General features: G+C 57.1%; 44 protein-coding genes and 1 pseudogene. 19 read left to right on the plus strand and 26 right to left on the minus strand.

The window, feature by feature from the left end:
* Positions 1-55 precede the first annotated feature (55 nt).
* From ACIOU6_RS21425 to puuE, 4 genes and pseudogenes are all read right to left on the minus strand, one after another.
* A pseudogene (locus tag ACIOU6_RS21425) lies at positions 56-124 on the minus strand (ureidoglycolate lyase); the annotation flags it as partial.
* Positions 125-230: 106 nt separating this feature from the next.
* Positions 231-1,226: an allantoicase gene (alc, locus tag ACIOU6_RS21430; protein ID WP_221734293.1), complete on the minus strand. Its 996-nt coding sequence runs from the start codon at positions 1,224-1,226 to the stop codon at positions 231-233.
* Between the two features lie 88 nt (positions 1,227-1,314).
* On the minus strand, positions 1,315-1,830 hold the full coding sequence (uraD, locus tag ACIOU6_RS21435; protein WP_401138823.1) for a 2-oxo-4-hydroxy-4-carboxy-5-ureidoimidazoline decarboxylase: 516 nt from the start codon (positions 1,828-1,830) through the stop codon (positions 1,315-1,317).
* Positions 1,827-2,753 carry an allantoinase PuuE gene (puuE, locus tag ACIOU6_RS21440; protein ID WP_310868331.1) on the minus strand — a complete coding sequence of 309 codons (927 nt, stop codon included), beginning with the start codon at positions 2,751-2,753 and terminating at the stop codon, positions 1,827-1,829. The genes uraD and puuE overlap by 4 nt, the downstream gene beginning before the upstream one ends.
* 420 nt (positions 2,754-3,173) lie before the next feature.
* On the opposite strand from puuE, the gene uraH reads away from it, so the two are divergent.
* A complete protein-coding gene (gene uraH, locus ACIOU6_RS21445; RefSeq protein WP_011333195.1) occupies positions 3,174-3,527 on the plus strand; it encodes a hydroxyisourate hydrolase in 354 nt (117 codons plus the stop codon).
* Positions 3,528-3,821: 294 nt separating this feature from the next.
* On the opposite strand, the gene ACIOU6_RS21450 is transcribed toward uraH, so the two are convergent.
* The 10 genes from ACIOU6_RS21450 to ACIOU6_RS21495 all read right to left on the minus strand — a co-directional run bounded on the left by ACIOU6_RS21450 (position 3,822) and on the right by ACIOU6_RS21495 (position 18,306).
* Positions 3,822-4,151, minus strand: a complete 330-nt coding sequence (locus ACIOU6_RS21450; RefSeq protein WP_401138824.1) for a hypothetical protein — start codon at positions 4,149-4,151, stop codon at positions 3,822-3,824.
* Positions 4,152-4,208: 57 nt separating this feature from the next.
* Positions 4,209-5,753, minus strand: coding sequence for an IS66 family transposase (gene tnpC, locus ACIOU6_RS21455; RefSeq protein WP_401138825.1), 1,545 nt, complete (start codon positions 5,751-5,753; stop codon positions 4,209-4,211).
* An 18-nt stretch (positions 5,754-5,771) separates the two neighbouring features.
* Positions 5,772-6,131 (minus strand): IS66 family insertion sequence element accessory protein TnpB, encoded by a 360-nt coding sequence (tnpB, locus tag ACIOU6_RS21460; protein WP_260455492.1) that lies wholly within the window; start codon positions 6,129-6,131, stop codon positions 5,772-5,774.
* An 80-nt stretch (positions 6,132-6,211) separates the two neighbouring features.
* The gene (locus ACIOU6_RS21465; protein ID WP_401138826.1) at positions 6,212-7,927 is read right to left on the minus strand and encodes a hypothetical protein; all 1,716 of its coding nucleotides are present in this window, start codon (positions 7,925-7,927) and stop codon (positions 6,212-6,214) included.
* Positions 7,928-7,936: 9 nt separating this feature from the next.
* Positions 7,937-9,631 carry a hypothetical protein gene (locus ACIOU6_RS21470; RefSeq protein ID WP_401138827.1) on the minus strand — a complete coding sequence of 565 codons (1,695 nt, stop codon included), beginning with the start codon at positions 9,629-9,631 and terminating at the stop codon, positions 7,937-7,939.
* Between the two features lie 236 nt (positions 9,632-9,867).
* A complete protein-coding gene (locus ACIOU6_RS21475; protein WP_401138828.1) occupies positions 9,868-11,757 on the minus strand; it encodes a hypothetical protein in 1,890 nt (629 codons plus the stop codon).
* A gap of 132 nt (positions 11,758-11,889) precedes the next feature.
* Entirely contained in the window at positions 11,890-15,420 is a 3,531-nt protein-coding gene (locus ACIOU6_RS21480; RefSeq protein ID WP_401138829.1) for a calcium-binding protein, read from the minus strand.
* Between the two features lie 137 nt (positions 15,421-15,557).
* Positions 15,558-16,187: a LysE family translocator gene (locus tag ACIOU6_RS21485; RefSeq protein ID WP_221733924.1), complete on the minus strand. Its 630-nt coding sequence runs from the start codon at positions 16,185-16,187 to the stop codon at positions 15,558-15,560.
* 89 nt (positions 16,188-16,276) lie between these two features.
* Positions 16,277-17,626, minus strand: coding sequence for an NCS2 family permease (locus tag ACIOU6_RS21490; protein ID WP_221733923.1), 1,350 nt, complete (start codon positions 17,624-17,626; stop codon positions 16,277-16,279).
* 233 nt (positions 17,627-17,859) lie between these two features.
* A complete protein-coding gene (locus ACIOU6_RS21495; RefSeq protein ID WP_221733922.1) occupies positions 17,860-18,306 on the minus strand; it encodes a MarR family winged helix-turn-helix transcriptional regulator in 447 nt (148 codons plus the stop codon).
* Between the two features lie 82 nt (positions 18,307-18,388).
* On the opposite strand from ACIOU6_RS21495, the gene ACIOU6_RS21500 reads away from it, so the two are divergent.
* A complete protein-coding gene (locus tag ACIOU6_RS21500) occupies positions 18,389-19,555 on the plus strand; it encodes a PLP-dependent aminotransferase family protein (protein WP_401138830.1) in 1,167 nt (388 codons plus the stop codon).
* A gap of 130 nt (positions 19,556-19,685) precedes the next feature.
* Here ACIOU6_RS21500 and ACIOU6_RS21505 read toward each other — a convergent pair whose 3' ends face one another.
* From ACIOU6_RS21505 to ACIOU6_RS21525, 5 genes are all read right to left on the minus strand, one after another.
* Entirely contained in the window at positions 19,686-20,057 is a 372-nt protein-coding gene (locus tag ACIOU6_RS21505; protein WP_221733920.1) for a glutathione S-transferase N-terminal domain-containing protein, read from the minus strand.
* Between the two features lie 101 nt (positions 20,058-20,158).
* On the minus strand, positions 20,159-20,677 hold the full coding sequence (folE, locus tag ACIOU6_RS21510) for a GTP cyclohydrolase I FolE (RefSeq protein WP_401138839.1): 519 nt from the start codon (positions 20,675-20,677) through the stop codon (positions 20,159-20,161).
* Between the two features lie 104 nt (positions 20,678-20,781).
* The gene (locus tag ACIOU6_RS21515) at positions 20,782-21,339 is read right to left on the minus strand and encodes a Smr/MutS family protein (RefSeq protein ID WP_221733919.1); all 558 of its coding nucleotides are present in this window, start codon (positions 21,337-21,339) and stop codon (positions 20,782-20,784) included.
* 74 nt (positions 21,340-21,413) lie between these two features.
* Positions 21,414-21,734, minus strand: a complete 321-nt coding sequence (locus tag ACIOU6_RS21520) for a hypothetical protein (RefSeq protein WP_007914024.1) — start codon at positions 21,732-21,734, stop codon at positions 21,414-21,416.
* A gap of 131 nt (positions 21,735-21,865) precedes the next feature.
* Complete coding sequence (locus ACIOU6_RS21525) at positions 21,866-22,456, minus strand: cysteine hydrolase family protein (RefSeq protein WP_221733918.1); 591 nt, start codon at positions 22,454-22,456, stop codon at positions 21,866-21,868.
* 239 nt (positions 22,457-22,695) lie between these two features.
* Between ACIOU6_RS21525 and prmB the strand changes: the two genes are divergently transcribed.
* Positions 22,696-23,604 (plus strand): 50S ribosomal protein L3 N(5)-glutamine methyltransferase, encoded by a 909-nt coding sequence (gene prmB / locus ACIOU6_RS21530; protein ID WP_401138831.1) that lies wholly within the window; start codon positions 22,696-22,698, stop codon positions 23,602-23,604.
* A gap of 100 nt (positions 23,605-23,704) precedes the next feature.
* Here the strand turns inward: prmB and ACIOU6_RS21535 are convergent, their stop codons facing one another.
* Together ACIOU6_RS21535 and ACIOU6_RS21540 are read right to left on the minus strand one after the other, a co-directional pair.
* The gene (locus ACIOU6_RS21535) at positions 23,705-24,496 is read right to left on the minus strand and encodes a hypothetical protein (RefSeq protein ID WP_339538400.1); all 792 of its coding nucleotides are present in this window, start codon (positions 24,494-24,496) and stop codon (positions 23,705-23,707) included.
* 99 nt (positions 24,497-24,595) lie between these two features.
* On the minus strand, positions 24,596-25,549 hold the full coding sequence (locus ACIOU6_RS21540; RefSeq protein WP_221733915.1) for an alpha/beta hydrolase: 954 nt from the start codon (positions 25,547-25,549) through the stop codon (positions 24,596-24,598).
* A gap of 130 nt (positions 25,550-25,679) precedes the next feature.
* Between ACIOU6_RS21540 and aroC the strand changes: the two genes are divergently transcribed.
* The 4 genes from aroC (at position 25,680) to ACIOU6_RS21560 (ending at position 28,726) form a co-directional block, all read left to right on the plus strand.
* Positions 25,680-26,771, plus strand: coding sequence for a chorismate synthase (gene aroC / locus ACIOU6_RS21545; RefSeq protein WP_221733914.1), 1,092 nt, complete (start codon positions 25,680-25,682; stop codon positions 26,769-26,771).
* A 31-nt stretch (positions 26,772-26,802) separates the two neighbouring features.
* On the plus strand, positions 26,803-27,948 hold the full coding sequence (locus ACIOU6_RS21550) for an MFS transporter (protein WP_401138832.1): 1,146 nt from the start codon (positions 26,803-26,805) through the stop codon (positions 27,946-27,948).
* Between the two features lie 95 nt (positions 27,949-28,043).
* Positions 28,044-28,184, plus strand: coding sequence for a hypothetical protein (locus ACIOU6_RS21555; RefSeq protein ID WP_401138833.1), 141 nt, complete (start codon positions 28,044-28,046; stop codon positions 28,182-28,184).
* The gene (locus tag ACIOU6_RS21560; protein ID WP_221733911.1) at positions 28,181-28,726 is read left to right on the plus strand and encodes an acireductone dioxygenase; all 546 of its coding nucleotides are present in this window, start codon (positions 28,181-28,183) and stop codon (positions 28,724-28,726) included. Before ACIOU6_RS21555 ends, ACIOU6_RS21560 begins: the two co-directional genes overlap by 4 nt.
* An 86-nt stretch (positions 28,727-28,812) precedes the next feature.
* On the opposite strand, the gene ACIOU6_RS21565 is transcribed toward ACIOU6_RS21560, so the two are convergent.
* Positions 28,813-29,091, minus strand: a complete 279-nt coding sequence (locus tag ACIOU6_RS21565) for a DUF3509 domain-containing protein (RefSeq protein WP_129391315.1) — start codon at positions 29,089-29,091, stop codon at positions 28,813-28,815.
* 389 nt (positions 29,092-29,480) lie between these two features.
* Here ACIOU6_RS21565 and ACIOU6_RS21570 point away from each other — a divergent pair, with 389 nt between their 5' ends.
* The 9 genes from ACIOU6_RS21570 to ACIOU6_RS21610 all read left to right on the plus strand — a co-directional run bounded on the left by ACIOU6_RS21570 (position 29,481) and on the right by ACIOU6_RS21610 (position 37,525).
* Positions 29,481-31,319 (plus strand): long-chain-acyl-CoA synthetase, encoded by a 1,839-nt coding sequence (locus ACIOU6_RS21570; protein WP_401138834.1) that lies wholly within the window; start codon positions 29,481-29,483, stop codon positions 31,317-31,319.
* A gap of 97 nt (positions 31,320-31,416) precedes the next feature.
* Positions 31,417-31,935, plus strand: coding sequence for an ankyrin repeat domain-containing protein (locus tag ACIOU6_RS21575; RefSeq protein WP_221733909.1), 519 nt, complete (start codon positions 31,417-31,419; stop codon positions 31,933-31,935).
* An 86-nt stretch (positions 31,936-32,021) separates the two neighbouring features.
* Positions 32,022-32,552, plus strand: coding sequence for a hypothetical protein (locus ACIOU6_RS21580; protein ID WP_401138835.1), 531 nt, complete (start codon positions 32,022-32,024; stop codon positions 32,550-32,552).
* Between the two features lie 71 nt (positions 32,553-32,623).
* Positions 32,624-32,815: a PLDc N-terminal domain-containing protein gene (locus tag ACIOU6_RS21585; RefSeq protein ID WP_221733907.1), complete on the plus strand. Its 192-nt coding sequence runs from the start codon at positions 32,624-32,626 to the stop codon at positions 32,813-32,815.
* A 276-nt stretch (positions 32,816-33,091) separates the two neighbouring features.
* Positions 33,092-33,325: a hypothetical protein gene (locus tag ACIOU6_RS21590; RefSeq protein ID WP_221733906.1), complete on the plus strand. Its 234-nt coding sequence runs from the start codon at positions 33,092-33,094 to the stop codon at positions 33,323-33,325.
* A 208-nt stretch (positions 33,326-33,533) separates the two neighbouring features.
* A complete protein-coding gene (locus ACIOU6_RS21595; protein ID WP_003223226.1) occupies positions 33,534-33,881 on the plus strand; it encodes a ribonuclease E inhibitor RraB in 348 nt (115 codons plus the stop codon).
* A 465-nt stretch (positions 33,882-34,346) separates the two neighbouring features.
* Entirely contained in the window at positions 34,347-35,756 is a 1,410-nt protein-coding gene (locus ACIOU6_RS21600; RefSeq protein ID WP_103303811.1) for a circularly permuted type 2 ATP-grasp protein, read from the plus strand.
* 12 nt (positions 35,757-35,768) lie between these two features.
* Positions 35,769-36,719, plus strand: a complete 951-nt coding sequence (locus ACIOU6_RS21605; protein ID WP_221733905.1) for an alpha-E domain-containing protein — start codon at positions 35,769-35,771, stop codon at positions 36,717-36,719.
* Positions 36,716-37,525, plus strand: coding sequence for a transglutaminase family protein (locus ACIOU6_RS21610; RefSeq protein ID WP_221733904.1), 810 nt, complete (start codon positions 36,716-36,718; stop codon positions 37,523-37,525). Before ACIOU6_RS21605 ends, ACIOU6_RS21610 begins: the two co-directional genes overlap by 4 nt.
* A 128-nt stretch (positions 37,526-37,653) precedes the next feature.
* Here ACIOU6_RS21610 and ACIOU6_RS21615 read toward each other — a convergent pair whose 3' ends face one another.
* Positions 37,654-38,475, minus strand: coding sequence for a c-type cytochrome (locus tag ACIOU6_RS21615; protein ID WP_401138840.1), 822 nt, complete (start codon positions 38,473-38,475; stop codon positions 37,654-37,656).
* 585 nt (positions 38,476-39,060) lie between these two features.
* Here ACIOU6_RS21615 and ACIOU6_RS21620 point away from each other — a divergent pair.
* The 3 genes from ACIOU6_RS21620 to ACIOU6_RS21630 all read left to right on the plus strand — a co-directional run bounded on the left by ACIOU6_RS21620 (position 39,061) and on the right by ACIOU6_RS21630 (position 43,259).
* Positions 39,061-40,266: an acetyl-CoA C-acetyltransferase gene (locus tag ACIOU6_RS21620; protein WP_401138836.1), complete on the plus strand. Its 1,206-nt coding sequence runs from the start codon at positions 39,061-39,063 to the stop codon at positions 40,264-40,266.
* A 24-nt stretch (positions 40,267-40,290) separates the two neighbouring features.
* A complete protein-coding gene (locus ACIOU6_RS21625) occupies positions 40,291-42,435 on the plus strand; it encodes a 3-hydroxyacyl-CoA dehydrogenase NAD-binding domain-containing protein (RefSeq protein WP_401138837.1) in 2,145 nt (714 codons plus the stop codon).
* A 95-nt stretch (positions 42,436-42,530) separates the two neighbouring features.
* Positions 42,531-43,259, plus strand: coding sequence for an amidotransferase (locus tag ACIOU6_RS21630; RefSeq protein ID WP_401138838.1), 729 nt, complete (start codon positions 42,531-42,533; stop codon positions 43,257-43,259).
* Between the two features lie 47 nt (positions 43,260-43,306).
* Here the strand turns inward: ACIOU6_RS21630 and ACIOU6_RS21635 are convergent, their stop codons facing one another.
* The 3 genes from ACIOU6_RS21635 to ACIOU6_RS21645 all read right to left on the minus strand — a co-directional run.
* Positions 43,307-44,278, minus strand: a complete 972-nt coding sequence (locus ACIOU6_RS21635; RefSeq protein WP_221733900.1) for a magnesium and cobalt transport protein CorA — start codon at positions 44,276-44,278, stop codon at positions 43,307-43,309.
* A gap of 136 nt (positions 44,279-44,414) precedes the next feature.
* Positions 44,415-45,137 (minus strand): 1-acylglycerol-3-phosphate O-acyltransferase, encoded by a 723-nt coding sequence (locus ACIOU6_RS21640; RefSeq protein WP_221733899.1) that lies wholly within the window; start codon positions 45,135-45,137, stop codon positions 44,415-44,417.
* A gap of 191 nt (positions 45,138-45,328) precedes the next feature.
* The coding region (locus ACIOU6_RS21645) for an integrase core domain-containing protein (RefSeq protein ID WP_401138841.1) at positions 45,329-45,450 on the minus strand (122 nt) is incomplete at its 5' end.

Genomic DNA, 45,450 nt, shown 5'->3' on the forward strand with positions numbered 1-45,450 from the left:
CCCCTATAGGTATCGTCATCGAACCCGACGGCAGCGATCACTTCATTAACAACAACGTTTCGATCACGTCACCGAAAGGGGCGAAGGCTTCTTTGGTCAGCGGTTCAATCGTCAGTGTGCGCATGCTGTTCTTCTTATCCGAATTCTGTGTTGTTGGTTCTGACGCATTCGCGAGCAGGGGATTGCATTTCAAATGTGGGAGCGAGCCTGCTCGCGAATGGCTTCACTGCTTACTTAGCGACCTTGCCCAGTACGCGCAGGCGACTCACACCACCATCAGGGAACACGTTCAGACGAATGTGGGTGATCGGGCCCAGTGCCTTGATCTGCTCGGCGAAGGTGTGTTCGGCGTGCATTTCCAGCTTCTGGCTTGGCAGCAATTCGCGCCAGAACAGCGATTGGGTTTCGATCTGGCTGTCGGTGCCGCCTTTCACGAATGCGCCCTGGATCGAGCAAGTGTCCGGGTAATTGCCTTTGAAGTGCAGGGTGTCGACGATGATTTTTTCGATCTCGCCCGGATGGCCCAGTGCGACGATGACCCAGTCATTGCCCGGGGTACGACGACGTGCGGTTTCCCAGCCATCGCCCATGTTGATGCCACGGCCCGGGTTGAGGATGTTGCTCATGCGGCCGAAGTGTTCATCGGAGCAGGCGAGGGCGCGGCCACCGTTCAGGGCAGCGGCGAGGTCAACCTGTTCGTTGTCGCCAACTGTCGACCAGTCGCGGAACGGAATGCCGTACACGCGCAGACGGGCAACACCGCCATCCGGGTAGATGTTGAAGCGCAGGTGGCTGAAGGCTTCGTCGTTGCTGATTTCGTGGTAGTGGTGGCTGTTGCCCTGCAACTCGACGGCCGACAGCACTTCAGTCCATTGGGTGTTTTCGTCAGGCTCGCCAGAGGCCAGGAAGCACGCTTCCAGGGAGGCCGATGGCGGGAAGTTGCCGGTGAAGAATGAAGTGTCGATGTCCACGCCTTTGATCGAACCCGGCACACCCAGGCGAATCACTGCGCTGTCGAAGCCTTCGAAGCGCTTGCGGCGCGATTCCCAGCCGTCCATCCACTTGCCGTTGTCATCGAACACGCCCTCCTTCCACACGGCCGGGGTCGGTTGGAACAGACGATTGGCGTCTGCGAACCAGTCATCGGTGACCGAGATGATTTTGGTGCCCAGACGGGCATCGGCCAGGTTGACGAACTTCTCGAAAGGTACGGCGTAAGCTTTCATTCTTCTTGTCTGCCTTTAATAAGTTGGCTTGGGATGCTTGCAAGACCCTGGGTACTCTCCGCGTCTGATGTACTCGGGTCAGGCTTCGCTAGAGGGTCAGTAAACGGAACAGGGCAATCTTGTTGATCTCCGCCAGCGCGCATTTGAATTCGGTATCGACCGAGTTGTGAATGCGCGTTTCGAACGCCGCGAGGATCTGATGCCGGTTGCTGCCTTTTACCGCCATGATGAAGGGAAACTTGAACTTGGCTTTGTAGGCGTCGTTCAGCTCGGTGAAGCGAGAAAACTCTTCGGCCGTGCATTGGTGAATACCGGCGCCAGCCTGTTCATTGGTGCTGGCTTTGGTCAGTTGGCCCTGGACGGCGGCTTTGCCGGCCAAGTCCGGGTGAGCGTTGATCAGCGCAAGTTGACTGGCGTGATCGGCGCTCAACAGGATGTCGCTCATGCGCTGGTGCAGGGTTTCGATCTCGTCGATCGAAGCGTCTGCGCCCAGGTCGTAGGCCTTCTCGGCCACCCATGGCGAATGCTCGTAAATGTCGGCGAAGGCTTTGACGAAGGCGTCGCGGCTCAGGGTCGACGGTTGCAGAGTTTGAAAGCGGCTCATTTGGCGGCCCCTTGGTACGGCTGGGTTTCGTGCCAGTGGCGCGCGATGTCAACGCGACGACTGAACCACACCTGTTCATGACTTTTGGCGTATTCGATAAAGCGTTTGAGCGAAGCGATGCGCCCCGGACGGCCGATCAGGCGGCAGTGCAGACCGATCGAGAGCATCTTCGGTGCTTCGGCACCTTCGGCGTAGAGCACGTCGAACGCGTCTTTGAGGTATTCGAAGAAATCGTCACCCTTGTTGAAACCCTGCACCTGAGTGAAGCGCATGTCATTGGTGTCGAGGGTGTACGGGATCACCAGGTGCGGCTTGCCGGTCGGGTTGTTCGGTTCCCAGTAGGGCAGGTCGTCGTCGTAGGTGTCGCAGTCGTAGAGGAAACCACCTTCTTCCATGACCAGGCGACGAGTATTCGGGCCGGTGCGACCGGTGTACCAGCCCAACGGGCGCTCGCCGGTGAGTTCGGTGAGGATGCGGATGGCTTCGAGCATGTGCTCGCGTTCCTGCGCTTCGTCCATGTACTGGTAGTCGATCCAGCGGTAGCCGTGGCTGCAGATCTCGTGACCGGCGTCGACCATCGCACGGATCACGTCCGGGTGGCGCTGGGCAGCCATCGCGACGGCGAAGATGGTCAGCGGAATATCGAATTCCTTGAACAGCTTGAGGATCCGCCAGACGCCCGCACGGCTGCCATACTCGTAAAGCGATTCCATGCTCATGTTGCGCGCGCCTTGTAGCGGCTGAGCGGCAACCATTTCGGACAGGAAGGCTTCGGATTCTTTGTCGCCGTGCAGAATATTGCGCTCGCCGCCTTCTTCGTAATTGAGCACGAAAGACAGGGCGATGCGGGCATTGCCCGGCCAGTGTGGATGAGGAGGGTTACTGCCGTAACCGATCAGGTCGCGTGGGTAGTCAGCGCTCACTGCAGTCTTCCTTCTTATTCGTTGACAGAGTTGTGTGGCGGCCTGGCAGGCTGGCGTCACAGCGATGGGCTGATTGTATACAACTTTATTCTCAATTTGTAAGCCTGATTTTTTGCATTTTTCGACGACTGTCATCTTTTACTGCTAATGGCGTGAGCCTGCAAGAAACCTGCCTGACCAGTCAGCTAATGGATAGGAGGTGCAATGACTAGGCGCTTCGCTGGCGGATCGGGGGTAAAGTCCCGGATGGCGGGGGTGAAGTAAAAAATGTCGTTTTTATTGTGTACAATTTTTTTGAAAAGTGTCTTAATCAGTCGCTCGCCGCAACTTTTCGTGCTCCGAATTGGTGCGGTCTCCTTTTCAACTGACTTCGGGAGGCGCGAAGTCTGACTGCTCTTTGCGGCCAGGCGCGCAGAATCAATGGGACGTTTGACAACACACGTTTTGGACGCTGCACACGGTTGCCCGGGCAGCTCGATCAAGGTCGAGCTCTACCGCGTTGAAGGTTCGCACCTGGAATTGGTCGCCAGTGCACTCACCAACAGCGATGGCCGGGTCGATGCGCCGCTGCTGCAAGGCGATGACTATCGTACCGGGGTTTATCAGGTTCAGTTCCATGCGGGCGACTACTACCGCGCCCGTGGCGTCCAGTTGCCTGAGCCGGCATTTCTGGACGTGGTCGTGCTGCGCTTCGGCATCTCTGCCGAACAGGATCACTACCATGTGCCATTGTTGATTTCGCCTTACAGCTATTCCACCTATCGGGGCAGCTGACCCCCAAGCAGCTGCCCCTACCGGGAAGCGACTGCGCATATAGCTTCTTTGGTCTTTCGCCCGCTCACACTGCGGGCTTTTTTTCGTCAGATTAGTGCAATCGTCCCGCCCACCTGACAGCACCCGCTGAGATATTCTGAATGTTCTCCCAGCCACGCCCCGGAAGAACATCACTATCAATGATCAGGTAATGAAAGCTTGAATAGATCTGGAATCTGGTGTGTGCATTGATTCAATATTTTCAGGTCGGAGTAACTTGTTTTTCGAGATTTATTACCGTCTTAATCGTTCTGATCATCGCTCTCTTATGATGAACAGCGTCGTCTGCCCCAGAGCGTCCGTTTGAACACCTCCGAGCAGATAGATAACGTTGCTTGCGTCTTTATAGTTGGCCTGAGTGTGCTGTTGCTGACCGATCCGGGTCTGCAACATGGAAGAGGTCAGTGTGAACCCCGGGGCGATCGAACGCTGTAGCCTCCCCCCGATAATGTTGGGTAGGTTCAATACGAATACCGCGTCGATTGTTTCCCGGTGAAACAGCAAAACATCCTCGCTGTGCGGCTGAAATGTGGAGTTCATGACATAACCGTCATCCTCCAGCACATGACTGAACAGCGTTCGCAAGCTGGATATTGCGTATGCGATCCATAAACCCCACCTACCCAGTGGTGGGGCAACGGTCTACCGTGGCATCTGCGGCGAGCAGTTCCACGGCAGTAACGCTTCGTACTCTTCGACCGACGAGGCATGCGGCAACCGCTCCAGTACGTGGCGCAGCCACGTATAGGGCTCTTGGCCGTTGACCTTGGCGGTCTCGACCAGACTGTAGATCTTTGCGCTGGCAGTGGCGCCGTTGAAGGTATCGCTGAACAACCAGGCCTTGCGTCCGATGACAAACGGCTTGATCGCTCTTTCGGCCGCGTTGTTGTCGATGGGCAAATAACCCGCTTCGACATAACGCTCCAGTCGGCTCCAGTTATTCGCCAGATAATGCACCGCCTTGCCTAATGCACTTTGCGGCGTCACCTGGGATTGGGTTTTATCCAGCCAGACTTTCAGATGCCCCAAGATCGGCAGGCTCTTTTCCTGCCGAGCGATAAACCGCTGTTCATCGTCGGCTTCCTTAAGTTCACGCTCGATCCCGTACAGCTTGTTGATCATCGTCAGTGCAATATCGGTCCGCCCGGTCTTGCCCTTGGGCTGAACCTTCTGCGCGTCCACGAATTTGCGGCGCGCATGGGCCATGCACGCCAGGCGCTCCACACCCGATTGCAACGCCAAGGCGTTATAGCCGGCGTAATCATCGGTCATGACATAACCGCGATAACTTTCCAGCAGCCGTAACGGCACCTCCTGCGCACGACTGGACGTGTAGTCAAACAACACGACTTTACGATCGGGTGGGCCGCTGGCTTGTACCCACATCCAGGATTGGCTGGTCGGGTCTCGATCCGGTTCCTTGAGGACCTGAACGCGAGTTTCATCGCAGTGGATCACCGCACTTTCCAGCAGCCGGTCACGCATCAAATTCAGCAGCGGCTGAAAGTGTTCGCTGCACTGGATGATCCAGCGCGCCAGCGTCTGACGAGGAATATCAATGCCATGTCGGCTCAGTACCGTTTCAAACCGGTGCAACGGCAAGCCGTCGACGTACTTGGTGGTCAGCAGCATGGCAAGAACACTCGGGCTGGCCATGCTCTTTTCGATCAATTGCGCCGGTTTGTCGGCGGTGACTGGTGCACGTTCACAACCACGGCAACCGTAGATTTTGCGGATATGTTTGATGACGCGGATCTGCATCGGCACGATATCCAGCTGCTCGCTGGTTTCTTCGCTGATCACATGCTTGCGGCAACCGCAGGCACAGGTCAGTTCGTGTTCAGGTAGTTCGTGGATGACTTCGATACGCGGCAGATCAGCCGACAGTGGCTTGCGTTTGCCTCGGCGCGGTGTCGCGGCAACAACTTCTTCATCAGCGTCGCCAACCAACGGCATGGGTTCGCTTTCGGGCTCGTTGAACAAGGCCAATTGCGGGGTGTTGGGCTCGATGGTTTGCTCGGACTTACGCCCGAACAGACGGTCGCGCAACAGCTTGATCTGTTCTTTCAGGTCGACGATGTGGGTCTGATAAGCCTGGGCCGATTCCTCTTGGCGACTGAGTGCCTCAAGCAGCAGTTGCTTGAGCAAAACAGGATCATCAGGAAGGTCATCGGGCAGAGAAATCATGGCCCGGATTATACCGGGTCACGCCACGTAGCGCGGCGTCAAAACCTGATGAGGGCGGTTGCGCCAGAGGTCGAAACCGTCGAGCAGCCAGTTCAGTTCCTGGACGCTCAACACAATGGCCTCATCGGTTACATCGGGCGATGTTTTAAAGCGCTCGGATTCGAGGCGCTTGAGCCAAAGGCAAAAGCCGTTGCGCTCCCAATACAAAATCTTCACCCGGTTGCGGGATTTGTTGAGGAAGACAAAAAGCACCGGGTCAAACACCGCGACCTTGAGGTCCAGTTCGACCAGAGCGGCGAGGCCGTCGATGGATTTTCGCAAGTCCACGGGTTTGGGGTAGAGGTACACTTTTTCAACTTTGGCGTCGGGTCGCATCATGGCGGGGCTGGCTCAGGAGAAAACGGGAGCACAGCATCCGGCGTCAGGGGAACGCTTTGAATGTGTAGTTCATGGAGCGGTTACGATATTGCAGGCGCCTTTGCATACTCGTTCCAGTGGTGAGGGAATCGTCCTGGATCAAGATCAAGGCGCTGCAAGCCTTCTCCCAATACCGAAGGAATTGCCAATGATGTACCGTGGCCCCTGCCTTGTTCGCTGAAGAGGTCGCGCAACATCAACAAGGGGTCAGCGAGTTCTCGTCGTGGGGGTTGCAGGACGTGCCTGTCCGTCCAGTAGCGAAATGTCTGGTTCAAGACAGCCAACCCATGAGCGGTGATGATTTCGGATCGATTTGCCTGATTGAATATGGCTCGGGCAAGAAAACTTACTGATTGATCCGACAAATATCTGAACGTCCGGGAAATATATTGAGTGATGGGCATTTCAAAAGGGAAACGCCGGTCCAGTACTATCCACCGGTCATTTCTTTTGACCGCCCACTTTGGTTGCAAAGACGGATTGTCGCGGAGCATGTATTCGAAGGCGTCATACAGCGCGGGTGAAAACAAAGGATGTTGCAAATAAGCGAGCCGGGAATCGGAATTGAGCGTCTGCTGGACAATGCGATAGTAAAGCTCGTCTATCTCAATGTGTTGGCCCAGTGGCGGTTGTATTTTTCTTCCCCAGTTTCGCCACAGCCCAAAAGACAGATTAAGCGCTTGCGGGTTGGCTGATAGCAGTCTCTCGGTCAACGTTTGTGTCGGGTGAGGGTCGTCATCCAGATGCGGTGGCTTACTTGGGCCCGGCATCGGCTCTTCAATGTCGGTTGGGGGGCGACGCCTGTCTTGCTGCGAATGCTCCGGTATGGCATCGGTTTTCGGGGGTTTGCGACGCCAGATTTTCGTCGCGGGGATCCGTTCAAAATAGATATCCGGAGAGTAGGTTGTCGTCGCGAATGCTTGCTGATACTCATCGGCCGCGTTTTTACGCACCATGACCGTTCCGTCTACCGTGTCAACGTAGGTTTTGCGATGTTTATCATGTCGGATTCCGTCCGGCGTGTTCTCTGCGGGAGAGAGTTGGGCCGCGTCCCAAGCGTTAAGGAATGCCGGTGCTTCAGGGGGCGGGGGATCATCAGCGGTGGTTCGTGGTCTGTCCGTCTCGACATCTGTAGTCAGCCAGTCCGGACGTTCGAAGGTCCAGGTCGGCTGGCGCTCGGACTTGCTCAGGAAAGGGCCAGGCAGCACCGGCGTGAAGTCGAAAGGCACCTGATAACGGCCATCGCCCTGGCGCTGGACAAGGATATACCCCTTATTTTCGACGTGAGCATAGAGTTTGCCATCCGGACTGGTGAAAAGACCGCTGTCAGACCCGAGAGGATTCAACATGTGCAACCGATCGGCAGGCCACGTCATCGAGCGTAGAGCGGCATTCACGGTTTTCGGGTGGGTATCAGGCATCTCACTGACCCTTACAGACGGCGGCGAAGTGCTGCCGGTAAAACCCTGAGAGGAATTTGTGGGTGTTTGATTGTTGCCCGCAAATCTCATAGAAGTGCTATCGAAGTTCAGCCGATTACTGTCCAGAGCACCCGGCGAAGGACTTCTGGGCATTGGGGATGTATCGGGCGCAGCAATACCGTGTACGGGCTTCGGTGGTTTGGCCATTAATAGATTCTCTTTATTTAAATGTAAGGTTTTGTACTGTGCGATACCGTGCTGAAGACTAGAGCCAAAGACAGCCGGTAAAACACCATCAGAACATTCGGCTGATAGCAGTAAAGCGTTCACACTCAATAACGAACGTTATCCTTCCCTCACCACGAAGAGCGTCGGCGTGTAAGGGGATGACTCTTGTACACCGCCGATTAAATAGACGATTTCGTTTTGTGCCAGATAGCTGTCCAGTTTCTCTTTTTCCCCCGAGCTTAGTTTGTTTCGAAACTCTGGATTGGTGAGTTCTGAACCAGTCGTCGTGCTACGAGGAACGGTATCGCCGGTGAAACCTGGAAGTTTTAATACAAACACGGCCGCAACACCTTGCCGGTGAAATATCAAAGCGTCTTCGCTGTGCTGCCGCGTGGAAGGGTTGATGCTATAGCCACTCTGTTGCAGGACGAAACTGAACAGGTTGTGCAAACCGGCACTGGTCGGTGCGGCCGTGTAGATGCCCCATTCCTGGGGAAAGCGCTGCGGGTCAAAGTCCAGGCGCTGCAAAAGATCGGAGCCGCGGTTCGGCAGAGTAAGCAGCCCGCCAGGCACGAGAGGGGAGGGCTGTGTTTGCAGCTTTGGCAACATCACCAACGGATCGGAAAGGCTGTGCAAGACTTTCTCGTTATTGACCCGGTCTGTCCAGTGACGAAGTGTCAGGGCCATCACCGAGAGTCCATGAGCGTTGATCCCTTCAGGTCGGCTGGCTCGCGTAAAGACGGCTCGGGCGACAGCACTCGTCGAATGTTCCGACAGGTAGTTGAAAGCGGTGGAGACGTATTGGGTCAAGGGCAAGGTAAACGGCGGATGGTTATCCAGAACCCTCCATTGGCCATCCCGTTTCAGCGCCCACTTTGGTTGGCGCAAAGGTTCATTGCGCAACATGTTTTCGAATGCGTCGAAGTGATCAGGGGCGAATGCTGGATGTTGCAAATAGACCAGACCGGTCTCGGGGCGTAAACCTTGGCTTACGATCAGGTAGTGCAGTCCGTCTATTTCGACGGACTCGCCTGCTTCCGGTCTTGTGGATTTCCCCCAGTTTTTCCATTGGCCCAAGGACAAGTCCAGTGCGCTCGATTGTTGATGGAAAAGATTCTGCACCAGTGCACCGGCATCGGTCGCGACATTGGTTTCATCCGACACTCGGGGGCGTTTACTTGGGCCAGCCGTCACTTCACGCTCATTGGCAGGGGCTTGATCAATCTCGGGCTGAGGACGTTTCGAGGGGGCGTTGACAGGTTCAATTTGGCGCCAGAGGGTTGTATCGGGAATTTGTTCAACCCTTTCACCGGAAGGGCTCGACTCCCCTGCGTGGGTCTGACGGTAACCGTCCCGGTCTTTGCGCACCATGACAATTCCGCCTTCCATTTCGACATACGCCTTTTTGAACTTGTCGTAGCGGATGCCTTCCGATGTGGCTGGATTTCTTTTCAGGTGGGCGGCTGATTTGGCATCGATGAACACCGGATGCTTTGGCCTGTCGCCAAGCGATGTATCGACAACCGGAACCTGATGGGCTGTTGGAGTGTCCTGGATTCGTGCCGCGGTAGCAGAATGCTGTGTGGGCTGGTGATCTGGCAGGCGAGTGATGATGACGCTGTCGCGCGATATGGATGTTCCTGGCAAGGCAATGGATGAGTGTGCCCCCGATATCGGATCCCCACCTGCAGCGCCAGGGGCAGGTAAGGCGAGGTCGCTGTGGGTATCTGCAAGCGGCGACGGGCTTCTTTGTGTTGTCGTAGACGTCTGCGGTGAAGGCGGGCCTGGCTTTTTTTTGGATGGCTTTAACATTGCGTTGCTCCGATGAATTATGGATTCACTTATCCGAAGGACGCGCCGGGCAAATAGAAGCGCAACTGCGAGGTTGCCTGCGGCGAGTCTTCAAGGGAGCGATGTTCGGTAAAACGGCGTCGGCGCGTGCGGTATATATGTCTTGATCCGAAGACAATGATGCAAGGCATTACCGGCTTGTAGATGGCAGATATGACGCCCCCTCGCCGGTTGGCCGGCGAGGGGAGAAACGACAATCAGCGCTCTCTTATAATGACCACCGCTACCGGATTCGACGCAACCTTCGCCACACCGCCTACCAGCCAGACCACTTTGTTTTGGGCCTCGGCGCTCTGAAGAGCGAGCAAGGCGGCGCTGCCGATTCTTTGTGGCAAATTCGGATCAGAGAGTTCGTTGCCAGGGGGATGCGATAGACCGGGATCTCCGACCGTTCCCAGTTTGAGATAAAAGACCTCTTGATGATTTGTGCGTCTGAATACCAACGTAGGACTGCGGTGTTCATATGTCAGGGGAAAGATGTCGTAGCCGCTGCGAACCAGCAATGCGCCGACAAGGCGTCTGAGATTGAGGTCGCTTGGATAGGTCAGGTAGTGATGCCATTCGACCGGAAAGTGTGTTGGATCGAAGGTGAGCCGTTGTAAATCTCCATCACCCTGGGGGCGCAGCGGAAGGATTCTTTTGTTTCCGATATCAACGGATGTCACCACGGGCAGCATGTTCATCGGGTCTGCGTAAGCTGGTGCGGCGGGAAACGGTTTTTGGTTCCACTGGTGCAAGACTGCCTGAATGTTAATCAGCCCGGTGCCTGTGATGGCGGGCGAGTTATCGGACAGTTCAAACAGTTTCCTGGCGACGGCCCGCGAAGTGAAATCAGAGAAGTCCGGAAATGTATCGGCTACGGATTGCGACAAGGGCTTTTCAAAAAAACGTTTACCGGGACGGATTTCCCCCGGCTCGGTACCGATACGAAACGTTGCCACAGGTTGGCGTTCGGGATTTGTTTGCAGCATGTGCTCAAAGGCATCGAAGTGTGCCGGTGCAAATTCGGGGTGCTGTAGAAAGTACACTTTGGGCAGGCTGTTGGGCGCAGAGCCGATGGGCACGATTGGATAATGGAGCCAGCCGAGCTGGATGGAATCTACTGATGACGGTGGGTACAGATTGCCCCATGGTAGCCAGAAGTAGGGTGTCTGGACCGATGAGGCATTGTTGTCGTTCGTAGGCGGTATGGAGTCCTCGGGCTCATTGAGTCGCGCTCGCTTGCTCGGTCCGGGTGTGGGTTCGTCACGCTCGGCGACGGGGCGAGGATTGTCCGGTGCACCGCTTTCGTCTGTCGTCGTGCTCTGTGCTTTTCGGCGCCAGAGTTTTGTCCCGGGAATCTGTTCAAAAAAAATGGCGGGTGAGTCACTTGTCGCGGCAAAGGCTTGCTGATAGTCGCCATCGGCGTTTTGACGCACCATGACGGTTCCCTCTACCGTATCGACATAGGTCTGCTTGAGCTTGTTGTAACGGATTCCTTGCGCTGAGAGTTCAGCCTTGCTCAGCTTTGCTGCGTTATCGGGTGAAAGGTAGGACGGCGTTTGCAGTTTTACGGCTTCAGCGCTCGGCGTTTGAGTAAGCTGCCAGCCCGGTTGTTCGATGCGCCAACTGGCCTGGCCTTGAGTTTTCGTCAGAATCGGGCCAGGAACGCCGGGAGCAAAGGAAAGTGGAACGTAATATTTTCCTTGCCGATTCTGTTCTACAACGAACTGGCCCTCTGTTCCGATTTGGGCGTAGGTTCGCAGATCCGGTCCAGTGAACAATCCCGTGTTGTCTGCGAGCGGAATCAACTCGTTGAATCGGCTTTGAGGCCAGGCAATCTCGCTGCGAGCGGTGCCATAGGTGTCGAGCCCTGCGTCGGGCATCTTGCTGACCGTGACGCTGGGCGCACGAGTGGTGGAGCCTTGAGAGATATTTGATGAGTGCTGTGCGGACGTTGAGCCGATGCCAGGCAGGTATACGTCGGGAAGGTGTGATGTACCGCGGTTACCTGAAAGATAGTCAACAGATCGTGTCGTTGTACTCGTTGTACTCGTAGTGCCGGACCCAGTGGTAGTAACAGACACTTTTTTTGTTGGCTTGATCATTTAGGTTTATTCCATCCATTGGATTTTTTGACAGCAGGAGAAACTGCCTTTTCGTGGGGGCAGGCCGCACTCCATCACCACTCGTGAATACCTGGGTGCTTTAACTTCCGAGTGCGCAAGAAGTTGTCGGGTTTAAATCGTATTGTGTGTTGGTGGGGCAGGCTGATTTATGGCGAAAGCGGGCATTGATAGACCCGATATCTGGTGGGTGCAGCGGTTCAAGACCTGTAGTTTCGTGTAATCAATAATTTCGGTGTCCAGCAGCCAACTACGTTTGGCAAAGCTATACCTGAGTATTCCGGCTCGATTGTCAATAACACTGATATGCCTGACCCTGACGTCCTTGTCGGCAATGGCGATGAATTCTTCGGGCAACTCTGCGGCTCTGTAGTCAGGGGCTTCGAAAAACCTGGCATCAAGGCCATCGAAATAAATTGTGTCGAAGGAGAGGTCGACAGTTTTGACAATGCCTTTTGCGGTGATGACACGCACTTGATCGACAAGGTCTTCACTGTCGTAGTTTGGTAGATGAACCGTACACGTTCCAATCTGCAGTTGATTTTTTTCCAGTTTTATTTCGACATTGCCCAGTGCGCTGGCGTCGAACTCCCAAGTGGACGAAAAATGTAATCTGTTGCTGGCCTTCGCCAGTGCGGCTGGCGTTGCGATTCTGATGATTATGTCGGCCGCGAGATGGATCAGATACGTCGAGCCGTCACCTAGCAGACTTTCGGTCGCGGTTTGTTCAGGATAAGACGTCAACGTGGCGCAGGCCGATCTGGCGCTCAGTTGATAGGCTTCGTTTGCGGGAAGTTCAAACAGGTAAAGACCTGCGCGGTATTGCTCTGGAAGAGGTATCCGGGTTTTCCACTTGGTGAAAGCGTACATCTTATAGTTTGCAGCAACGGTGCAGGCGTCGTTTTCCAGTGTGAGATGAGCATTGAAAGCGACGCCGTCATTGAATGCTAAAACATATTTATGATCGGGATAGAGTGTCATGGTTCTTAGCGTTTTCACGCTGTTCATTGGATCGTTTCCACCCCTTGCTTGCGCAAATAACTTGATTGTTAATGTCTTTTTCCCAAAGTAGTAAATCAGATCGCAACCCATTAACAGATCATGTTTTTTTGCCGATATTCTCGCCAGAAAGTGTGCTTCTGATTTAGTCAGTTCATCGCTCGCGAAGTCCAGAAAAATTCTGGTGACAGCGTCGGTGCGCTGAACTGCATAAAACCGGGTGTGTTGTTGAGTTCTTGGAATGTAATAGCTGGCATCGTTGTTGTGCCGGATTATGCAATCGGATGAGTAGAGAATGACCGGACTCTGCGGTTGTCCCTTGCGGGTGATCACCACCTCGACGTCGATGGGCCTTTCGCTTTTGAGTGATTCAGGAAGCTCAGGTACCAGATAAAAGCCGTCCCCGGTAATGAAGGTGAGTTTGTTGTTCTTTAATTGGTAATCATCACCGAGCCGTTTGTAGATGTCTCGGATGACTACCTTGCTTCTGGGCCTGTCATGGAAATCGAATTTCGAAGTGATGACCAGCGCGCTCTTCTCGACGATCCAGCTTTCAATCAGATCCATTCTCCAATTCAAGACAATGACGCTTTCTTGCTCACCGTCTTCGATGATGGAAATACAGCCTGCTTCATGGGCAATGAAATACTCATCTGCCCCGGATTCACCCGATGCCGTTGCACCGTTGTGAATTAAATGAATCTGGTCGTTTCCTGCGCCAGCTCTGATGGTGTCGATGCCACGGGACTTGATGATGTTGCGTTGCGCTGTACCGGTGACAGTGCTTGCCGCATGCGCGACGGTTTCAACATTCTCGATACTTTCCAGAATGCTGTGGAGCGTATGTTTTTTTCCATCTTCGGAAGATGGATCAGGGGTGATTACCTGGAGCCTCCCCGCCACCAAGTCGATGTCATACCCGGGTTGATCCGCAGCACTAAGGTTATAAAGGCCGCCAAGGGACAAAGTGTCGTTGCCTGCACCGCCCTTCAATATCGAATAATCGCCTACCCTGGAATCATTCTTGAGCCGATCGGCTGCGCCTTCGAAGACGAACCGATCGTCTTTGTCCCCCCCTGTCAGATCTTTTCTACCGGTCTTGTAAAAAAAGGCGTTTGGTTTTTTTTCTACCCCTCGGATTGAGTCTTTACCGTCACTGATGAACCACAGGACAGCTTTGTGATCTGCCGCTGCCCCCAGTTGCGCGCCAGGAGTGGCACCGTTAACACCTTCGTGGGCGTCAATGGTGTCATCTACTCCTGTTATCTGTGGAAGATTGACGGTTTCCCACCGGTCTTGTTTAGTCCACCAGTTACGTGCCCATATCCGAGTCGGCTTGAGGTTGACCTCAAAAGCGCCATGAACGATGGCTTCGGTGGTGTCCTTCAACGCGCCATCCAGCAGTTTCTTTGCCGCGTCCTTCATTTTTCCGGAGTGCTCGACCCTGGTTTTGGCAACGGTGTAGCGATCCTGCACATCGGCGTCAGGATCCATGAAACAGAACGAGAACCAGCCTGTGCGCCAGCGCTCATTGGTGGTGAGTTCGATGTAATCGTCAATATCGTCCACCAGTCTTACGGCACCGTAAGCCTGAGCGCCAATGGCCAGAATCGCTCCTGCCGCGAGCCCGACCGGTCCTGCAAAGGAAAAGCCTGCCATCGCTGCGCTCCCGAGTATCAAGGTCATGGCAGCACTCGTTAGGCTCAAACCGGCACTGATGTAATGATCCAGGGCTTCTTTCCCGGTTGCATTGTCGGCAGCGGTCAATGATTTGACTGCGGCGTGTAAATCGAAAGGCAGCGTCAGTGCTCCACCGATCAAGCCACCGGAACGACCCAATCTCACGGCGAATCGGGTTTTGGCGAAGTCCTTGTAGGCGAATTGGCCAACCTTGATCATCTGCGTGGCCATTTTAGTCACGGCAATGTCTACGGTTATGGAGCCCACTTCAGAGGTAATACCCGCGCTGTTGATTACGGCTTGTGCGGTGTCACTGTTTCTGACCGCATCGACCACCCCGCGCAAACCCATGAATATTCCAAAGGCTTGAATCCCGACACTTGAGCCGAGCATGCAGTCGCTCTTGATCAGAGACACCCAGCGAGGGCTGCTTTTTGACAGGTAGGCATGACGCAAATCGAGTTTTTGCGCGGAGCCTAGAAGTTTCGCAAGTGTGCTGTGATATGCGCCCTGATCAACATCGCTCGTGGGACTATTTCCAAGCATCGGCGGGGCGTCTAACGGACGCCGGCTGGCGATTTCGAACAGCAGCGACGACAACAGGTAGCCCTCCGTGACTGTTGTCGATTTCATTCGGGTTTCTATATCGGGCGAGCTGAACTGTAACGAGTTGATGAAGGAGCGCTTGGGCGTTCGAAAGAAGGTGTTCTGACCATTCAGGTGTTGGCCGCCCGTCGTTGCGCCCAAAACGTCCAGGGAAACTCGCGTGATTGAAATAGAGCCGATATGAAGTGGGCCGAACAGATCGTCGACGATTTTCAGCTGTTGTGTTTGGCGTTTGCTCGCGGTGGCGATTTCGCCTTCAAAATCGATGGTCGAAGCTGTGCGCTCATTGGCATGGAAGCCTATGTCGGTGATTACTACGGAGTCAGTTTGCTGGAACGAATCCGGTGTAAAAGTGGCCATTTGAACATCCTTGTTCTGCCAAATTATTTGTCGAATAGCGCGGTTATATTAGGTTTGGTTTTTTAGAGTTGTACATCCATGGGTTGTTGCGTTGTATTTCGCCCGACGCGGCAAGTTGAAATGGTCCTTTAAACATCTCAGTGGCTGCTGAGTAACGATACGGCTCCTGCACTACCGAACAAACCGGCACTGATCCGGTTGAACCAGCTTTGTCCTTTACCGCTGCGCAGATAGCGCGCTGCACCATGGGCACCAAGTCCGTAGGCCAGTTTGCACAGCAGATCCAGCAGGGTCCAGGTTGCAATCATCACCAGTAACTGCGGCAGGAACGGCTGTTCGGCGCTGAGGAACTGTGGCAGAAACGCGGCGAAGAACAGAATGTCTTTCGGATTACTTGCGCCCAGCACGAACGCGCGCCCGAACAGTGCGCGAAAACGTGGGACAGCTGCAGCTTGGGGCACTTCGGCGCCTGTCGAAGGCTGGCGCGACTGCTGCCAGCTCTGCCAGGCAAGATAGAACAGGTAAAATGCGCCGATGATTTTCAGGGCGCTGAACAACTGTTCCGAAGCCAATAGCAGGGCGCCCAAGCCCAGCGCCGATGCACTGAGTAAACAGATCGAAGCAATCACGCCGCCGAGAAACGCCGGGTAAGAGCGCCGCAAACCGTAATTCAGGCTGTTGCTGATCATCAGCAACGACAGTGGCCCCGGAATCAGGATCACCACCAGTGCAGCGCCGCTGAACAGCAGCCAGGTTTCCAGACTCATCACTTTCCTCCTTTTTTGTTGTACTCAAGAATGTGCAAAAGCCCCACCCGCCAGGGTGAGGCTGTTTTGAAGCCAGAACCGCTTAACGCTTACAAGAAGATGAACTTGGCGATGAAGATCGCGCAGAGCACCCACAGGCTAACGGAAATTTCCTTGTACTTGCCGGTACCGGCCTTGAGCGCCACATAAGTGATGAAGCCCAGCGCGATGCCGTCGGCGACCGAGAAGGTCAGCGGCATCATGATCGCGGTGACAATGGCAGGAATCGCGTCAGTGGCTTCGTCCCATTCGATGTGGGCCATGCCGCCCATCATCAGCATCGCAACGTAGATCAGTGCACCGGCGGTGGCGTAAGCGGGAATCATGCCAGCCAGTGGTGCGAAAAACATTGCCGCTATAAATAGCACACCTACGGTGACGGCGGTAAGACCAGTCCGACCGCCAGCGGCCACGCCGGCAGCACTTTCTACGTAACTGGTGACAGGCGGTACACCGACCACGGCACCGAAAACGCTGGAAGCACTGTCGGCTTTCATGGCGCGGGAGAGGTTTTCGATGCGCCCGTCAGCGCCGACCAGATTGGCGCGCTGGGCAACGCCCATCAGGGTACCGGCAGTGTCGAACATGTGCACAAAGAGGAAGGCCAGCACCACGCTGATCATGCTGACGTTAAACACGCCGGCAACGTTCATCGCCATGAAGGTCGGCGCCAGGCTCGGCGGGGTCGACATGATGCCCTCGTAGTGCACGATGCCCAGGCCCCAACCGGCCAGCGTCACGGTGATGATGCTGATGAGGATCGCGCCAAAAACTTTGTGATAGCTGAGGATGGCGATCATCAGGAAGCAGATGGCGGCGAGCAGCGGGCCAGGTTCACGCAGGGAACCGAGTTTGATCAGCGTGGCCGGGCTATCGACGACGATGCCTGCGGTTTTCAAGCCAATCAGGCCAAGGAAAAGACCGACCCCTGCGCCCATCGCAAAGCGCAGGCTCACTGGAATACTGTTGAGCAGCCATTCGCGAATCCGCGAGAAAGTCAGGATCATGAACAGCACACCCGAGACGAACACCGCGCCCAGCGCCGTTTCCCAGTTGTAGCCCATGGTGCCGACCACGGTGTAGGTGAAGAAAGCGTTCAGGCCCATGCCCGGCGCCAGACCCACTGGCCAGTTGGCGTAAAGGCCCATCAACAGGCAGCCCAGCGCAGCGGCGATACAGGTGGCGACGAATGCCGCGCCGTGGTCAATCCCGGCATCGGCCATGATGTTCGGGTTGACGAAGATGATGTAAGCCATCGTGATGAAGGTTGTCAGACCGGCAATCAACTCGGTCTTCACCGTGGTGCCATGCAAGCTGAGTTTAAACAGGCGCTCCAGCAGGCCATTGCGTAATGGCGGCGAGAGATCCAGCGTCGATGCTTCGGATTTGCGGCTTTCCACAGCGAGTACTCCTCAAGAGTTTTATTGTTATTTCCAGGGCCGGACCCATGAGGGGTGGCAGCGGCCCTTTGAGGCATACGCGAATTTGTTGACCATTAGGTCAGGAACTCGCACGCTGTGGATTATGCTTTTGTGTACAAATAAAGCAAATATTGTTTTTGATTTTGTTTACGAACGGTCCGACGATAGCGATATATCGCCACTCCGTGCCCTTCGCGAGCAAGCCAGACGATTCAATCGAGATGTGCCTGACTCTCACCCAAGGCCAGATTCACCGCCAACCACCCATTCACCGCTGTCTCCCCAGCCTCGGCAAACACCCGCTCCAGCAGTTTCACCTGCTCGCGGCGCAACGACTGTTCAAACTTTGCCCCTTCGGCCGTCAACTCGAGCAGGCGCTTTCGCTTGTCAGCCTGCGATGCCACGCTGTCGACCAGATGCATTTCCTGCAACTGGCGCAGCGGCATGTTCAGCGCCTGCTTGCTCACCCCAAGCAAGGCCAGCAGCTCCTTGACGCTCAAATTCGGATAACGAGCGATGAAAAACACAATCCGTTGATGCACCCGAGACAACCCACGGCGCTCAAGCATTTCGTCAGCCTTGGCGGTGAAGGCCTGATAACCGAAGAAGAACGCTTCCATGGCCTGTTGCTGACTGGCTGGGTTTTTAAGGTCAATCATGTTGACGTACTCGCTCGGACTGTCGTAATTTCAGTCAACAAGTTTGACTCATTTTTCATACGGCTCGCTACTGGTGACCTCCATGGCTTTTTCCGAACGTGTCTCGCGCCTTAAAAGTTCTTTGATTCGTGAAATTCTTGCCGCCGCTCAGCGTCCGGAAGTGATGTCATTCGCCGGCGGCCTGCCTGCCGAGGTCATGTTGCCGAAAGTCGAGTGGGGCGATATGCCGCTGTCCCTCGGCCAATACGGTATGAGCGAGGGTGAGCCGGCATTGCGCGAAGCCTTGGCCACACAGGCGAGGGCGCTAGGCTTGGCGTGTGAGGCGAGTCAGGTGCTGGTGGTCAGTGGCTCCCAGCAGACTCTTGATTTGGCGGCCAAGCTGTACATCGACAAGGGCACCGAGATTCTTCTGGAAGCGCCGACTTATCTGGCCGCTTTGCAGATATTCCAATTGTTTGGCGCCGAATGCCTGACCGTACCGCAGGAATCCGATGGCCCGAACCTGGCGCAATTGCGCAGTCGTCTGGAGCAACATCGTCCGGCGTTCATCTACCTGATCCCGACGTTCCAGAACCCGTCCGCCGTGCGCTACAGCGAGGCCAAACGTGCAGCCGTCGCCGCACTGCTCGATGAATTCGGCGTGACGTTGATCGAAGACGAACCCTACCGCGAACTGACGTTCGACGGCGCCAGCGCCAAGCCGATTGCCGCACGGTTGAATAAATCCAGCTGGATCTACACCGGCACGGTTTCGAAAACCTTGCTGCCCGGTTTGCGTGTCGGCTATCTGATCGCCAGCCCGGATCTGTTTGCGCATCTGCTCAAGCTCAAGCAATCGGCGGATCTGCACACTAATCGCATCGGGCAGTGGCAGGCATTGCAATGGATGGGGACTGAGCAATATCAGCAGCACTTGATTGAGTTGCGCGGCTTCTACCGAGAACGGCGCGATGCCTTTCAGTCAGCGCTGGAAACGCACTTTTCGGATCTGGCGGACTGGAACGTGCCGCAGGGTGGGCTGTTTTTCTGGTTGACGCTGAAACAGCCGCTGGACACGCGCACGTTGCTTTACGAGGCGTTGGCCAATGATGTGGCGTTTATGCCAGGTGAGCCGTTCTTTCCTGATCCCGATAAAAATCTCGGGCATTTGCGTCTTAACTTCAGCCACATTGACGCGGCGCGGCTGGATGAAGGGCTCAAGCGATTGGCGGCGGTGGTGCGTCAGGCGCAACGAGACAGGGCGGCCTGAAAATTGTTGTCTGGATTTTTGTGCTGGCTGGGCGGTCCTTTTCGCGAGAAAACCCGACCCCACAGGGGAAATACATTAAAAGATGTGCGGGCTTGCTCGCGAAGGCGTCAGTCAGAACGGCACAAAAACCTCAGGCCGCAGCAAACCGCTTATCCAGATAATCAATGATCACTTTGGATTCATACATCCAGGTCGTCTGGCCATTCTCTTCAATCCGAAGGCACGGCACCTTGATTCGGCCGCCCTGTTCCAGCAGCGTCTGGCGATCCTGCTCGTTGTTCTTGGCATCCTTCAGCGCCACCGGCACATTGAGGCGACGCAACGTGCGGCGGGTCTTCACGCAAAACGGGCAGGCGTGGAACTGATACAACGTCAGGTCCTTCGCAGCCGCTTCCACCTTTGCCTGAGCGGCGGCGGGGCGGTTTTTCTTGCCAGGGCGTGTGATGAAATCGATGAAAATGATCAGTTGGCCGAGGCCAACACGAAGTGCTTTAACGAACACGTTACAAGCCTCACTGAGATATTGAAGAAGGCGCGCAGCTTACCCGATTTTTCACGGGCAAAAAAAACCGGCGATCAACGCCGGTTTTTTACTGTTGCCAATTACTTGATCAAGCTGAGGAATTCGCTGCGGGTGGCTGCGTTTTCACGGAACTCGCCGAGCATCACCGAAGTGATCATTGACGAATTCTGCTTCTCGACACCGCGCATCATCATGCACATGTGCTTGGCCTCGATCACCACGGCAACGCCCAGCGCGCCGGTGACTTGCTGCACCGCATCGGCGATCTGGCGGCTGAGGTTTTCCTGAATTTGCAGGCGACGGGCGTACATGTCGACGATCCGTGCGACCTTCGACAAACCCAGCACTTTGCCGCTCGGGATATAAGCAACATGCGCCTTGCCGATGAACGGCAGCAGGTGGTGTTCGCACAACGAGTACAACTCGATGTCCTTGACCAGCACCATTTCGCTGTTATCGGAGCTGAACAGGGCACCGTTGGTGACCTCTTCTAGCGTCTGTTCATAACCGCGGCAGAGGTACTGCATGGCTTTGGCGGCACGCTTTGGCGTGTCGAGAAGGCCCTCGCGGGAAACGTACTCGACCAGTTTTCCGAGAATCTAGGTGTAATTCTGTACCAGGGACATGAAACTACCTGTGGGGATTTTCGCAAAGGGCAAGGGTACGGTGGCGGACACAACCCTGCAAGTTCGGTGTAACGGGATTATTCGTCGCGACCTTCCATCATGGTGCGTTTAAGCATCACATAAACCGCGCCGGCCCCGCCGTGTCTGGCCTGGCACGAGCAGAAACCAAGCACTTGTGCGTGTTGGCGCAGCCAAGTGTTGACGTGACTTTTGATCATCGGCCGCTTGCCGTCCAGGCGCACGGCCTTGCCGTGGGTGACGCGAACGCAGCGGATTTCGAATTTGGTGGCTTCGGCAAGAAACGCCCAGAGGGTTTCCCGGGCCTTTTCCACGTTCATGCCGTGCAGGTCGAGGCTGCCCTCGAACGGAATCTGACCGACCTTGAGCTTGCGCATCTGACTTTCCTGCACCCCGTCGCGGGCCCACATCAACTCGTCTTCCGGGCCGACGTCGATCACGAACTGATCGGACAGACCATCAACGGTGGTGGTGTCGGTGCGCACGGTAGCGGACTGGCGCAATTTGGCGATCTGCGCGCGGTCAGCTTTGGGTTTGCCGGTGTCGGCGCGGTCGTGCTTGATCGGCTTGACGCCTTGGATCGCACTTTTGAACAGCGAAAAATCGTCGTCTTGCATGTCAGCCTCCGCGAAGGGCGGCCAGTTTACCCAAGTCGAAACAAAACGGCCCGGCAAAAAGCCAGGCCATCGAGTCAGTCGTGTTTTTTCATCAGGTGCGGGGACATGTTCAATTCCCGCGACTGCCGTGCGCGACGGCGGCAGCGACGCCACAGGGCGACCCCGAAATACAGAAACAGTAAACCGACTGCCAGAATGATCGCGGAGCCCATTGGCGTGGCGTTCAAGTCGCCGAGCGCTGGCGGGCGCCCCAGCAGGCTGGCTGCCCCGGCCATTGCCAGCAGCACGCCGAACGTGGCCAGAATGGCTGCAATCGCCGCGCCGAATCGAAAACGCCAGTTGCTTTGGCCTTTGGGCCGCAAGCGGCGTGCGTCAAATCCATCGGATAACTTCATTCCGACCTTCCTCAATGGGTATCGGCCCTTCGACCGGGAGTTGACCAGGTTGTTCCTGAGGCTATGGCATTTGCGTCAAATGAGAGGCTTTTGTGGATGAGCGGCGGTGTGAGCCGCTCATCAGGGCGCGATCAGATGAGATCTTGTGTTTTGGCGAGGGTGGCAAAGTTGTCGGCCATGATCGCCATTTCTGCTTCTTGTACCACTTCGGCGCTGAGTACCCGGCCTTTGAACGGCAGGTCACGGGTGGCGCAAGCATCTTCAACGAGCGTGCAGCGGAAACCCAGGTTTTTCGCCGCGCGCACAGTGGTGCTGACGCTGGAGTGGCTCATGAAGCCGCAGACGATCAGGTCCAGCGAGCCCAGGTTTTGCAGGCGATCGAGCAGCTCGGTGCCATGGAAGGCGCTCGGCAACAGTTTGCCGATGATGGTTTCATCGCCCTGCGGTTCGAGGCCGGGGATGAATTCGCCGCGTTCGCCCTGTGGGTCGAACAGGCCACCGACGGTGCCGAGATGACGCACATGCACGATCGGCCGACCGGCTGCACGGGCCGCAGCGACCACTTGTTTGATGTTCGCGACGGCCGCATCCATGCCGCTCAGGGCCAGTGGGCCACTGAGATATTCTTTCTGGGCATCGATGATGACCACGGTGGCATGGCTCAGCGTGGCCGCTGCGTAACCGCGACCGCTGAGTTGAAACATCGTTTTTGGAACGGACATTCTGGGGCTCCTTGGGGTGGGGCTTTTGCGACATTGTCCTCTGGCTGAGCGGTTCTGTGAATCGCTACCATCGTAGGCACCGTCGTTGCTGGCTTGCAGCCTTGTCAAGTTACACGTTCTGTTCAATAGCTGATGCAAAAAACAGAAAACCCCTACCATCGTGGCGGGATTTTTCCTGCGTCGTCGTGGCGCGTTTTGGCTGTTAGAATCGCCAGTCGTTTTTTCTGGAGTTCTGCCCCGTGATCACTTCCCGACTTCGTACCCTGCGCGACCACATCCGTTGGGCCGTCAGCCGCTTCCATGGGGAGGATCTGTTTTTCGGCCATGGCACCGACAATGCCTGGGACGAAGCCCGGCAACTGGTGCTGGGGGCATTGCATCTACCGTGGGAAATCGCCGACAGCTATCTCGATTGCGCACTGGAAGATGACGAACTGGTCAATCTGCAACGCCTGCTCAAGCGTCGCATCGAAGAGCGTATTCCGACCGCTTACTTGTTGGGTGAGGCGTGGTTCTGCAGCATGTCGTTTATCGTCGACGAACGTGTATTGATCCCGCGTTCGCCGATTGGTGAGCTGATCGAAAACCATTTTGCGCCATGGATTGGCAATGACCCTGCGCGAATTCTTGATCTGTGCACCGGTTCCGGTTGCATCGGCATTGCCTGCGCCTATGAGTTCCAGAACGCCGAAGTGGTGCTGGCGGATCTGTCGTTCGAAGCGCTGGAAGTGGCCAATCAGAACATCGAGCGACATGGCGTCGATGAGCGCGTCTACACCGTGCAGGGCGATGGTTTCGAGGGGCTGCCGGGTCAGCGTTTCGACCTGATTGTGTCGAACCCGCCTTACGTCGATGCGCAAGATTTCGCCGACATGCCGGACGAATATCAGCACGAGCCGGAACTGGCCCTGGCGTGCGGTGATGATGGTCTGAACCTGGTCCGGCGGATGCTCGCCGAAGCGGCGGATCACCTGACCGAGAAGGGCTTGCTGATTGTCGAAGTGGGTAACAGCCAGGTTCACGTCGAAGCGTTGTACCCGGAAGTCGACTTCGCTTGGCTCGAGTTCGAGCGCGGTGGGCATGGCGTGTTCATGTTGACGGCGCAGCAGTGTCGCGATCATCAAGCGCTATTTGCTTCTCGCGTCTGACCCCTGAACGCTTCGCAGGCAGGCTCGCTCCCACCTTTGGAATGCATGTTCCTGTGAGAGCGAGCCTGCTCGCGAATGGCAGCGCCGCAGTTTCAAGTCATCAGCGGTGCGTAGCAATCCAGATCAACAACCCCGCCTGAAACACCGCAAACGCCACCAGGCAAGTAATAGTGAAGCGCAACCCGGCGTCTTCGCGCTTGAACTTGCTGACCTTTTCTTCCTGCTTCTGGAGCTTCACTTCCTGCTCGGCCAGATTCTGTTCGGCCTGCTGAAGCATTTGCGCGGCTTCAAGAATCTCGACGATCTGCAGCTTTTCGCTGTTCCAGTCGCCAATCAAATCGCCGACCTGAGCATCCTTGATGCTGCCCTTCAAATGTTGGGCGTCGGCGTAGACCACATCAAATCCGTGCACCCGCAGAAAATGATCGCGCCGCAGTCGAGTGTCTTCGTTCAGCGCGTCCTTGTTGTTCAAGTCCATGCCGTCGACGGTGTAGGCGGGCCAGCGTTTTTTCGCCCAAGTAATACCATGCGCGGCCATGAAGCGGCCGATGCCACGGTTTAACGGTTCAATCTGCAAGCCGCTGTCCGGGCCGAAACTCACACGTTTGGTGGTGTGATTGACCCACACATCGAGATGATTCTGCTCTTTGCGAACACGCTGGCTCGGCAGCTTGATCGCCATGCGCATCAGGCTGTGTTCTTTGCTATTGCGCTCGGCATAGCCGAATTCGACAAAACGCAATGGCCGGCCGCCGGTGTGGCGGTCGGTCTTCAACGGGGCCAGGCGGAGCATCTTGTGGTGCTCGACGTGGACATCCGCCCACGGCAGCTCGACCGCTGGCGGTGCGTCTTTTTCAGCGGTGGTGTCGGGTGAAGTCTGGGTATCAGTCATAACGGCGAGATCCTGTCCAAGCCCTGCTTGCCGCCAGCCAGTGCGCTGGCGACAAAGGCTTATCGGCCGTTTCTTACAACACTAGAGGGCAAACAGCGCTTATCGGGTGCGAATTCCGTCAATAAAATCGATGATTTTCGAACCGAGTTCCGCTGCCAAAGGCAAATTCGGGTCCTTGTAGGAGGCCAGTTGCCGCTTCACGTCGTTAGGCACGATGCGCATGACGTGGTTCATGCCTTCGATCACCACCAGTTCGGCGTCCGGTTTGGCGGCTTTGAGCAGCTTTGCATCATGGACACCCACTTGAATGTCGTTGCTGCCCTGAACGATCAGGGCCGGCATCTTCAGTTGAGCGAAAGCTGCGGCCGGATCCTGTCGGAATAACGAGATCAGGTACGGCTGCACGCTTGGCCGGAAAATCACCTGCAACGGCCCCGGCACATTGTCGTCGGTGCGGCCGGCCTTGAGGCTGTCGAGCAACTCGTTGCTGCGCAACATCAGCGGCGGTGGCAGGCTGCGCGCCAGTTGCTCACGGATTACCTGATCGACCGGTCGCGCGCTGCCAGACAGGGAAATCACCGCCGCCGCATCCAGCTTCGGCGCGGCAAGGCTGGCAATCAGTGCGCCTTCACTGTGGCCAAGCAGGATGAGCTTGCCAAAACGCGGGTCGGTCTTGAGCTTCTGCCCCCACGCCACGGCGTCTGCCGCGTAGGCCTCCACCGACAGATTGCGCTCGTCCGGCGTGGCCGCAAGGCTGGCGGCCACGCCGCGTTTGTCGTAGCGCACACTGGCAATGTGGTGTTTAGCCAACACCCAGGCCAGCCGTTTAAGGCTGTCATTGCGCCCGCCGTCGGGGTTGTTTCCGTCGCGATCCGTAGGCCCAGAGCCTGAAATGATCAGGACAACCGGCACAGGGTTGTCGGACTTTGGCAGCAACAGCGAACCGAAAAGCTCGCCGCTCCCCGTATCCAAAGTTACCGGGCGTTGTAGGACCGTCGCTTGGGCAAAGCCCGTAAACAGGGTAAGACTCAAAATCAAAACTCGCAGCATCATCACGCCATCATTCGCCAAGGTGCCGGTTGGACTCACCAACACCGCTAAGGTTCGAGGATGAACTAGTCGGTTAGCCTGCGTATACTGGCGCGCATTACGAATTTGGGTTTGATTTCACGGAGCGTCCTGCATGTCCGGCAATACCTACGGCAAGTTGTTCACTGTCACCACCGCTGGCGAAAGCCATGGTCCGGCGTTGGTCGCCATTGTCGACGGCTGCCCGCCGGGCCTGGAAATTTCCCTCGAGGACTTGCAGCGCGACCTCGACCGCCGCAAGCCCGGCACCAGTCGACATACCACCCAGCGCCAGGAAGCCGATGAAGTCGAAATCCTCTCCGGCGTGTTCGAAGGCCGCACTACCGGCTGCTCCATTGGTCTGCTGATCCGCAACACTGACCAGAAGTCCAAGGACTACTCGGCAATCAAGGACCTGTTCCGCCCGGCCCACGCCGACTACACCTACCACCACAAATACGGCGAGCGCGATTATCGTGGCGGCGGCCGTAGCTCGGCGCGGGAAACCGCCATGCGCGTGGCGGCAGGTGCAATCGCCAAGAAGTTCCTGGCCGCTCAGGGCATCGTCATTCGCGGCTACATGAGCCAGCTCGGCCCGATCGAAATCCCGTTCAAGACCTGGGATTCGGTTGAAGAAAACGCGTTCTTCTGCCCGGATCCGGACAAAGTCCCGGAGCTGGAAGCCTATATGGATCAATTACGCCGTGATCAGGATTCGGTCGGGGCGAAGATCACCGTGGTCGCCGAAGGCGTCATGCCGGGTCTGGGCGAGCCGATTTTCGACCGTCTCGACGCCGAACTGGCGCACGCGCTGATGAGCATCAACGCGGTGAAGGGCGTGGAAATCGGCGCTGGTTTCGCCTGCGTTGCCCAGCGTGGTACCGAGCATCGCGATGAAATGACTCCGCAAGGTTTCCTCAGCAATAACGCCGGCGGCATTCTCGGCGGCATCTCGTCCGGTCAGCCGATCGTTGCCCATCTGGCGCTCAAACCAACGTCGAGCATCACCACCCCGGGCCGTTCGATTGACGTCGAAGGCAACGCGGTCGACGTGATCACCAAAGGTCGACACGACCCCTGCGTGGGCATCCGCGCCACACCGATTGCCGAAGCGATGATGGCCATCGTGCTGATGGATCACCTGCTGCGCCACCGTGGGCAGAACGCCGATGTGCGCGTGAGCACCCCGGTGCTGGGTCAGCTTTAATGGCCGACCACAAAGCCGTCGCGGTCTGACCGTGGCGGCGCTCCCTTACTGGCGGCTGTCCAGTTTCTATCTGTTCTATTTCGCCTTGCTCGGCTCGACGGCGCCGTTTCTGGCGTTGTACTTCGATCACCTCGGATTTAGCGCCGCGCGCATTGGCGAGCTGGTCGCCATCCCGATGTTGATGCGCTGCGTGGCGCCTAACATCTGGGGCTGGCTTGGCGATTACACCGGCAGACGCCTGGCCATCGTGCGCTTCGGCGCGGTGTGTACGCTGCTGACCTTCTCGTTGATATTCGTCAGCAAAACCTACGCCTGGCTGGCGATGGTCATGGCGTTGCATGCATTCTTCTGGCACGCGGTGTTGCCGCAGTTCGAAGTCATTACGCTGGCGCATTTGCAGGGGCAGACCTCCCGTTACAGCCAGATTCGCTTGTGGGGCTCGATCGGCTTCATCATCACCGTGGTTGTGTTGGGGCGCCTGTTCGAATGGCTTAGCCTGGATATCTACCCGGCAGCGCTAGTGCTGATCATGGCGGGGATCGTGCTCAGCAGTTTGTGGGTACCGAACGCGCAACCGGCGCAGGGCAACCGGCCGACCGGTGAAGGTTTTCTCAAGCAACTGCGCAGTCCCGGCGTGCTGGCGTTTTACGGCAGCGTGGCGCTGATGCAGATGAGCCACGGCCCGTACTACACGTTTTTGACGTTGCACCTTGAGCGACTCGGCTACAGTCGCGGCGTGATCGGCATGCTCTGGGCCGTCGGTGTAGTCGCTGAAGTGCTGATGTTCATGGCCATGAGCCGGATTCTTTCGCGCTTCTCCCTGCGCAGAGTCTTGATAGCGAGTTTTCTGCTGGCGGCGCTGCGCTGGGTGCTGCTAGGTTCGTTCGCCGAGTTTCTCTGGGTGCTGTTGTTGGCGCAGGTGCTGCACGCGGCGACCTTCGGCAGTTTTCACGCCGCTGCCATCGCGTTCGTGCAACGTAGCTTCGGCGCGCGCCAGCAAGGACAGGGCCAAGCGTTGTACGCCGCGCTGGCCGGCACCGGAGGCGCGCTCGGCGCACTGTATGCCGGTTACAGCTGGAATACCCTCGGCCCGGCATTGACCTTTAGTATTGCCAGTCTCGCGGCGCTCGCGGCTGCCGTTATCATTGCCACACGCATGCAAGAGGACAGCCTGTGAGCCTTGCGCGTGAACAACTCGCCCGGCCAATCGTCGACGCCGGGTGTTTTCTTTATGGTCGAGGCGGGTCTCAGTGGTATCTGAATTTTGTTTGAATGCGAGTTGAAGACCCGCAGCGTCATGAACCGCCAAGGCTGACTTCGCCAGAAGTCGCCCATTTACTTGATGAATTGCTGTGCCCGACCGGTCTGAAAGAGCCGGACGGCAAGGCCGATACCGAGGAATTGCCCCAATGAGCAGCCTGTCCGTTTATCACGTCTCAAGCCCCGATATCCCGAACAAGGTGTTGACGCATCTCGAAGACATCGCCGCGACTCTGGCCGAGCAGGGCGTGCGTTTCGACCGCTGGCAAGCCGCCGCGAAGATCCAGCCCGGTGCAAGCCAGGAAGAAGTGATCAGCGCGTACCAAGAGCAGATCGACAAACTGATGACCGAGCGCGGTTACATCACGGTCGATGTGATCAGCCTCAATAGTGATCACCCACAGAAAGCCGAACTGCGCGCCAAGTTCCTTGAAGAACACTGCCATGGCGAAGACGAAGTCCGTTTTTTCGTCGCCGGTCGTGGGCTGTTTACCCTGCACATCGACGATTACGTTTACGCCGTACTCTGCGAAAAAAACGACCTGATCTCGGTGCCGGCCGGCACTAAACACTGGTTCGACATGGGTGAACATCCGCACTTCGTGGCGATCCGTCTGTTCAACAACCCCGAAGGCTGGGTCGCCAACTTCACTGGCGAAGATATCGCCGGCCGCTTCCCGCGTCTTGAGGACTGAGCCGTAGACGATAAACGTCATCCATAAAAAAACAGGCCGTGAAGCGCATCCTTCACGGCCTGTTTTGTTTTACGGGGTCAAATCAATTACAGCGAGTGATACGTCGGCAGGGCAAAACGCTGCTGGCTCTGCAGCATTGCGATTTGTGGCAGTTCGCTGGCCTGTTCAGCCAGATCACGACGAATTGCGCTGATCGCCCACGACAATTGGTCGCCGGCATGCAGTTGCTGATACGTCAGCGCACGCTTGAACACTTTGCCGTCGCTGCTGCGCAGAGTCAGCAGGATCCCGCCATCGGGACGTGGCGCAGTGGTGACTTCGAAGTTGGAGAACAGGGAGGTAAATTTTTCTTGGATCAGGCTCATGTTTTTCAGCTCCGTATGCACTTGAATGGCAAGCATGCAGAGGAGGTTGCAGTGATTGTGCCAGCATGGATTTTTTTAAAAATACTTATAAATCAATAGTTTATAGAATCGTGAATTTAAACGCGTCGTGCAATCTGCATGAACGGCCATCGTGCATCCTGCATTTTGCGGGATCGCTTGCGAATAAACGGAACCAAATCGCGCCCACAGGATCGTTGCTGCTGGCCAGGGTCCTGCGGATACAAAACATTGCAAAAACCGCGTGTACAGCTTGAGAAGCGCTGGCGTACTTTCGCTCTCGACCTTCGCCTGAAAGTGCCGGTCGCAGCCACCGATTGCCCGAAAAATAAGAATGCCGGCCAGCAAACCAGGGCCGAACGGGAGCTTCCATGAGTCACGCGCCAAGCGACACGATTACCTGGGGCATGATGCTCCGCAAACTGCCGATGATTGCCAAAGCCATTCCGCGAGTGGTCAAAGGCATGAAGGTGGCCAACGTCAAGGATCCGACCCAAAGCTGTGGCCTTGGCTGGACGTTCGAACAAGCGGCTCTGCGTAATCCCGATGGCCTGGCGTTATTGCAGGGCGATGTCTTGCTGACCTATTCGCAGGTCAACCAGTGGGCCAATCGCATCGCCCACTATCTGAACGGGCAGGGGATCGGCAAGGGTGATGTGGTGGCGGTGTTCATTGAAAACCGTTCGGAACTACTGGTGACGATTCTGGCATTGGCCAAGGTCGGCGCCGTCAGCGCACTGCTCAATACCTCGCAGACCCGCGATACGCTGATCCACAGTGTGAATCTGGTGGCGCCGGTGGCGATTGTGGTCGGTGAAGAGTTGGTGCCGGCGTTTGCCGCGGTACGTGATCAAGTGACGATTACGCCAGAGCGCACCTGGTTCGTGGCGGACCATGACACTTACAGCCATCCGGGCATTGCGCCCGAGGGTTACGTCAACCTGATCAGCGCCAGTGTCGACGCTCGCAGCGATAATCCCCCGAGCAGCCAGCAGGTGTTTTTCGACGATCCGTGTTTCTACATCTACACCTCTGGCACCACTGGCCTGCCCAAGGCCGGTGTGTTCAAGCACGGTCGCTGGATGCGCAGTTCGGCCAGCTTCGGCATGATCGCCCTCGACATGGGCCCCGACGATGTCGTCTATTGCACCTTGCCGCTCTATCACGCGACCGGCCTCTGCGTGTGCTGGGGCTCGGCGATCAACGGCGCATCGGGTTTCGCCATCCGCCGCAAATTCAGCGCCAGTCAGTTCTGGAATGACGTGCGCCGCTATCGCGCCACCACCATCGGGTACGTCGGCGAGTTATGCCGTTATCTGGTCGATCAACCGGCCAGCGTCGATGACAATCGTCACGACGTGCGCAAGATGATCGGCAACGGCTTGCGTCCAGGCGCGTGGGCTGAGTTCAAGACGCGGTTCGCGGTCGATCATATCTGTGAGCTGTACGCCGCGAGCGACGGCAATATCGGTTTTACCAACATCCTCAACTTCGACAACACCATCGGGTTTTCGCTGATGGCCTGGGAATTGGTGGCCTACGATCATGACAGCGGCGAGCCGATTCGCAGCGACGATGGTTTCATGCGCAAGGTCGGTAAGGGCGAGCAAGGTTTGCTGCTGGCGCGAATCGACGAGAAGGCGCCGCTGGACGGCTACACCGATCCGCAGAAGACCGCCAAAGTCGTGCTGCACGATGTGTTCACCAGGGGCGATCGCTTCTTCAACACCGGTGATCTGTTGCGCAACATCGGTTTTGGTCATGCCCAGTTTGTTGATCGCCTCGGCGATACCTATCGATGGAAAGGTGAAAACGTCTCCACCACCGAAGTTGAAAACCTGTTGCTGCAACATCCGCACATCTCTGAGGCCGTGGCCTATGGCGTGGAAATCCGCAACACCAACGGACGCGCCGGGATGGCGGCGATCACACCTGCCGAATCCCTCGCCACCCTGGACTTCGCTGAACTGCTGACGTTCGCCCGGCAACGCATGCCGGCCTACGCCGTGCCTCTGTTCCTGCGGGTGAAAGTGAAAATGGAAACCACCGGCACCTTCAAATACCAGAAAACGCGGTTGAAAAACGAAGGCTTCGACCCGGGCCTGACGGGTGATGACCCGATCTTCGCTTGGCTGCCTGGCACGCAGACGTATGTGCAGGTGACCGATCAAGTGCTGGCCGACATTCATCAGGGCAAATACCGCTATTGATTCTGGCTATAGCCGATCTTGAGAAAAAGGGGGTGACAGCTATCGCCTCGCTCGGGAAACTGTCGGCTTTGCGATTAACCGAAAGTGGAGTTGCCCCATGTCCGACCAAAGCCGCCAGATGACCCCTGAAGAGGCTGCCGAATTCACCGAGCAGGTTTTCAACAAGGCGCGCGACGGTGATGCAGTGATGCTGGATCGACTGATCAGCGCCGGCCTGCCAGTGAACCTGAAAAACACCAAGGGCGACACGTTGCTGATGTTGGCCAGTTACTACGGCCATGTGGATGCGGTACAGGTGCTGCTTAAACACAAGGCTGACCCGGAGATGCGCAATGGCAACGGCCAGAGCCCCATCGCCGGCGCAGCGTTCAAAGGTGATCTGGCCGTGGTCAAGGCACTGGTAGAAGCGGGCGCCGAGATCGAAGGTTCGTCGTTCGACGGTCGTACCGCGTTGATGATGGCGGCGATGTTCAACCGCGTTGAAATCGTCGATTACCTGATCAGCAAAGGCGCCGATCCGCAAGCCAAGGACGCTAACGGCGTGACTGCGCTGGACGCGGCTCGCACCATGGGCGCGGTCGACACCACCGCGCAGCTGGAAAAACTGTTGAGCTGAAATCAACTCTGTTGAACTGTGGCGAGGGAGAGAATGCGCTATCCTTCGCGCCCTCGAAATTCACCTTCGCCACAGGATCTGCCCTCATGAAAGCCGCACTCGTCGAACTCATCAGCAAAATCAGCTCCGGCTGCATGGGCGAGGACGAGATCCTGAAAGTGGCCGACGAAGCCGCACAGGCCTACGCCGATGCCGGTGCTTTCCTGACGGCCAACCCGGACATCAACTACGACGATACTTTCCCGATCACGTTGGGCGAGTGGGTGGTGGTCGGCAGCCTGCCGGAAACCGTGCTGTTCCAGGCCGACACCTACGTCGATCTGTTCGCGCAGATCGTTGCCTCGTTCGGTCCGGGAGTCGATTTCAACCTCAAGCCCAAGCAACTGGCCAAGACCGAAGCACTGACCGCGCTCAATCGCATTCAGGTGCAGATGAGCAGCCTGAACAAGGAAAACGGCGGTTACACGCTGATGAACTTCAGTCAGTTGCTCGACGACGAACTGCAAGTCGTACTGGTTTACGGCAACGACGTGCCACGGGTGCTGGCGTTGTGCGCCGAAGTCGGCATCGCCGCTGCGCCATCGCTGGAGGCCTTGAAGGTCGCTGCTCACGTCTGAGGGCAATAAAAGGGAACCCTTCGCGCGACCGTCTATCCTAAAAGTGCATGCCACTATTTTGGAGCGACACCATGGGTTCGACGTTTAACGGTCTGATCGGTCTAATCATTCTTGCCCTCGATATCTGGGCCATCATCAACGTACTGAAAAGCGGCGCCGAGACCGGGATGAAAGTCCTCTGGGTGCTGCTGATCGTCCTTCTGCCGGTGCTGGGCCTGATCATCTGGGCGATTGCCGGGCCACGGGGGAATGTGCGGATCTGAGCCATTCTCGCGAACAACGCAGAACTTGTGGGGTTGTGTTAAGCCGATGGGGCGCGAAGCGTCCCTTGAACCAGTGGGCGCGGTCTGACAGAAAACCCCGTGATCTACGACTGCTTCTCAGCCGATCGGGAATAAATCCCCTTGCCACAAAAGCCCGCTTGCGCATTGGGTGTCTTTTTTTTCATGTTCGCCCGATGCAATCCTTTTGAACGATCAATCTGACCAAAAGTCGAGATAGAGGTAAGCCCATTTGCGGGTTTGATCGAGGAGGCACCGATGCAAAAGTGGAAAATCACTTTCGTGGACGATCATGGTGAAACTGTTGTTGAGGTCTTCGAGCGCGCCGAATGTCCCAGCGACGATGAGGCCGCTCGACTGATCAAGCAACGGCTCCTGCCTGTTGCCGCCGCACTGGATTTGAACGATCTGGAAGGCCGCACCGCCGATGCGGGTGTCAAAAGTCTGAAAACCCAGAACAGCATCGAAATCCGCAGCATCACCCCCATCTGAAATTCTTCCATCACTTATCACACCAGGCCTTGGCAGCAGCTCTATCTTGGGGCTACTCTGCAAGCGAGATCAGCGAACGGATCGCTAAGGTCTGGTCTTGTCAGCTACATGCTTGTTTCCCGCGTGCAACCAGTTTGCCGAAGTACTTAGGCCCAAGGCCCGGGGCGGGAATACGGAAAGTCTATCCATCATCCGAGGGGGACGATTCATGAGCACAGCCTATCAAGAAGACATCAGCAGCAACGTGCTGCGCCGCATGAAAGAAGGCGGTTTCGATTTTTCCCGATTCCATCCCATCGAGTTCTACGCCATTTTCCCGGACGAGGAGCGGGCGCGCAGGGCGGCAGGCAAGTTTCGCGGTGAATCCATCAATGCCCAGGTCAGTGCGCGCGACGACGGCGCCTGGTCTCTGGAATTAAGCAAAGTGATGTACGCGACTTATGACGATATTGGCGATTTCGAGCAGGGCTTCTCCGCCGTGGTCGAACCGCTGGGTGGCATCATCGAGGGCTGGGGCGTCAAGCAGGAGGTACGCAACCGCTACCGTTTGAACTGATCTCTGGTGTTTTTTGTTGAGCAACGGCTGACCTTCGGGTTGGCCGTTTTCGTTTATGGATCTCTTTTGCTTTCAAAACGTTTCACGCACGCAAAAAAAAGCCACCGGAGAGGGTGGCTAAAAGGGAAGACCGATAAATCGATGAAACCGTTCAGGGCCAAGGCTTTAAGGGCTGCACTGGCAGGCCGGATCAATTGAGCTGAAGACCTGCGCGTGGCAGCTTTTTCAGCGGATGCGCGGATTATCCGCCGCCCACGCCGAGCAGTGAAATCAACTCTGACTATGCTGGTGATAGACGACAACACTGCGTCGCAATGAGGCGGGCGCAATCAGGTTGGGGCATTTGTTGCACAGGAATGGTGCGGCGCCTGCGGCGTGAATATCCAACTGATTGAAATCAAAGCGTTTATGCCGATGGCACGGGCCTTGCGAAGGCCTGTATGTCCGGGTGACAAGGAGTACGGCATGATCCGCACCTATTTTGATGAGATGTACGATGCCGGCGGCCAGGTTCGCCCGCATTACCGGGAGTTTGCCCGGTGGTTGGCCGACACGCCTGACGAGCTGCTGGCCCAACGGCGACGCGAGGCCGATCTGCTGTTCCATCGTGCCGGGATTACCTTCACGCTCTACGGGGACGAGCAGGGCACAGAGCGCCTGATTCCTTTCGATACCATTCCGCGCAGCATCCCCGCCAGCGAATGGCGGATCGTCGAGCGCGGCTGCATCCAGCGGGTCAAGGCGTTGAACATGTTCCTCGCCGACCTTTACCACGAGCAGCGCATCATCAAGGCCGGGATCATTCCCGCCGAGCAGGTGCTGGCCAACGAGCAATATCAGTTGGCGATGCAAGGGCTGGATCTGCACCGCGATATTTATTCGCACATCTCTGGTGTCGATCTGGTGCGCGACGGCGACGGCACCTATTACGTGCTCGAAGACAACCTGCGCACACCGAGCGGCGTGAGCTACATGCTCGAAGACCGCAAGATGATGATGCGCTTGTTCCCGGAGTTGTTCGCCGCGCAGCGCATCGCGCCGATCGACCACTACCCGAACCTGTTGCTCGACACCCTGAAAAGCTCAAGCCCGATTGATGACCCGAGTGTGGTGGTGTTGACGCCGGGGCGCTTCAACAGTGCATTCTTCGAGCATGCTTTTCTGGCGCGGGAAATGGGCGTTGAACTGGTGGAGGGCGCCGATCTGTTTGTGCGTGACGACAAAGTCTTCATGCGCACCACCGACGGCCCGAAAGCGGTCGACGTGATCTACCGCCGTCTCGACGACGCGTTCCTTGATCCGCTGGCGTTCAATCCGGATTCGATGCTGGGTGTGCCGGGGCTGCTGTCGTCCTATCGCTCCGGCAACGTGGTGCTGGCCAACGCCATTGGCACCGGTGTGGCCGATGACAAGTCGGTGTATCCGTTCGTGACCGACATGATCCGTTTCTACCTCGATGAAGAACCGATCCTGAAGAATGTGCCGACCTGGCAATGTCGCAATCCGTCTGAACTTTCCCATGTGCTGGCCAATCTTCCGGATCTGGTGGTCAAGGAAACCCAAGGCTCGGGCGGTTACGGGATGCTGGTGGGGCCGGCAGCGACGACGGCGGAAATCGATGCGTTCCGCGAGCGGATCAAAGCCAAGCCCCACGCGTACATCGCGCAACCGACGTTGTCGCTGTCGACCTGTCCGACCTTTGTCGAAAACGGCATTGCGCCACGCCATATCGACCTGCGTCCGTTTGTCTTGTCCGGTCGCGAAACGCGGGTTGTGCCAGGCGGTTTGACCCGTGTCGCCCTGCGTGAAGGCTCTCTGGTGGTGAATTCCTCCCAGGGCGGCGGAACCAAGGACACCTGGGTGGTCGAGGATTGAAGGAAGCTTGCCATGTTAAGTAGAACTGCCTCGGATCTGTATTGGATGTCGCGTTACCTGGAGCGAGCGGAAAACCTCGCACGGATGCTCGATATCAGTTATTCGCTGTCGCTGATGCCGCAAGACGGCCGCGGCGATGGTCTGCACGAACTGGCCATGCCGCTGTTGATCACCGGCACCCTCGACGATTATCTGGAGCGTCACGGCGCGCTGCATGCCGAACGATTGCTGCACTTTTTCGCCCTCGATGCCGCCAATCCGGCAAGCATCTACAGCTGCCTGGGCGCGGCGCGGGCCAGCGCTCACGCGGTGCGTGGGCGAATCACCGCAGACATGTGGGAAAACATCAACGCCACTTGGCTGGAGATTCGCGGGATCGCCGAACAGGGGCTGAGCCGTTATGGCATGAGCCGTTTCTGCGAATGGATCAAGGAGCGTTCGCACCTGTTCCGTGGGGCGTCCTACGGCACGATCATGCGCAACGATGCGTTTCGCTTCATTCGCTTGGGGACTTTTATCGAGCGCGCGGACAACACCTTGCGCCTGCTCGATGCCCGCTACGAAATGGCGGGTGATCAGGCCGAAGCGGTCAGTGACGGCACTGCTCACGCCTACTATCAGTGGAGTGCTTTGCTCAGGGCTTTGTCGTCGTTTGAGGCCTACACCGAAATCTATCGCGATGCGCCGGGGGCGAGGCATGTCGCCGAGCTGCTGCTGTTGCGCGCGGATGTGCCGCGTTCATTGCGCGCCTGCACCGAAGAGATCGACCAGATTCTCGCGCAGTTGCCCGGGGCCAACGGTCGGCCGGCACAACGGCTGGCCGCAGAAATGGACGCACGCCTGCGCTACACCGGCATCAGCGAAATCCTCGAGGAAGGCCTGCACGCCTGGCTGACCGAATTCATCCCGCTGGTGCGCCAGTTGGGTAACGCTATTCACAGTTCCTACCTGGAGGCTGCATGAGACTTTCCATTAGCCACGAGACCACCTATCACTACGAAGATCAGGTGCGGGCGAGCATCCAGTACCTGCGGCTGACACCCCACGACAGCGAGCGTCAGCACGTATTGAGCTGGCAACTCGACCTGCCGCGCCCGGTGCGTGCGCAACTCGATCCGTTCGGCAACATCCTGCATGTGTTGACCATGGACGAGCCGCACGAAGCGATCATCATCGGCGCCCGTGGCCAGGTGGATATCGATGAGTTGCGTGAGGCAGAGCACGAGAGCCAGTCGGCGTTACCGTTCCTGCGTTTTACTCGACTGACCGAGGCCGATGAGGCGCTGCGTGCGTTCGCCGAAAAAAACTGCAAGCAACGCCGCGACCGCACGGCGCTGATCGATTTGATGCACGGCTTGAACCAGCACATGACGTACACGCCGGGCTCCACTGAAGTGGATACCAGCGCCGCCGAGGCGTTCGCCGGCCGCTCAGGCGTTTGTCAGGATCATGCCCACGCGTTCCTGGCCTGCGCGCGTAGCCTGGGAATCCCATCGCGGTATGTGTCGGGTTATCTGTATAGCGAGGATTGTGAGCACCTGGCCAGCCATGCCTGGGCTGAGGCGTGGCTGGATGACGCCTGGTACAGCTTTGACGTGACCAATCAACTGGCTCGACCTGAGCGACACCTGAAACTGGCGGTGGGTCTGGATTATCTGGATGCCTGCCCGGTGCGCGGGATGCGCCGTGGTGGTGGGTGTGAGCAGATGCACGCGAAGGTGTTTGTATCGCCGACGCCGGTGCCGGTCATCTCCGTGCAACAGCAATAGGATTGGGGATGCCGCAAATGCTGGTAAGCCAGCCCACAGGTTATGCGTTGATTTTGAATCAGCATTGATCCTGTGGGAGCGGGCTTGCTCGCGAAGAGGTCAGAGCCAACAACCCAAGGCTCAAGAACTCAGGGCTTAACCTTGCGCCCAGCCATATGCTGCAAATACCCGATCAACATCTGCAAATCCCCATCCGGCAGCACATCGGCAGAAAACCCCGGCATCTTCGCCTGCGGCCACTGACGCAAACTTTGTGGGTCACGAATGTAGCGCTTGAGGAAGTCCGCCCCGAAATACTCGGTCGGGTTATACGGAATATTCAGATCCGGCCCGAACTGCGCATCTCCCGCACCATTCAATCGGTGGCACGCCAGACAGTTTTTCTGAAACAGCGCAAAACCCTGATTCACCGGATCATCGGCTTTCAGCGCAGGGTCAGGCAGCAGGGCAGGGAAGCGTTCGGCCACTGGTGCCATGCGCTTGATGCTTGCCACTTCGAACGGCCATTGCTCCGGGCTGATATTTCCCGCTTGTGGATCGGTCCACACCAGATAGAACGGCCCGGCGCTGTGCTTGCCCTCGGACAGAGGTGGCCATGGCTGAGCCGGATCTTCGATCGCCAGCCAGGCCCGCGCGCCTTTGGTGCTGAGCAATGGCGCAGCAGCCAGTTCGGCGGCAAACCCATCGAGTGCCACCGCTTGCAGGTGATCGTCGGGTTTGATCCCTGTCAGCAACGCAGCCATGGGCACGGCGCGATAGGTCATGCCCTTCTTGTAGGACACATCATTTTTGATCGTGAGGGTTTGCACTTGAGGATGCTTGAGCAACTCCTCGGTCTGCCAGGTACGGCTGTTTTCGCCAAGCCGCAGATCCAGTTGTGCCGCAGCCAGAGGCATGCTCAACAGCAACGGCAAGAACACAATAAGCGCTTTCAAATGATCGTCATCAATGTTGTGGGAATGCGCAAAGGTTGGCACAGACACGCTGGCCCGGGTAGCGGGCCAGTCATGTTTTTAGTGGCAATAAGCCGCGCCTGCCGCTTGGGTTCAGCCGATGACCTTGGTCAGGTTCGGCAAAATCAACAACAGCGTCGTGGCGAAAAGAATGAGTCCTGCTTGACGAACTTTCGGTTGTTTGAACATGGCTTGACCGCCTTTATTGTTATTTCCTGATGCTTGCCTGCATATCCATGACGGCAAGCGCTGCACTTCCTGTTAAGAACGCCTGCCCCGGCAAAACCCGACGACCATGACGTACCTGTCTTACATTAGGGCCCGCGTCACGCTTGGCTTAGATCCATTTCATATGGAGTTCCTACCATTTTCGATAAAAAGGACATGAGGCTTATTGCCAGCTTCTTTGCCGCCCGCTTGCTAGACAACTCGCCGACCTGAACCGGTTCACCCGGCGGCTGATGACCGTCCGTCTGAGCGTGTGCGTCAAGCGTATTGAGCGCTGAGGTCATTGAATCCGTGGGCGCTCGGGTCAAGAGTGAAGGCACAAGAAATCACTCACCGCACAGGTTCGAGGACGTCATGACCCAAGCTTTGATTTTCGATGCGTTACGCACGCCCCGCGGCAAAGGCAAGGCCGATGGCGCACTGCACAGCGTCAAACCGGTGAGTCTGGTGGCCGGCCTGCTGACCGCTCTGCAAGAGCGAACCTCACTGGACACCAGCCAGGTCGATGACGTTGTGCTGGGCTGCGTCACGCCGATGGGTGATCAAGGCTCTGACATTGCTAAAACGGCAGTGCAGGTGGCCGATTGGGACGTGAGCGTGGCGGGCGTGCAGATCAACCGCTTCTGCGCTTCGGGGCTGGAAGCGGTGAACCTCGGCGCCATGAAAGTACGCTCGGGTTTTGAAGACCTGGTGGTGGTCGGTGGCGTTGAATCGATGTCGCGTGTGCCGATGGGCAGCGATGGTGGTGCTTGGGCGCTGGATCCGCAGACCAATCTGCACAGCCACTTCACGCCTCAGGGCGTTGGTGCCGATCTGATCGCCACCCTCGAAGGCTTCAGTCGTCAGGACGTCGATGCCTACGCGTTGCACTCGCAACAGAAAGCGGCGCGGGCCAGAGCTGATGGTTCGTTCAGTAAGTCGCTGGTGCCCGTTCAGGATCAGAACGGCATCATCCTGCTTGATCACGATGAGTTCATTCGCGCCGAATCGACTCTCGAAGGGCTGGGCAAACTCAAGCCAAGTTTCGAAATGATGGACCAGATGGGCTTCGACGCCACGGCGCTGCGGGTCTACAGCCATGTCGAGCGGATCAACCACGTACACACACCCGGCAACAGTTCCGGCATTGTCGACGGCGCGGCGCTGATGCTGATCGGCTCCGAAGCCAAGGGCCGGGCGCTGGGCCTGCAGCCTCGGGCGCGAATTGTCGCCACGGCGGTCACCAGCACTGATCCGACCATCATGCTCACCGGCCCCGCGCCGGCCACGCGCAAGGCGTTGGCCAAAGCGGGATTGCGCGTAGAGGAAATCGATCTGTTCGAGGTCAACGAAGCGTTTGCGTCGGTGGTCCTTAAATTCATCAAGGACATGGCCGTCGATCCGGACAAAGTCAACGTCAACGGCGGCTCCATCGCCATGGGCCACCCACTGGGCGCCACGGGTTGCGCGATCCTCGGCACCTTGCTCGATGAACTGGAAGCCCGACGCCTGCGCTATGGCCTGGCGACGCTGTGCGTCGGCGGCGGCATGGGCATTGCCACCATCATCGAACGTCTCTGAGCCCCGAATTCAAGGAACCTTGTTATGAGCGAAGCCATTCGTTACGAAAAAGGCCAGGACGGGATCGTCGTGCTGACCATCGACATGCCGGGCCAGAGCGCCAACACCATGAACGCCCTGTATCGCGAGGCTATGGCCGCTTGCGTCGCCCGGCTTGTCACTGAAAAAGACCGCATTGCTGGCGTCATCATCACCTCGGCGAAGAAAACCTTCTTTGCAGGTGGCGACCTCAATGAGCTGATCAAGGTCGGTAAGCCAGAAGCCAAAGCGTTCTACGACATGGTGCTGTCCCTCAAGGGGCAATTGCGCACTCTGGAAACCTTGGGCAAACCGGTGGTTGCGGCGATCAACGGTGCGGCGCTCGGCGGCGGCTGGGAAATCTGCCTGGCTTGTCATCATCGCGTCGCTTTGGATGACGCGGCGGTGCAACTCGGTTTGCCGGAAGTCACCCTCGGCCTGCTGCCGGGGGGCGGCGGGGTCGTGCGCATGGTGCGAATGCTCGGCATCGAGAAGGCGCTGCCTTATCTGCTGGAGGGTAAAAAAGTGCGTCCGCAGCAAGCGTTGCAAGCCGGTTTGATTGATGAGTTGGCGGCGGATCGCGATGAGCTGCTGGCCAAGGCACGCGCCTGGATTGTCGCCAATCCGGCGGCGGTGCAGCGCTGGGATGTCAAGGGGTACCAGATTCCCGGCGGCACGCCGTCGAACCCGAAAGTGGCGCAGATGCTGGCGATTGCGCCGTCAATACTGCGTACGAAAACCCAAGGCACGCTGCCAGCGCCGGAAAAGATTCTGTGTGCGGCGGTGGAAGGCGCTCAGGTGGATTTCGATACCGCGCATCTGATCGAAACCCGCTATTTCACCGAGCTGACCACGGGGCAGATTTCGAAAAACCTGATCGGCACGTTCTGGTTTCAGCTCAATGAGATCAATGCCGGTGGGTCGCGGCCGCAGGGGCTCGCGCCGTATAAAACGCAGAAAGTCGGCGTACTCGGTGCGGGGATGATGGGCGCCGGGATCGCTTTTGTCAGCGCCTCGGCGGGCATTGACGTGGTGCTCAAGGACATCAACCTGGCGGCGGCCGAGAAGGGCAAAGCGCATTCGGCGGCGCTGCTGGACAAAAAAGTCGCCCGCGGGCAAATGAGTGCTGAACAGCGCGAAGCGGTGCTGGCGCGGATTCATGCCACTGAAACCGATGTCGACCTGGCGGGTTGCGATCTGATCATTGAAGCGGTATTCGAGGATCGCGAACTCAAAGCGCAGGTGTCTTTGGCGGCTCAGAAGGTTGTTGGCGCTGATGCCGTGATCGCCTCCAATACTTCAACCTTGCCGATCACCGGTCTGGCGAGTGCCGTCCCCGATCAGAGCAAATTCATTGGCCTGCACTTCTTCAGCCCTGTGGAGAAAATGCCGCTGGTGGAAATCATCAGAGGCGCGCAGACCAGCGATGAAACCCTGGCCCGTGGTTTTGATTTCGTACTGCAAATCAAGAAAACGCCGATTGTGGTCAACGACAGTCGCGGCTTCTTCACCTCACGCGTGTTCGGCACCTTCACCAATGAAGGCATCGCCATGCTCGGTGAGGGTGTAAGCGCACCGATGATCGAGACCGAAGCGCGCAAGGCCGGGATGCCGGTCGGGCCTCTGGCAATCTCTGACGAAGTTTCCCTCAGCCTGATGAGCCATATCCGCAAACAAACGGCCAAAGACCTGCAAGCAGAAGGGAAAGCGCTGACTGAGCACCCGGCCTTCGCCGTGATTGATTTGCTGCTCAACGAATACAAGCGCCCCGGCAAAGCGGCTGGCGGCGGTTTTTATGATTATCCGGCCGGTGGGCAGAAGCATTTGTGGCCGCAGCTGAAAACCCGTTTCGAGAAGGCTGATGGGCAGATTTCGCCGAAGGACGTGCGCGACCGTCTGTTGTTCGTGCAGGCCATCGAAACCGTGCGCTGTGTGGAGGAGGGGGTGCTGACCTCAACGGCGGACGCCAATATCGGTTCGGTCTTTGGTATTGGTTTTGCGGCGTGGACCGGTGGTGCGTTGCAGTTCATCAATCAATACGGGGTGAAGGACTTCGTCGCCCGTGCGCAGTATCTGGCGGAGCAATATGGCGAGCGTTTTGCACCACCGGTGTTGTTGTTGGAGAAGGCTGCGAAAGGCGAGCTGTTTTAAGTGATAGGGAGAAGGCTGCGGGGCTTGCCTTGTCTGGGTGTTTCAGGGCAGGCTCTGGGGTGTTCATTATTCCCTTCATGTGTCAGGTATTTTTTATGTCGCTACGCATCTGCATTCTGGAAACCGACATCCTGCGTCCGGAACTGGTCGATCAATATCAGGGTTACGGGCAGATGTTTCAGCGTCTGTTCTCGCAGCAACCGATCGCCGCCGAGTTCACCGTCTACAACGTGATGCAGGGCGAATACCCGAGCGACAACCTGACGTTCGATGCGTACCTGGTCACCGGTAGCAAGGCCGACTCCTTTGGTACCGACCCGTGGATTCAAACCCTCAAGCAATACCTGCTGAGCCGTTACGAGCGTGGCGACAAACTGCTCGGTGTGTGCTTTGGCCATCAACTGCTGGCACTGCTGCTGGGTGGCAAGAGTGAGCGCGCGACTCAGGGTTGGGGCGTTGGCACCCACAACTACAAACTGGCGGCCAAGGCGCCGTGGATGAGTCCGGTGCGTGAGGAGCTGACACTGCTGATCAGCCACCAGGATCAGGTGACGGCGCTACCGGAAAACGCCACGGTCATTGCTTCCAGCGATTTCTGCCCGTTTGCGGCGTACCACATCAACGATCAGGTGCTGTGCTTCCAAGGGCATCCGGAATTCATTCACGATTATTCGCGTGCGTTGCTGGAACTGCGTCAGGAAGCGTTGGGTACGCAGATTTACAGCAAAGGCGTGGCCAGCCTTGAGCAGGAGCATCATGGCGCTACGGTCGCGGAGTGGATGATGCGCTTTGTGGCGCACAAGCCAGAAGCTAAAGCTGTTTAAAATCTAACGCGGAATTTGTGGTGAGGGAGCCATTCCTCATCACAGCATTACAACCAGCCCGACTTCTTGAAACTTGCCCACAAACTCACACATCCCACCGTAATAAATCCCAGAACGCCGAAGTAACCGTAGTGCCAACTCAGTTCGGGCATGTTCTGAAAGTTCATCCCGTAGATCCCCGCCACCGCTGTCGGGAACGCCAGAATCGCCGCCCACGCCGCAAACTTGCGCTGCACTACGCTTTGTCTTGACGCCTCAAGCAAAACACCGACTTCGATGGTCTGGCTGGCGATTTCCGCCAGTGTAGTCAGGTCTTCCATCTGTCTTGTGACGTGGATTTGCACATCGCGGAAGTACGGGCGCATGTTCTTGTCGATAAACGGAAAGCTCAGTCGTTGCAGTTCTTCGCCGATTTCCACCATCGGCGCCGCGTACCGGCGCAGACGCACTACGTCGCGGCGTAAGCCATGAAGCCTTTGAATGTCGTGTTCGTTCAACGCACTGCACAGCACATTGCGCTCAAGTTCATCAATCTCGGCATGGATCGCTTCGCCTACGGGCTGGTAGTTCTCGATCACAAAATCGAGCAGCGCATAGAGGACGAAATCTTCCCCATGTTCCAGCAACAGCGGGCGTGCTTCACACCGTTGACGGACATAGGCGTACGACGCCGAGTGGCCGTTGCGCGCGGTAATGATGTAACCCTTGCCAGCGAAGATGTGGGTTTCGATGAATTGCAAAATCCCGTGTTCGCGGATTGGCGAGTACGTAACGATAAACAAAGCGTCGCCAAAGGTTTCCAGTTTTGGCCGGCTGTGTTTTTCCAGGGCATCTTCGATGGCCAGTTCGTGCAGGTTGAATTGGCGTTGCAGGTTGGACAATTCCTGCGCGTTCGGCTCTTCGAGGCCGATCCAGACAAAGTGGCCGGTTTTGGCGGCCCAGGCGGCGCCTTCATCAAGTGAGATATCGGTGACTTTCTTACCCGCGCTGTACACCGCAGCAGCAACAACTCGACCCATGGTGGTGGTTCACTTCTTCTTGGTAAATGGCAGGAATTAAACGGCTTCAGCTTAGCCGTGTCGCTGCTTGAGAGTCAGTGAAATCCGCACAGTTCACCGCACAAAAGAAAACCCGCACGGCGGCGGGTTTGTTTGGTCAGGCGGCTTGCAGTTGCCGATCCATCGATTCGATGCATTCGCGCATTTGCTCGCGGCACTGGCTGATGAGCATGGGCATGTCGTCCATGGTCAGTCCAGCGGTAGGAATTGCCGGCAACGAGCGTATGAGAACTTTCCCGCTGCGCCAGCGATTCAAACGCATGTGCTTGATGTAGCTGCTGACACACACCGGAACGATCGGCACGCCAGCGGCAATCGCCATCTGGAACGCGCCTTTCTTGAACGGCAACAGTTCTTCACCGAGGTTACGCGTGCCCTCCGGGAACACCCAGATCGACGTGTCTTCGTTCTGCAAGGTTTGTGTGGTGGTGAGCATCGACTGGCGCGCTTTGTGCGCATTGCCACGGTCAATCAAAACGTTGCCGGCCAGCCAGAACAATTGCCCGAACAGCGGCACCCACTTCAGGCTCTTCTTGCCGATGCAGACGGTGCGGCGCGGCACGACATTGCCGAACACGAACAAATCATAGTTGGATTGATGATTGGCGATGATCACGCAACTGTCAGGCTTGCTCATCAAGCCGCTGACGTCGGACTTCACTCGCAGACGCAAAATGCACATCGCCGGCAAGGCGTAGAGGCGGGCGCATAAACGGCTGTTGTCCGGATTGAATGGGCGGCACAACCCGAGGATCACCCCCAGCACTCCGGCTAAAATAAAGTGCAGGCTCATCAATAACATACGAAACACGAACAGCATTTTCAGGCCCCACCGGCACAAAAGGTGGCGCAGTGTACGGATGTGCACTGTTTTCGGCAATTGCCGCTATAGAGTCAGGAGATAGGCGATGTTTAAGCGCATGTTTCAGATTTGTTTGTCAGACGCGTCCTAGAGCAGCCGTGGCGCTTTCAACGGAGCTTGTCTAGTCCTGAAATAGGTTTACACCTGTTTCACCCCAACGCCCGATGCACTGCATTGGGCGTTTTGTATTTTAAGGACAGGTGCGGGCGTTCCTGGTTGTAGATCAGGATCGCTTCTCGCACCATTTGCTCCGCTTGCGCCAAGTCTTTCG

Origin of the sequence: Pseudomonas sp. NPDC087615, assembly GCF_044743445.1 — a bacterium.
In the GTDB taxonomy this organism is placed as follows: domain Bacteria; phylum Pseudomonadota; class Gammaproteobacteria; order Pseudomonadales; family Pseudomonadaceae; genus Aquipseudomonas; species Aquipseudomonas baetica_A.

What these genes read in the sequence shown, in the direction of transcription:
- alc (WP_221734293.1), bottom strand. Translation starts at nt 1,226, where the DNA reads ATGAAAGCTTACGCCGTACCTTTCGAGAAGTTCGTCAACCTGGCCGAT.
- uraD (WP_401138823.1), bottom strand. Translation starts at nt 1,830, where the DNA reads ATGAGCCGCTTTCAAACTCTGCAACCGTCGACCCTGAGCCGCGACGCC.
- uraH (WP_011333195.1), top strand. Translation starts at nt 3,174, where the DNA reads ATGGGACGTTTGACAACACACGTTTTGGACGCTGCACACGGTTGCCCG.
- tnpC (WP_401138825.1), bottom strand. Translation starts at nt 5,753, where the DNA reads ATGATTTCTCTGCCCGATGACCTTCCTGATGATCCTGTTTTGCTCAAG.
- tnpB (WP_260455492.1), bottom strand. Translation starts at nt 6,131, where the DNA reads ATGATGCGACCCGACGCCAAAGTTGAAAAAGTGTACCTCTACCCCAAA.
- ACIOU6_RS21470 (WP_401138827.1), bottom strand. Translation starts at nt 9,631, where the DNA reads ATGTTAAAGCCATCCAAAAAAAAGCCAGGCCCGCCTTCACCGCAGACG.
- ACIOU6_RS21475 (WP_401138828.1), bottom strand. Translation starts at nt 11,757, where the DNA reads ATGATCAAGCCAACAAAAAAAGTGTCTGTTACTACCACTGGGTCCGGC.
- ACIOU6_RS21480 (WP_401138829.1), bottom strand. Translation starts at nt 15,420, where the DNA reads ATGGCCACTTTTACACCGGATTCGTTCCAGCAAACTGACTCCGTAGTA.
- ACIOU6_RS21485 (WP_221733924.1), bottom strand. Translation starts at nt 16,187, where the DNA reads ATGAGTCTGGAAACCTGGCTGCTGTTCAGCGGCGCTGCACTGGTGGTG.
- ACIOU6_RS21495 (WP_221733922.1), bottom strand. Translation starts at nt 18,306, where the DNA reads ATGATTGACCTTAAAAACCCAGCCAGTCAGCAACAGGCCATGGAAGCG.
- ACIOU6_RS21500 (WP_401138830.1), top strand. Translation starts at nt 18,389, where the DNA reads ATGGCTTTTTCCGAACGTGTCTCGCGCCTTAAAAGTTCTTTGATTCGT.
- ACIOU6_RS21515 (WP_221733919.1), bottom strand. Translation starts at nt 21,339, where the DNA reads ATGCAAGACGACGATTTTTCGCTGTTCAAAAGTGCGATCCAAGGCGTC.
- ACIOU6_RS21520 (WP_007914024.1), bottom strand. Translation starts at nt 21,734, where the DNA reads ATGAAGTTATCCGATGGATTTGACGCACGCCGCTTGCGGCCCAAAGGC.
- ACIOU6_RS21525 (WP_221733918.1), bottom strand. Translation starts at nt 22,456, where the DNA reads ATGTCCGTTCCAAAAACGATGTTTCAACTCAGCGGTCGCGGTTACGCA.
- ACIOU6_RS21535 (WP_339538400.1), bottom strand. Translation starts at nt 24,496, where the DNA reads ATGACTGATACCCAGACTTCACCCGACACCACCGCTGAAAAAGACGCA.
- ACIOU6_RS21540 (WP_221733915.1), bottom strand. Translation starts at nt 25,549, where the DNA reads ATGATGCTGCGAGTTTTGATTTTGAGTCTTACCCTGTTTACGGGCTTT.
- aroC (WP_221733914.1), top strand. Translation starts at nt 25,680, where the DNA reads ATGTCCGGCAATACCTACGGCAAGTTGTTCACTGTCACCACCGCTGGC.
- ACIOU6_RS21555 (WP_401138833.1), top strand. Translation starts at nt 28,044, where the DNA reads ATGCGAGTTGAAGACCCGCAGCGTCATGAACCGCCAAGGCTGACTTCG.
- ACIOU6_RS21560 (WP_221733911.1), top strand. Translation starts at nt 28,181, where the DNA reads ATGAGCAGCCTGTCCGTTTATCACGTCTCAAGCCCCGATATCCCGAAC.
- ACIOU6_RS21565 (WP_129391315.1), bottom strand. Translation starts at nt 29,091, where the DNA reads ATGAGCCTGATCCAAGAAAAATTTACCTCCCTGTTCTCCAACTTCGAA.
- ACIOU6_RS21570 (WP_401138834.1), top strand. Translation starts at nt 29,481, where the DNA reads ATGAGTCACGCGCCAAGCGACACGATTACCTGGGGCATGATGCTCCGC.
- ACIOU6_RS21575 (WP_221733909.1), top strand. Translation starts at nt 31,417, where the DNA reads ATGTCCGACCAAAGCCGCCAGATGACCCCTGAAGAGGCTGCCGAATTC.
- ACIOU6_RS21580 (WP_401138835.1), top strand. Translation starts at nt 32,022, where the DNA reads ATGAAAGCCGCACTCGTCGAACTCATCAGCAAAATCAGCTCCGGCTGC.
- ACIOU6_RS21585 (WP_221733907.1), top strand. Translation starts at nt 32,624, where the DNA reads ATGGGTTCGACGTTTAACGGTCTGATCGGTCTAATCATTCTTGCCCTC.
- ACIOU6_RS21590 (WP_221733906.1), top strand. Translation starts at nt 33,092, where the DNA reads ATGCAAAAGTGGAAAATCACTTTCGTGGACGATCATGGTGAAACTGTT.
- ACIOU6_RS21595 (WP_003223226.1), top strand. Translation starts at nt 33,534, where the DNA reads ATGAGCACAGCCTATCAAGAAGACATCAGCAGCAACGTGCTGCGCCGC.
- ACIOU6_RS21600 (WP_103303811.1), top strand. Translation starts at nt 34,347, where the DNA reads ATGATCCGCACCTATTTTGATGAGATGTACGATGCCGGCGGCCAGGTT.
- ACIOU6_RS21605 (WP_221733905.1), top strand. Translation starts at nt 35,769, where the DNA reads ATGTTAAGTAGAACTGCCTCGGATCTGTATTGGATGTCGCGTTACCTG.
- ACIOU6_RS21610 (WP_221733904.1), top strand. Translation starts at nt 36,716, where the DNA reads ATGAGACTTTCCATTAGCCACGAGACCACCTATCACTACGAAGATCAG.
- ACIOU6_RS21620 (WP_401138836.1), top strand. Translation starts at nt 39,061, where the DNA reads ATGACCCAAGCTTTGATTTTCGATGCGTTACGCACGCCCCGCGGCAAA.
- ACIOU6_RS21625 (WP_401138837.1), top strand. Translation starts at nt 40,291, where the DNA reads ATGAGCGAAGCCATTCGTTACGAAAAAGGCCAGGACGGGATCGTCGTG.
- ACIOU6_RS21630 (WP_401138838.1), top strand. Translation starts at nt 42,531, where the DNA reads ATGTCGCTACGCATCTGCATTCTGGAAACCGACATCCTGCGTCCGGAA.
- ACIOU6_RS21635 (WP_221733900.1), bottom strand. Translation starts at nt 44,278, where the DNA reads ATGGGTCGAGTTGTTGCTGCTGCGGTGTACAGCGCGGGTAAGAAAGTC.
- ACIOU6_RS21640 (WP_221733899.1), bottom strand. Translation starts at nt 45,137, where the DNA reads ATGCTGTTCGTGTTTCGTATGTTATTGATGAGCCTGCACTTTATTTTA.